The organism is Arcobacter sp., from assembly GCF_050300555.1.
Classification (GTDB): Bacteria; Campylobacterota; Campylobacteria; order Campylobacterales; family Arcobacteraceae; genus Arcobacter.
Map to the genome: position 1 here is coordinate 1 of NZ_JBNKXY010000018.1, position 43,575 is coordinate 43,575.

The window sequence follows — 43,575 nt, forward strand, 5'->3', positions numbered from 1 at the left end:
TCATATATAAATTTACTAAAGTGAAGTTAAGTATCTAAACAAATCAAAAATGCAAATGTCCTTATCCTACCTTTTATTCCAACATCTGCAAAAGCCGAATGTTTATTTTTTTTTCGGAAAAGACTTGTAACTGTTTGAATATAACAAATATGCTGGGAGCATATTTTTATATGAGTTTTACAAGTCAGATGCTGGAACGAAGTGACTAAATTCTGGTACAGACAAAAGATAAATAATAAGTGAGGGAACCCAAAGGGCTTTGAAACTCTGTTGGTGGTTTTCTCAAAGAGAGTGCAAGCACAAGGCTTACTTTGTCCATACAAAGTAAGAGAAAGCGAAGACTTTTAGGTGTTTATGAGAAATAAATAGTTTATCCAACTTTTGATATACTAGAAAAAAAATTATAGAAAGAAAACAATGATAAAGACACCCTATTTGACAGTTGATGGTATTATAAAATTATATGATAAAGAAGAAAATTTTAGAGGAATTGTTTTAATTGAAAGATTGAATCGACCACTTGGAATTGCTATTCCTGGTGGTTTTGTTGATATTGGTGAAACAGTTGAAAATGCAGTTATTCGTGAAATGAAAGAGGAAACATCACTTAATGTTTCTATAGAATCACTTCTTGGAGTATATTCTGACCCAAAAAGAGATGAAAGATTTCATACAGTATCACTTGTATATGTTTGTAAAGCCTATGGAAAACCTATTGCTCAAGATGATGCAAAAGAAGTATTTATTTATAAAAAAGATGAAATACCACTTGACAAACTTGTATTTGACCATAAAATTATTATGACTGATTTCCTTAAGCCCCACTTATAGTAGGCAAACTTTATTATAATACTGCATTTTTAATAACGAATTTTACATATTATTTAGCCAAAAAAATGAAAATTATTACAAATATACAACTTAAATATTTACTGTAAAATAACTATAAAATTATTTTTTTAATATTACTTTTATATTTAATTGAATAACATTGATGATTATTAAAAATAAAGGTAGGTGTTTAAATGAGTATGTCTATATGCCAAATGAACACAAATAGATATTATCTTATAGACAAGGTAATTATAAATGAAAATGTTGAGTTTTTTTTCGATTTATATGGAAAAAATAAAAAAGAGGAATCACTTTCTTTAATTTCTATAAAAGGTAGAAAACTACTCAAACATGATGTTGAAAATCTTATGGACTACAACTTCTTATACGTTCATGAAGATGAAAAAGAGTTTTATAGTAGTTATTATAAAGACTATATGAGTTTTAAAATCATACCTAAAAATATGGAAAAATTTTATTCCAATATAGGTAATATTGTCAACCGAATGTTTGAAGACCCTCAATCTATAAAAAATGTAAAAGAAGTTGAAACTATAGTTAATGATATGGTAACTACAATTTTACATGACAATTTTTCAGTTAGTTCTTTTATTACTATTCTTGCAAGCGATTATTATACCCATACACACTCTTTAAACGTAAGTGTTTATTCTCTTTGTCTTGGTAAACATATGGGTCTGAACCAAAAAGATTTAGAAAACTTAGGAACATCAGCTTTACTACACGATTTAGGAAAAAGTAAAATAAGTGATAAAATCATCAATAAAAATGGTGTATTGACTGAACATGAATTTAATGAAGTAAAAAAACATCCTATGTATGGATGGGCGTTAGCTAGACAATTAGGTATAACAAATAAAAGTATCTTAGCAGGTATAAGAAACCATCATGAAAGAGTTGATGGTACAGGTTATCCAGATAAATTAAAAAATGAACAAATAGATATATTTGCAAAAATCATTGGTGTATGTGATGTATTTGATGCCCTTACTACAAATAAAACTTACAAAAACTCTATGGGAACATTTAATACTTTAGTTATGATGAAAAAAGATATGTCAAAACATTTAGATAGTAATATTGTAAATCATTTCATTGGAATATTTAAAGAAGAGATGGAAAAAGTACAAAAAAACAACTAATAATTTTTAGAAAGATGATAAAAGGAGTAAACTCCTTTTATCTAAAGTATATGGTCTTCTTTTCTTGGTTGAGGAAGAATAAGATTTAAAAATATACCAGTAATAGCTCCAAGTCCAATTCCTGAAAATGAAACACCCCAGAAATTAAAAGTCATACCACCAATAGAAAACACTAAAATCATAGAAACAATAACTAGATTTCGTGGACAATTAAAATCAATATTTGCTCGCACTAGCGTAGATATACCAACACTTGCAATAATTCCAAATAATAACAACATAATTCCACCCATAACTGGTACAGGAATAGTTGCTAAAACACCACCAAGTTTACCAACAAAAGCCAACACAATTGCAGTAATTGCCGCCCAAGTCATAATTGCTGGGTTAAATGCTTTTGTTACTGTTACTGCTCCTGTTACCTCTGAATAAGTAGTATTTGGTGGTCCACCAAAAAGTGAAGCAACTGATGTAGCTAATCCATCACCCAAAAGAGTATTTTTTAGTCCAGGTTTTTTAAGATAATCAACTTTAGTAACATTTGAAATAGCTAACATATCTCCAATATGTTCTATAGCTGGAGCAATTGCTATAGGTAGTATAAATATAATAGCTTGCCAATTAAACTCTGGCGCTGTAAAATTTGGTACTGCAAACCATGAAGCTTTTGCTACGATAGAGAAATCAACTATTCCAAAAAATATAGAAACAATATAACCAACTATTATAGCACCTAAAATAGGAACTAATCTAAACATCCCTTTTCCTAAAAGAGAGATAAATACCATAGTAAATAAAGAAATCATAGAGATTATGATTGCTTTATCAAAATTAACTAAAACAATTGCACCATCACCTGTTTTTCCCATAGCCATATTAACAGCAACAGGAGATAAAATAAGCCCAATAGAAATAATTACAGGACCTACTACAACTGCTGGTAAAAGTTTATGAATAAAATTATCACCTTTTAATCTAATAATAAAACTAAGTACCACATAAAACAATCCAGAAGCGACAAGTCCAGACATGGTTGCAGCAACACCCCAAGTTTTTACACCATAAGAAATAGGAGCAATAAAAGCAAATGAGGAAGCTAAAAATATAGGGGGAACTGCTTCTTTATTTATTAATTGAAATACTAAAGTACCAAGTCCTGCTGTAAACAAAGCAACATTAGCATCAAGTCCTGTCAAAATTGGTACAAGTACAAGTGCACCAAAAGCAACAAATAAAAACTGAATACCAAGAATAGAGTCTTTTACTCTAAAGTTATAATCTGTAGGTTTCATTTATCCTCTTTATAATAAAATAATTTTACTATAGTAGCCAAATAATGGTTAATACTTTGTAAACTATTGTCTATATTATAAGTAGTTTTGGGATATAATCAAACTCGAATAATAAAATAAATTAGGATAAAATATGTATAAAGAAAGTACTAATATACTTGTAAAACATCTAATAAATAGACTTAGAGATGTAAGAACTGCATCAAATGAATTTAGACTAACAATTGAAGAAATATCAAGAATAATTGCGTCAGAAGCTTTAGCTGATTTTAATACTGTAACACAAAATATAAATACTTGGCAAGGCCCATTAGATGTTCAAATGATAGAAGTTCAAAAATTAGTACTTGTGCCAATATTAAGAGCTGGTGAACCTATGCTTACAGGTATATTAAGAACTCTGCCATATGCAAGAAGTGGATTTTTAGCAATGAAAAGAGATGAAGAAACTGCATTATCAAAACTATTTTATGAAAATATTCCAGAACTTGAAGATAAAACAGTTTTACTACTTGATCCCATGGTTGCAACAGGTGGTTCACTAATTGATGGAATATCTTATTTAAAAAGTAAAGGTGCTAAACGAATCATCTCTTTAAATATTCTTGGAGCACCAGAGGGAATAAAAGCTATTCAAGATGCACATCCAGATGTAGATATTTTTATAGCACAAATTGATGAAAGACTAGATGATAACAAATATATTAGACCAGGTCTTGGAGATGCTGGAGATAGAGCATTTAATACACACTAAAAGAAGTAGTTTCCCCTACTTCTTAATTTAACTTTTAAACTACTAAAACTAACAAAAATACTCTTCTACTTTAAAAAATTTTATATTATAAATATAATTTTTGTAATTTATTTAATTTTTAGATAAAATTGCATTATTTGGCTTTAAGGATTAAAATTAGAATGAAAAAATTTTTAAATATTAATATAAATAAAAATTATATTATTGAAAATAGAGTTTATATTTTTTCATTGATATTATTTATTCTTTTAAATATCTCTTTTTATAATCTAACAAAATACTATTCTATACATAAAACAGAAGAGAGAATTGAAGACTTTTTACAAAATGTAAAAGCAATAAGAAACTTTGTAAGTAATAGCCAAAAAAATGAAATATATTCATTAAAAGAACAGAATGTTCTAGATAAGGATTTTTTTACACCTGTATTGATGTCTTCTACATATATTGCAACAAGAATAAATGAAGAGTACAATGAACTTTCACGTAAAATAAATCGACCACCTATTAAAATTAGATTTTCAAGTACAAACCCTAGAAATCCCAATAATATGGCAAATAATGAAGAGACAAAACTCCTAGAAAGATTTAACAAAAAAGAGATATCAGTTTATAAAAAGATTGTTAATACAGAGTATGGGGATGCTCTATATTATGCTATACCTACAAAAATCACAACTGATGCTTGTATGAGATGCCATTCAGATCCAAAAAATGCACCAGCAGGTTTAATTAAATTATACGGAGATAAAGCAGGTTTTTATGAACATAAAGGAGAGATAAGAGCAATGTTATCAACCCTTTATCCTATGGAAACAGAATATAAAGAATCGGCAATTTTATTTTTTGTTCTACTTCTTTCAACTTCAATTATATTTTTATTTATCATTATATTCTTTAGTAAATATAATAAAATCTTACATAAAAATAATGATTTACTAAAACAAAGAATTAACCTAGAAATAGCAAATAATCAAGAAAAAGATTTAATTATGCTACAACAATCAAAAATGGCAGCTATGGGTGAAATGATAGAAAATATAACCCACCAATGGAAACAACCACTATCCGCTATGCTAACACAATCAACAGGAACATTGCTTCAAAAAGATTTAGGAATGAGTGATGAAAAAGCATATATTAAAACAATAGAAAATGTAGTAACAAATGTAAATTATCTCTCTACTACAATTGATTTTTTCAAAGATTTTTTTACTGGAGAAAGAGTAGAAAAAATCTTTCACCCTAAAATACTTGTTGATAGGGTAAATAACATTATTATTTCAAGTATTAAAAGACACAGTATTCAACTTAAAAATAATATAGATGATTCAATAAAAATAAAATCATATGAAAATGACTTAATACAAGTATTTTTAAATATAATTAACAATGCGAAAGATGCCTTAGTAGAACACAACAATTTAACAACAAGATATCTAATAATAGATGCCATTGAGACAAAAGAGTATCTTGAAATCTCAATCAAAGATAATGCAGGTGGCATAAAAGAAGAATACATAAGTAAAATATTTAACCAATACTTTACAACAAAAGAAAAAAATGAAGGTACAGGTATTGGATTGTTTATGTCAAAAGAGATAGTAGAAAAACATCTTCATGGAGCTATAGAAGTAGAAAATGTAAACTTTGAATACAACAATATTCAATGTACTGGAGCAAAATTTACAATCAAACTTTTTAAAAAATAAGTTCAAATAAAAAAAAGCCCTATGTAAAAGAATAATATTCTCTTACATAGGGCTTTTTTAATGGAGCGGGAGACGAGACTCGAACTCGCGACAATCTGCTTGGAAGGCAGAAGCTCTAGCCAACTGAGCTACTCCCGCAACAAAAAAATTTTATCAAAAAAAACTTAATTTTTCAATAAAATAAGTGGTGGGTCTACTGTGACTCGAACACAGGACCACTCGGTTATGAGCCGAGTGCTCTAACCAACTGAGCTATAGACCCGACTAATTCAATAGTGGCGGACAGTGAGAGATTTGAACTCTCGGTACCGTTACCAGTACGCATCCTTAGCAGGGATGTGGTTTCAGCCACTCACCCAACTGTCCTTCTTTGAATTAGGACTGTGATTTTAGACAAATAAAGTTAAAAAATTGCTTAATTTTTACCAATTTCTTACTTAATTTATAAATTTATTTTGTTAAAAAGATTTCAGATATTTTCTAAAATTTTTTTAACCACTTCCTTAGGATTTTTATCTTGATAAATTGGTCGTCCAACCACAATAAAATCTACTGAATTTTCTTTTGCAAATGGGATATCTGCTACTCTTTTTTGATCCCCTGCATCTTCTCCAAATGGTCTAATTCCAGGACAAAGAGTAATAAAGTTATTTGAAGTATTTTTTTTAATATCTAAGCTTTCAAAAGCAGAACACACAACGCCATCTACACCAGAACTAAATGTATCTTTTGCAAATTGAGTAGCCTTTGTTGATATTGATTCATTATAAACAGCTAAGAAACTAGCATTATCAAATGATGTTAAAGCAGTAACAGCTAAAACTAAAGGTCTATTGGGAATATTTTTAATTCTATCCATAACTGTTTGCATTGCGTTTATTCCAGCGCTTGCATGGACATTAAACATATCCACAAGCCCAAAGCTTGATATCTCTTCTGCAGCATCAGCCATTGTGTTTGGTATATCATAAAGCTTTAGATCTAAAAAGATTTTAAAGTTTGGATTTATAGCTTTTAAATCTTCTAAAAAACTTTTACCATCTCTAATATATGACCTAAATCCAACTTTTAACCATACATCAAAATCTTTTATTTCTTTAACTAATGCAAGATTTTCTTCAGCACTTGGTAAATCTAATGAAATACATAGTTTCATTATGCTTCCTTAATAATTTTATCCAATACACCATTTATAAATTTTGGTGCGCCATCACTTGCTAATCTTTTTGATAATTCTATTGCTTCATTAATAATAATAGCTCTATCTAATGTCTCAAAAAGTATTTCATAAATAGCTAATCTTAAAATAGATTTTTCAACAGAACCTATATCTTTTATAGTTCCTTGATTCAGATGAGAAGAAATATGCTCATTTATAAGCGTATAATTATTTACAACACCGTTAAATAAATTTAGAGCAAACTCTTTTTGTTTATTTCTAATTTTTTTATCTTCTAAAATTTCATCAACAAATTTTACAATACCTTCATTCCCTAAATCATAAGCATATAATAAACCTATTACAGACTCTCTAGCTTGTGTTCTTGTTGCCAAACTATTTTCCCATCTCTTTATATAAATCTAACATCTCAATAATCGTAATCATAGCTTCTGCACCTTTGTTTCCAACTTTACTTCCAGCTCTCTCTATCGCTTGCTCTATTGTATCTGTTGTTAAAACACCATTTGCTACAGGCTTTCCTGATTTGATACCAACAGTAGCTATTCCTTTTGTAGCTTCAGCAGAAATATAATCAAAATGAGGAGTTGCACCTCTTATTACTGCGCCTACACAACACACAGCGTCGTATTTACCACTTGCAAGTGCTTTTTCTAAAGCAAAAGGAATTTCAAATGCACCAGGAACTAAAACTAAATCAAGATTTGCTTCATTTCCACCATGTCTTAAAAAAGCATCTTTTGCACCTTCAACTAATCTATCTGTAATAATATGATTAAATCTACCATTTATAATAAGAACTTTTTCGCTTCCGTCAAGTCTTAATTTACCTTCAATAATATTCATTTAAATTTCTCCAAAAATTGTGTATAAGTGACTGATTATATCCTAAAGCATCTTTAAAACGCTTAATACAATTTAATATTTTATTTTTAAAAAATAATAAAAAATATTATTGTAAAAAAATTGTAAATAATTAACTTTATCATTTAATGTACAATTTAAAATAAAATTTAAGGAAATCAAAGATGAAAAATTTTTCAATTAGAATCAAACTATTTATTGTTTCAATATTATCAGCACTATCAATCATAGTTTTAACAATAATTATTAATTACAATGTTACACAAATTTCACAAATGCAAGAGATAAAAGGTGATGCAATCACACTAACTAACAAAATTTTAAATTTGATGAGATTAGAAAAAAATTTTTCCTTAACTCATGATGAGAATATAAAAAAAGAGTTTGATTTATTATACAAAAAAGAGATTCAATATATTAACTATTTAACAGCCGAATTAGATAGCTACGGTTTACCATCAGATGGTGTTAAAAATTATACTAATAAATTATCAGATTATAATTTAGAATTTCAAAAATTATTTACAACTATACAAGAGATAGGATTTACAAGAGACTTTGGTGATTATGGAGAATTAAGAAAAGTAATTAAAAAAGCAACAACATTAATAAAACTAAAAAAAGATGAAGTTTTATTTAGTCATGTACAAGAATTAAGAAAGCTTGAAATGGAATTTATTATTACACAATCTGATAAATATGAACAAGAAATAATCGAAAAAATAAAAGAGATTTTTGAACTAATAAATCAAAGTAACCTATTAGAAGAGTTAGAACAAAAAGATTTATTGTCATATTTTGATAACTATCAAACAATCTTCAAAAAAATAGTAGTAAACATAAATAAACTTGGTTTTTATAAAAAAGAAGGTTTATATCCTAAACTTAACTTTATCATTAGTGATGCACAAAAAAACTTGAATACTGTTGTTATAAATATAAATGAAATTTTAGAAGAGAAAATTAGACAATATCAAATAAACATTTGGATTGTATCAATCTTTTTTATTACATTGATTCTTACAATTTTATACTATATTTCAAGTAAAACTATAGTTACTCCAATAAAAAACTTTGAAAAAGGTTTAATTGATTTCTTTAAATATTTAAATAATGAAATCAATGATGTATCCTTATTAAATCTAAATACAAAAGATGAATTAGGCAATATGGCAGAAATTGTAAACAAAAATATAATAAAAACAAAAAAATTACTTGAAGAAGACAAATCACTTATAAACGAAACCATCGTTGTTTTAGAAGAATTTGAAAAAGGAGATTTATCTCAACGAATTCAAACAATTTCTAATAATCCTTCATTAAACGAATTAAAAAATGTTTTTAATAAAATGGCAATAAACTTAGAAAAAAATGTAAAAAATATATTAACCGTTTTGGATAAATATACAAAATATAACTATTTGGATGAAGTAAATAATCTTCATTTAAACAAAGACTTACTTGAACTTGCAAACGGCGTAAATACCTTAGGAAATTCAATTACAAATATGCTTATTACAAATAAAACTATAGGAACAGAGCTTAATAATAGTTCAAATACACTACTTCTAAGTGTAGATAAATTAAATAATAACACAGTAGAAGCTGCACGTTCTATTGAAGAAACATCAATTTCATTGGATGAAATAACTAAAAAGATAATTGAAAACAATGAAAACGTTGAAAAAATGTCTTCATACACAAATGAGTTAACAATATCTGTAAAAGATGGAGAAAAACTAGCTCAGCAAACTGCAAATGCAATGGATGAGATTACTGAACGTGTTACTTCAATAAATGAAGCACTTAATTTAATTGACCAAATTGCATTTCAAACAAATATTTTATCACTAAATGCTGCAGTTGAAGCAGCAACTGCTGGTGAAGCTGGAAAAGGCTTTGCTGTTGTTGCCCAAGAAGTTAGAAACCTTGCAAATAGAAGTGCAGAAGCTGCAAAAGAAATAAAAGATATGGTTGAAAATGCGAATACAAAAGCAAATGAAGGTAAACAAATTTCTGATGATATGATTAATGGATATTCAAATTTAAGTTCTAATATTAATGAAACAATACTACTAATCAATTCAGTCTCAGAATCATCAAAAACACAAGAAAAAGAGATGAATCAAATTAATTCTTTGGTTTCACAATTGGATAAAAAAACACAAGAAAATCTAGAAGTTTCACAAAGCACTTTTGATATGGCTTCTAAAACAAATCAAATATCAAACCAAGTAGTTAAAGAGACAAATACAAAAATATTTAAAGGAAAAGATTAAGGTTTTAGTATTAATATCCTAAAACCTCTTGAATTGCAAAAATCTCATTTATAGTTTTATATAAATCCTCGACTTTTAGCATATTTGGCCCATCACTTTTTGCAATACTTGGGTCAATATGTGTTTCAAAAAAGAAACCATCTACCCCCACTGCAGCTGCAGCTTTTGCCATAGATGGAACAAAAGCAGAATTACCACCAGTAGTTCCACCTGTACTTGGTATTTGAACAGAGTGTGTTGCATCAAAAATCACTGGTGCATATTCTCTCATAAGAATTAAATTTCTCATATCCACTACAAGTGCACCATATCCAAAAGTATTACCCCTTTCACAAAGCCATACATTATTATCTAGCGAGTTTTGATAGCTAACCTCATCAACTCCTCTAGTTTTAAGTATCTTATCAATTGGATGTTTCATAGAATCAGCGGCTAAGAACTGACCTTTTTTTACGTTTATTATACAAGATGTTTTTGCAGCAGCAACTAATAAATCTGTCTGTCTACATAAAAAAGCAGGGATTTGTAATATATCCATAACTTCTGCTGCAGGTGCTGCCTGATATGATTCATGGATATCTGTTATTAATTTATATCCAAACTCTTTTTTAATCTCTTCAAATAGTTTTAATCCATCATCAAGTCCAGGTCCTCTATATGAATCTAAACTTGTTCTGTTCGCTTTATCAAATGAAGCTTTAAAATAAAATTCAACTCTTTTATCTTCACTCAATGGCTTTAACTTTTCAGCTATTCTAAATACTGTATCTCTATCTTCTAAAACACAAGGTCCAGCTAAAACTTTCACTTAAATATCCTTCTTAAAATTGTTCTTTTTTCTTTTCCACTATAGGCATAATAAAATTCATAAATATTTTGAGCAATATACTGCATATCATGTCTAGCATACTCATCACAAGCAAAAAGTATTTTATCATTTTTTTGTAAAGTCATATCCCACTGTGGGATTAAATAAATTTCACTACCTCTTATTAAAACTAAGGGTACTACATTATTGTTTAATTCTCGGTTATGTAGTGATGTCTTAAAAATCTCTAATTTTAACTCTTCATCAGAATCTAGATGCTTATAAATTTCAGGTGCATCATGTATTGTTATATTTATCTCTTCTAGCAATGGATTTTCATCTATAGTCTGAGTTAATCTTTTTACTAAACTTGATGCCCATGCTTCATCTTTATTAATCATCTCTTGTATAAAAATATTTGACAAAGGATTTATAAGTGCATTTGTTGTTTTGTTTATCAAAATATTTGCAGGTAAAAACACATGGTCAATCTTTGAATTTTCAAACATTGATACATGTCCTAAATCATTCTCCCTAGCAATTGTCATAATTTTTGGATTTAATCGTTTTGCACTACTTAAAATTGACAAGTTTGTTGTATCATCATTTGTTGCTGCAATTATTGCTACACTTTCACAAATACCAGCTTTTATTAACATCTCTTTATCATCGGCATCACCAATAATTATTTTAGAAACACTATCTGCTTTGTAATTAATTAATTTTTTTTCATCTAACTCTATAAAAACTAACTCAATACCATTATCACTTAATCTTCTATGAAGATAACTTCCCATACGACCAAAACCACAAATAATATATTTACCAACTGGAAATCTAGGAGTATGACCATTTAAGGTATCTATTTTATAAATCCATTTTTCTAACTTTAAAATATTTGGTGCTTTAAATGCTACATCTATCTCTTTTGAAATAATCGAAAAAGGATTTGCTACTATATCAACACCAATATCAAGTAAATTTTCAGCTTGATTCACTGTTGTTGCTTTTACTACAAGTTTAAGAGTTTTGTTTAATAATTTAGACATAACCGCTATTTTTAGATTTAGTTTATCATCACTAAAAACAGATACTAAACCTCTACAATGATTTTTTGTAATTCCAGCATCTTCTAAAACTTTTGGAGAACTTGCATCGGCAAGTAATACAGGAACATGTGGTGTAAAATTTTCCAAAAGTAATTCATTCACCCTACTTTCATCTGATTCTATTACTACTGTTCTTATATCAAACTCTAAAGCTTTTTTTATTATCGCAGAAGTGATTGAATTATAACCTAGAACAATAATAAAACTCTGTCTTAGATTTTTGACATTTCTTTTAAATTTTGTTCTTCTCAACTCTTCCAAAAGAAGTTTATCTTGTACTAAAGAGACAAGCGTTCCTATACCATAAAACCATCCAAGAACAGTAAGATAAATAGAAAAACTAACCCAAAGTTTTTGAGGATAGGTAAAAGCGTATGGAGTTTCACCAAAACCAATTGTGGTTGCTGTATAAGTTATAAAATAAAAAGCATCAAAAATGGACATATGATAAACATTACCTTTATCATCTACTCCATCTATTAACAAAAGTCCTACCATCGCAATAGTATATGTAACAATTATTACAATAAAAGGTATTCTCATTCTAAGAAGAACTATCCATAATGTACTATTTGACAAAACTATCCTAACTATTTTTAATATTTTTCAAAACTAACGTTTTGATTTTAGAGTATCACCCACATATAATAACACAGAAACAATATTTGCCAATAATGCACCTGCAGAAAGTGAAATAACAGTCGTAATAATTTCAGCATCAACTACACTTACATAAGTAGCTATAGTCCATACAGAAGCTGCAGATATTAATTGAATATCTGCAACAAGTGATGTTGCCAAAAGTACAGAACCAACTTGTGTTCTATCACCAAGCTTAAGTACTGTTGCAATTATATTTATAATAATTGCGGCAAAAAGCTCATATTTACTATGATGGGCTAAAGTATCAAAATCTCCATAAACAAAACCAAAGTTAACAGTCATTGCTAAAATTATGAAAAATCCTGAAATAACTTTATCCAAGTTCATGATATTCATCCTCCAAATCTCTACCGATTTTAAGTTTTCTTTTAAATACATCATCCATATTATCATAAACTTTTGCATCTTTATCAACAAACATAATTCTATGTTTATTTAATTGCTCAACACTTTTTAGTCCCATGATAGCCAACAGACCTTTTACACTTTTTAATAGGTTTTTATGATAATTAGCAACTTTTTTAGCATGTTTGTGTACAAAATATTTTTTTCTTTTTGCTTTATTTTGAGTTGCAAGACCAACAGGACAATCATGTTTAGTAGTTCCAGAACAATATCTAGCTCTAATACATCCTGCACTCATCATAAATCCTCGAGCAATTTGTATAAAATCAGCACCTAAAGACATAATAATAATTACATCATCAGGAGTTAAAACTTTACCACTTGCAACAAGTTTAATACTATCTCTAACACCAAACTCTCTTAAAACTTTATCAACTAAGTAAATAGAATCTTTAATATCAAGTCCTACTCTTTCCATCATTTCGATTGGAGCTGTAGCACTTCCACCACTTCCACCATCAATTGAGATAAAGTCAGGGTAACCAGGGATATTATTATCAATTCTTCTTTTTATCTCTTTAGCATATGGTTCAATATTTTCCATATCAGAAATTACAATTTTTACACCAACAGGCTTTTCAGATATTTCTTGTAACTCTCCAATAAAATCAAAAAGTTCTTCTATACTACTTGCAAAAGGAAATCTATTTGGTGAAAAGACATCTTTATATGCTTCAACATTTCTGTAATATGCAATAGCAGGAGTTACTTTATGCGCTGCAAGTTTTCCACCTGTTTGTTTTGCACCTTGAGCTATTTTAATCTCTGTCATTCGACAAAATTTCATAACTTTTTTATATCTTAAAGGATCAAACTTTCCATTTTTGTCTCTAGCCCCATACAATCCAGAACTTATTTGAAATATAATATCAGGAATATCAGATGGTACTTCATCAGGAAAACACTCCAAAGGAGCATCCCAATTTACTCTATGAAATAATTTTGACTGTAAATCAAAAATATAAGTTTCCGCTTCAGGATCTTTTCCAAATACTAATTTTCTATAAACATCAGCTGCTACGGCACCATTAAAAAAGAATTGAACAATATCTTTAATTTTTTTCTTAATAAAATTACCCTCTACAACTTTCATGTAGCCAGCTTTATAATCTTGGTGAGTAACAAAGAAGTTAGAAGTAACTCCACCTTCACCTGAATTTATTGGGAAATTACCTTCTAAAGCACCCTTTGCAAAAGCTCGTGTTCCTTCAGGTGAGATAGAACCATCACTCATTGCAGATCGTCCGATTATTGACTTAGATGTATATGGTTTTTTTCTTTTTGGACCAAAAGTAACCTCAAATTTATCATCAACTTCATTATCATTTAAAACAATATTTGCATGTCTTATCATAAACTTTGGATATGGTAAAGGCTGACTTGGAGAAAAAGAAGCATAATTTGGTAAATCTCTACATGCTTTATTAACCCAATCTAATTTATCCTTTGACTCATAAAATTTCTCATCACCAAAATATTGTCTAAAAGGTTCCCTTGCTTCTTCAAAAAGATATCTTAATCTTCCAATTATTGGATAATTAACCAATAACTGATGATCCCTTTGAACATACTTATCATGCACATACCATGCAAATATAACAAAACCTATTATAGCCCACTCAATAGTTGACAATTCCCAATCAAAATTCACTTTTTCCCCTTATTTTTTACTTGAAGCTAAAACTCCACTAATAACGATTAAAATTATACCTAATATTATCCAAATATCAGGAAATTTATCCCCTAAAACCATTCCAAGTATAATTGCAAAAACTAAAGTACTATATGAAATTGTACCTATTATCCCTGCTTTCACACTTGCATAAGCTTTTGTCATATATATTTGAGCAAAAGTTGCAGTCGTTCCCATAAGCACAATAAATAATAAGTCCTTTAAATTTGGCATAGTAAATGTACCTAAAATAAAATCGAAACTACTATTTGTATAATATGTTCCAATAACCATTAATATAACTGGTCCAACTGTTCCAATTGTCATAAATGATAAAACAATAACCCTTGTATCATAAAAAGTTCTTAATTCCCTAACAGCAGTATATGCTAATGCTGCTCCAACACCTGAAAAAATCCCTAACCAATCTGACTTATCAAGGGAACTACCATCAAATTTTGTAATGAAAAGTATTCCTATAAAACCAATAAAAATACCAATCCAACCTTTAATAGACAATTTTTCTTTTATGAAAATAAAGGCAAATAAAGCTGTGAAAATTGTAGATGTTTTTGAAAAAGTCATTGCTTCAGCAAGTGAGATGTAAGAGATATTATAAAAGAACATAACTAAAGCAGCAAATCCAATAAAACCTCTAAAAAATAGTAATAAAGGTTTTCCGCCCCTTTGTTTTACAGGCTTTTTGTACAAAGATATAGTAATTAAAAATACACCAAATATATTTCTAAAAAAAACAACTTCGATTGAACTCATAGAAGAACTTAACTCTTTTGCAAAAGCTCCCATAAAAGCAAATAAAAGTGATGCCAAAAGCATATACTTTATGCCTTGTGAAGTTTCTGTATCCATTATAATCCTAGGGAATAAAAACCGAATTTTAATTAATCTTTTGTTAAAATCCAATTATTTTCAATAAATAATAAATAGTTTTAATAGATAAAAAATAATGAAATAAAATAATAGGGAAAAAATGAAATATTTAAAATTAAGGTCTTCAAAAAATTTACAAGGTAAGATAAAAATTTCTGGTGCAAAAAATGCGGCATTGCCACTACTTGCATCAACTATATTATCTAACAATAAAATAAATATTGGAAACCTTCCTGATGTTGTTGATATCAATACTATGTTAAAGTTACTTGAAAAATTAGGTGCTGAATATTCAAAACAAAAAAATAGTATCAACATATCTACAGAAAATCTAAAAGAGACAAAAGCAACTTATGATATTGTAAAAACAATGAGAGCTTCAATACTTGTATTAGGACCGTTGTTATCTAGATTTGGACATTGTGAAGTATCATTACCTGGCGGATGTGCTATTGGACAAAGACCTGTTGATTTACACTTAAAAGCTATGGAAGCAATGGGTGCAATTATTGAAATAAAAGCTGGATATATAAAAGCAACTGCTCCAAATGGATTAAAAGGTGCAAAAATAGTTTTTGATAAAGTAACAGTTGGGGGAACAGAAAATGCAATAATGGCTGCAGCATTAGCAAATGGAAAAACTCAAATTATAAATAGTGCAAAAGAGCCTGAAATAGTGCAATTATGTGAAGTTTTAAAAAATGCTGGCTTAAATATTGATGGAATTGGAACTTCAACAATCACAATTGAAGGAACAAATAGAAAACTTCTTGAATTTAAAGATTTTGATATAATTCCTGATAGAATAGAAGCTGGAACTTATATGTGTGCAGCGGCTATTACAAATTCTAAATTAACAATTACGCATGTTGAGCCTTTACATTTAGATGCTGTAATCTCAAAACTTGAAGAGATGAACTTTAAAGTTGAAACAACACAAAGTGAAATCACTATATTTCCAAGTGAGAAAATAAAACCAGTACATATAATCACAACAGAGTATCCTGGTTTTCCAACTGATATGCAAGCTCAGTTCATGGCACTAGCTACACAGGCAAATGGTACCAGTACGATTGATGAGAGATTATTTGAAAATAGATATATGCACGTAAGTGAACTTCTTAGAATGGGAGCAGATATACATTTAAATGGAAATATCGCTACAATAACAGGTACACCAAATAGTTTAAATGGTACTGATGTTATGGCTACTGATTTAAGAGCTAGTTCGGCGTTAGTTCTTGCGGCATTAGTTGCAGAAGGTGAAACAAATATTCATAGAATCTATCACCTTGATAGAGGATATGAAGATTTAGAAGGAAAGTTACTAAATATCGGTGTTGATATTAAAAGCTTTAATGAATAATAATTTTTATTATTATTCATTAAGAAATATTTAACTAAAATAAATTTAATAAATTAAGGTAGAAATATGAAACTTGAAATCTCTTTATTTAGATTTGATTGTAAATCTGATTATTTACCATATTACACTAAGCATTTTTTGAGTGTAGAAGAGAATAATACACTTTTAACAGTTTTAAATAAACTAAACAGTGAAAATGAATTTTCATTTGAAAATAGTCCAAGCAGTTACATAGTTGTAAATGGAATTTACATGAATGTAATGACAACTTGCAAACAAATTAAGTCAAATTTTGGAAATGACATTAAAATCGAGCCACTAAGTATTAGAAGAGTAAATAAAGATTTTATAATGAATGAAGATGATTTTAATTCTAAACTTTCAATTTTAAGTGAATTTATTAGTACAGATATGTTAAGCACAAATATTGACAAAGAGTTTAAAGAACTTTACCAATCTTATAAACCTTATTTTTATGCTTCAAATACTTTAAATGTTGAATACAACTATATAGGTGATGCAATTTTACTTTTAGCTTCAAATTTAATAGAAAAATTTCCTGAAAAAGAAAAAGCTATTTTAAATAGAATAAAAGAGTATGAATATGGGATAGAGTATCACACAAGTTTAAGCAACAGAATTTTAAATTTCGACCAAAATATTGAAGATAAAATTATTGCGTTGAGAAGCAAACTAAATATTTCAAAACCTAGTGAAAAGCAAAACTTTAAAATAAACTCTTCTAAAACAATAGACTTTGGTAGTTTTAAAAACTCTTTAGAGATTAAACACTCCTTTGAAGATTTTAATTTAGCTTACTTAAAATCAGAAGATTCTAAAGAAAAAACAAACTTAATCTCAAAACTTAAAGCAAAAGTATTAAATCTATCATCTCTAAATCAAGACTTAGCTAAGGATACTTTTCATATAAATCCAGAACTAACTTACAAAATAACTTCAAATCTAATGCTTGATGCTTACGATAGTGGAGCTGATTTTATAGTTGTTGATAATGACCAAGATTTTTATTTACTTGATTCAAATAGAAAAAATATGGAAAAAATTATTGGAAGAGAGATTAATATCCCTGTTTTACATATAAATGAACTTGAAAATCTTGCTATTGGTGAACATGATTTAGTAAAAACTACACTTAAAAATCATACGGTAGATCCCCAAATAATATAATGGGAAAATTATGATTCTTGGATATGATTATATAATCTTAGCATTAATCATAATTATTTTATTATTACCTTTTTATATTTATAGAAAAAAAGTATTTAAGTTTTACTACAATAAGAATAATATTGCATATCTAATCAAAGATATGCAAATTTATTTAAAAAATAGCCATCCTAAAATCAATTTTGATTTTTCAAAAATAGATTTGATAAATAAATCAAACTCAAAAGATCTCTCTATTTTACTAATTATTGAAGACATTATTAATCAATTTATTAATTTACCATATATAAAAAGAACACAAAAAAGCATAGCTAATGAGCTTTTATGGGGTAATTATGAAAAAGAATCTATTCCCAAAAATAGCACAGCAAATAATCTTTTAAGAAGAAAAGAATTGGTTATAAAAAGAGATAATTATAGATGTAATAGATGTGGTAGCCCCATAAAACTTGATACTTCAATGTTACTTTTAATTAAAGATATCGAAAGTGGGGGAACATATCATTTTGAGAATCTAACTGTTTTATGTAATGATTGTAATAAAATAATCCATAGTGAAAATCCTGAAAAACTTATGAAAGATTTAAATATATTCTACATGCTCAAGAAAAAATATCTAAAATAGTTTAATAATTAATAGATACATAAAAACTCAAATCAAATTCATTTTCTTCATTTAAAAAATTATTCTTTCTATATATTACATATGAGGGTTTGGTTGTTGTTTCATACTCACTTTTAGGAAGCCATTCATGATAAACCCAATGTATAAATTTAAGAATATCACCCCTTTTACCTATTAAATCAAATTTGGCATAAACACCTTCAGATATTTTAAAATTTGGTAATCTATCACTTTTAATATTTTTGTCATCAGTTACAATACAAGCGATATATTGACACTCACTCAAAGGTGTAATAGTTGGATTATCATGGAAGAGTGCTATTTGTTGATAATCTTTTATATCATTTGATAAAATCCAAGTTTGAAGTTTCTGCCAGGCCTCTTTTATATTTGCATTGTAACCATTATTTCTAATATAAAAACTCTCAAAAAATGGCATTTTTACTATTGTAGGGGTCATATTTGAAAAATCTGCAGTAGATTGCATGGCTTTTTGAGATTGTTGTAAAATTTTTGTAGAATAATCTTTATATCCTGTATTTCTCCACTCTTTGGGAGTCATGTCAAATCGCTCTTTGAAGCTTTTGATAAATGAAGATTGAGAAGAATATCCACATTGGTTTGCTATATTTGATATAGTAGAATATTTATTTGTCAAAAGAAGATTTGATGCCTTTTGTAAACGTATAGATTTGATACTTTCATAAATATTTTTTCCAAAAGCATCTTTAAAGATTCTGTGCATGTGAAATTTACTAACATCAAGATCAATACTTAACTCTTCTATATCAATATGAGTATCAATATGAGTGTAAATATAATACATAATGTCATTTGCTATTTTTGTTCTTTTTTGTAACGTCTCTTTTTTCATAAGAAATTATAGCAAAAATAAACTATAAAATTAGCACTAATAGATAATATATTTAGCACAAAAAAAGAAGAAGTAATAAATTTATTTTCCTAAAATAGATTAAATAAATTTTTAGGGTATTTATGGACAAAAATGAACAGTTAAAATTGGTCTTCAATCATTGTAATTCTTTTAATTTAAAGAAAATAAAAGTTGATACACTATTATTAATTATTCATGCTCTTTTATGTGATTATGAAAAAATTGATATTAAAGATAAAACAAAAAAAGACACTTTACCAATAAATAGTTATGAAATAGAATTTATAAATAAAAGTGTACATGACTTAAAATGTTATTTGGAAAATAATATTGTTGTAAGTGAAACTTTACTTTATATATTTAAAAATAAAAATCAATCACCTATTTTTTCAAAAATCTCTAAAAACCTTGAACCAATGAGGGTATATTATCAATACCTTACATCACTTTTTTCTACTAAAATTACAAAAGGCACATATTTTATCCCTGAACTGTTAGCATTTTCTCTAATTCATTACTTTAAAAAAGAGTATCAAAAATCTTTTATAGGTCACAGTGTAATAGAAAATTTTCCTACGGAAAAACTCTTAAATATTTATAATAAAAACAATATTGAAATAAAAAAGCATATCTCAAAAACAGAACAAATAAATTCATGGAGAGTTAAAACAAATCTAGATGAAATGTATGATTTATCTGAATTTATGGTAAAAAAATATTTAGAATATACTTATAAAATCAATGACAAAAGAGTATCAAAAATTAGAGTAAAAAGAAAAAAGTAGTATTTAGTCTTCATTTTTAGAATAACCATTTAAAACATCAATATAATTTCTTTTTAAATGGTTATTCTTTTTTTCTTTTTTTTGCTCTATTGTTTTAAGTAAACTATTTACATAAACCTCTTCCAAACTATCTAAATAATCCACCTTACTTTTTATGATACTTAATGTTGAATCTTTTGGAATAATAAAAGGAGTAATAATTACCACCAAATTTATTTTATCATTTATATATTTTTCATTTTTAAACAAATTACCTAAGATTGGTATATCTTTTAAAACTGGAAGTCCTGAGTCTGTTTGAAATTTCTTACTTTTGATTAATCCTCCAATTATCACACTCTCTGCATTATTTAATATAGCAGTAGTTTTTACCTCTTTTTTTGAGGTATCAAGATTTTCACTTGTTGTTGATTCTTTTGCATCTTCAACTATAGTATTAATATCTAAAATTATTTTATTATCTGATATTCTAGGCTTAACTTTTAAACGCAAACCTATCTCTTCCCTTTTAAATGATTCAGTTGTACCAGAGTTATTTGTGGTTTGCCCAGTTTTAAAAGACTTAGTTTCACCCACATAAATAGATGACTCTTTATTATTTATACATAAAATAGAAGGTTCTGAAATTACATCAACTGCCTGGTTTTGTTTAAGAAAATTTATTGTAGCACCTAAAGTTAAACCCTTTGATAAGGAATTTATATCAAATCCAAAACTACTAAACTGTGAAAAATCTATTGCAGTGCTTTTTAAAGTGTTAAAGGAACTTGAAAATGTACTTAAGGTACTTGAACTATATTTATTAAAGCCATTTAGACCATATTCCAAACCTATCTCTTTTGTTTTTGTTTCACTTATTTCTACTATTTTTGCTTTTATATATATTTGAGAACTTGCACTATCTAATTTGTTGATAAAATCTTTTATTTTATTAACACTACTTTTTGTACCAGTTATGATTATAGAGTTCGTTTGTTTTTCTGTAGTTATAAGAGGATTACTATTTTTGTTTAATGTAATTTTTTCATTTATAAAAATAGCATTTATTACATCATGTAAATTTTGAGCTTCTAAGTTTTTAATTCTTATTACCTCAACAACTTTATTTTCTACACCTTGCTTATTAATATTTTCAATTTTTAATATCTCATCATCTTTTATTAACTTAAATCCTTTTTTCGACAAAGCATAATCTAATATATCCAAAAGTTTATCTTTTTTTATTGCTTCATTGGTGATTAGATCAACTTTTCCTTCAATTTTATCAACATAAAAAATATTTTTATTAAGTTGTTTAGAAGTGATTTTTATAAGTTCTTCAATATCAAGATTTTTAAAATTTATATTTATAAAATCATCTGTTTTTGCATTTAGTAATACAGAAAATACCATTAATAAAAAGAGTAATATCTTCAAATTATTTCCTTTTAAATAATTTTAAAGATTATTATATATATTAATTTCTTAATTTTTACAGCTAAATTATATTTTTATTTCTAATTTTATTCCTAAAGGCAACTCTTTTTCAAATTGTTCAAAATTTCCTTTTGTAGATTGTAGTAATAACTCTACTTTTAAATTAAACTCTTTGCCTAATATATCTATATTTGAATTTTTAATTAAATATTCAAGTTTTGACAACTCATTATATTCACATTGCAATTTTTTTATCTCAAGTTTTTGATAGGTTTCTAATTGAGCAATATTAATAACACTATTAACAGCATCACTATAAGCTCTAACTAATCCGCCAGTTCCAAGTTTTACTCCTCCAAAGTATCTTACAACTATTACAAAAGTATTTATTAAATCATTTCCAGCCAAGACATTTAAGCAAGGTTTTCCACTTGTACCTTTTGGCTCTCCATCGTCACTACTGTTTTCTATAATTTGGTCAAATTCATTTAAATATCTGTAAGCATAAACAAAATGCCTTGCTTTTGGATGCTCATTTTTTAATCGCTCCATCACTTCATTAAATTTTGAATAAGGAGCTAAAAAAGCATGAAATTTTGACTTTTTCTCTTCAAAAGTTGAGCTAAACTCTTTTTGAACATATTTCAACTATAATTCCACCCATGAGATTAGATTTATTTTTAACAAAAGCTTTCGACATACAAAGTAGAAATAAGGCGCATGAACTTATAAAAGCAAATAAAATAAAAATAGATGGTGCCATTATATCAAAACCATCTTTTAATGTAGAAGAGAATCAAAAAGTAGAGATACTTGAAGATACTTTTTATGTTTCTAGAGCTGCTTATAAATTAAAATACTTTTTAGATGAAATAAATTTAAACCTTGAAAATTTAAATGCACTAGATATAGGCTCAAGTACTGGTGGCTTTACCCAAATACTACTTGAAAATTCTGTTGCTAATGTTACTTGTGTTGATGTTGGTTCAAACCAGTTACATGAAAAAATAAAACACCATGATAAAATAAAGTTTTTTGAAAACTGTGATATAAGAGATTTTTCTTCAGAAAAAAGTTTTGATATAGTAACTTGTGATGTTTCATTTATAAGTTTACACAATATTTTATCTGATATAAATAGATTATCAAAAAAAGATATAATAGTACTATTTAAACCACAGTTTGAAGTGGGTACAAATATAAAAAGAGATAAAAAAGGTATGGTAAAAGATAAAAATGCCATAGAACAAGCAAGAGTGAAGTTTCTAGATGCAACTAAACTTTTAAATTGGAATCTAATTAAAAATGCTAAAAGTAAACTAGAAGGTAAAGATGGTAACATCGAAGAACTTTTTTACTTTCAAAAAAATATATAGGTAAGTTATGGAAAAAATGAAAAATAGTATAACATCTATTGCAATTGGTGGCTTTGATGGTATGCATATTGCCCATCAATCTTTATTTACAAATCTAACTAAAAATGGTGCCATAATAGTTATTGAATCAGGTTACGTAAACATGACACCAAAAAAAGAAAGAGAAGAATATACAAATTTTCCAATTTTTTATTATGAGTTAGAAGATATAAAACACTTAGATGGTAAAGAGTTCATAAACCAACTAAAAAAAGAGTTTCCAAAGCTAAAAAAAATAGTTGTTGGATTTGATTTTTGTTTTGGCAAAAATAGAACTTATTGTGTGGATAAATTAAAATCAATCTTTGATGGAGATGTAGTTGTTATAAATGAAATCAGTGTAAATGATATCCCTGTACACTCAAGGGTTATTAGAGAGTACATCAAAACTGGTGATTTTAAAACTGTAAATACCCTACTTGGAAGAAAATATAAAATAAAAGGGCTACAAATTCGTGGTCAAGGTTTAGGTAAAAAAGAGTTTGTACCTACAATAAATCTTAAAGTAACTGAATATATTCTACCTAAAGAAGGAGTTTATATCACCAAAACAATAGTAGATGGAGAAAGTTACCCTTCAATAACCTTTATAGGACATAGAGTAACTACAGATGGTAGTTTTGCCATAGAAACCCACATAATAAATAATGAAATCCAAGTACATGAAAAAGATGTAAGCATAAAGTTTTATGAAAAGACAAGAGATAATAAAAAATTTGATTCCTTTGAAGATTTAAAAAATCAAATTTTAAATGATATAAATGATTGTAAAAACTATTTTAAGATTTAAAAATATAAACATGTAAACTTATCAAATGAATAAGTTTACATATTAAGTTTTTTAGAACTTTTTACCATTATTTAATAAGAATCCATATGAATGCCCATATGGATTTGGGGCACTAGAAACTGTAGTATCAGAGCTGTAAGAACCTACAAGACACTCAACACCTGACTTTGAATATGAAGTTGTAACAGTCCCACTACCATGAGTAAATGTATCAAAATATCCAAATGAAATAGTTACAAAAGTACTTTGATGAGGAATTAAATGCAAAGAAATTTCACCATTTGAATCAGTTGTGTAATCTGATGAAATTTGTTTATTTGAAAGTAAAGAACCATCTGCTTTCCAAAGTTTAATGATCACATCAACATCATCTACATTACATGCATTTGTTAAAGAAATACCTGTTCTCCATACTGAAGAAGGATTAACTAACCACTGATGAATATTCTCAGTAGCACCAAAAGACGCTGTCGCAAAAAAAACCGACAAAATTAAAATTAACAATTTTTTCATATTTTCTCCTGATTTTATTTAATTGTTTCATGTGAATTGTATAATAATTATCTTAATATTTATTAATTATTTAATAAACAAAATATAATACATAAAAAGAATAATTTATAAGACTTTACATATATTAAAACTTTACTAAAAGTAAATGATTATTAATAATCATTTTGATAGAATATCTATATGGTAGATAAAGTATTTAATAAATCAATTAAAAAACAATTTGAATTTGACGAAGAGGTAGCATCTGTATTTGATGACATGCTAAATCGCTCAGTTCCATATTATAAAGAGATGCAAAGATTAACAATAAATTTTGCACTAAATTTTTTAGAAGATGATTATAAGGTTTATGATTTAGGTTGTTCAACGGCTTCAACATTAATAGAACTAAGTAAACATTGTGACAAAAAACTAAACTTGATTGGAATTGATAATTCTCAAGCTATGTTAAATAGAGCTTCTAATAAAGCTAAGGCTTTTGGTGTTGATATTGATTTTATTTGTGGCGATATTCATGATGTGGATTTATTGGATGCAAACTTAATTATATCTAACTATACACTTCAATTTATACGCCCTTTACAAAGGGAGAAACTCATAAAAAAAATATATGACTCTTTAAATAAAAAGGGAATATTTATTTTCAGTGAAAAAGTAATCTCTTCAAATAAAGTTTTAAATAAACAATGTATCGATGAATATTATGAGTTCAAAAAAACTCAAGGATATTCAGAGTTTGAAATCTCTCAAAAAAGAGAAGCTTTAGAAAATGTTTTAATACCATATACTGAAGAAGAAAATAAAAAAATGATTGAAGATGCAGGATTTAGCCACTGTGAAACACTTTTCAAATGGGTAAATTTTGCAACATTTATAGCAATAAAAGATTAAGGAATTATATTATGTTAAAAGTAGGAACAATTGCTCCAGATTTTTGTGCTCCAAATCAAGATGATGTGGAAATATGTCTTAGAGATATAAAAGGTAACTGGATAGTTTTATATTTTTATCCAAAAGATGATACTCCAGGATGTACTACAGAAGCTTGTGATTTTACAGCTTCAATGCCAGAATTTGATGACTTAGATGCTACTATTCTAGGGGTAAGTCCAGATACAACTGCAAAACATAGAAAATTTATAGAGAAATATGATTTAAGTATTACATTACTTGCAGATACTGAAAGAAAAATGTGTGAAGATTATGGCGTTTGGCAACTTAAAAAATTTATGGGTAGAGAATCTATGGGCGTTGTTAGAAGTACATTTATAATCAATCCACAAGGTGAAATAGCTGCTATGTGGGAAAAAGTAAGTGTAAGAAAAAAGAAAAAAGTAAAGGGTGAAACTGTTGAAGTTCTTCACATAGACGAAGTAAAAGAAAAACTAAAAGAGTTACAAGCTTAATAAGGAAAAAGAATGATAAAAAATAGATTATTACTACTTGGAGCAACTCTTTTAGTTGCAAATACTTTAAGTGCAAAAACAACAATTTGTTATAAAAAATCTTGGGAAACTCCTTCAAGCATTGAAACAGTAAAACTTGATGGTGGTGAGTGTAAGGGTGAAAAATCTTTAAAAGAGATGAGAAGAGCTGGTTGGTATATTAAAGATATCGAAATAAAATCAGCTGATAAAGGCTTAGATTATAACTATATTTTAAGTGATATAAATCCAACTGCTATTAGTAAAGAGTTAACTTCTACAAATGATATTACAAAAGATGTTGATATGCAGGTTCAAACCAGTTTGGTTTCAAATGTAACTAAAGAAAAAGCGACAATAAATATTGGAAATCTAAAAGTTGGACAAAGTGGTATCATTCAACATAAATATAAAGATGGTAATACTATTATTATCTCAAGTGCTTATGTGGAAAGTTCAAATGAAAACTCTTCTGTAATAAAATTTATTCCATTTTTCGATTTAAAACAAAATGCAATACCTACATCAAATAGAGTTGTAGAAAATGATGATCAATTTATTTTAAATTATATGTATGACCAAAGTTTGTTAATTACACCAAATATTGATTCATTTAGAGCTGCTAGAAAAAAATTTACTCAAAATAACTTCGTACACTCTGATATTTTTGCTGCATATTTAAAAAGTGAATATAGACCTCTTCCAACACAAAAAATGATTCAAGAGTTTGCTCTTTCACAAAATATGGGAACTATTTTTATAGTACTAAAATCAGATATTTATATTTTAGATAGTAGAACTTTTACTGTTTTAAATAAACAAAAAATTGCAAATATCTCAAGTACTACACAAATGCCATTTTATACAAGAATTGAAAATATTGAATCAAGTATTTTTACTGCTGATATTTGGAGTTGGTTTGACTTTTCAGTTATTACAGACTTTTTAAATGATGATAGAACAGAAGAAGAGATTTTATATGGTGATTTAGCAAATAATAAAGGAAAAGGTAAAAAAATAGATTATAACAATTATTATTCAAATATTTTAGGACTAAATAATGATAAATAATAAGCATATAGAACATTTTATCTCTATAGTTGGAGAAGAAAATGTAAAAAGTGACAAAGCTCACCTTATTGCATACTGTTATGATGCTACAAAAGAGAGATTTGAGCCAGATGCCGTTGTATTTCCTCGACATGAACAAGATGTTTCTGATGTATTAAAATATTGTAATGAACATAAAATTGTAATTGTTCCAAGGGGTGCAGGAAGTGGCTTTACAGGAGGAGCTTTACCTTCTGAAGGTGGTATTATTTTAAGTTTAGAACGACATATGAATAAACTACTTGAAATAGATATGCAAAACTTGTTGGGTGTTGTACAACCAGGTCTTATAAACATGGAATTTCAAAAAGCAGTTGAAGAAGTAGGATTATTTTATCCACCAGATCCTGCAAGTGAACACTACTCTACTTTAGGTGGAAATGTAAGTGAAAATGCAGGTGGAATGAGAGCAGCAAAATACGGTATCACAAAAGATTATGTGGTAGCGCTTCGTGCAGTTTTACCAAATGGTGAAATAATAAGAGCTGGTAAAAAAACTATAAAAGACGTTGCAGGATATAACACTGCTGGTATTTTAATAGCAAGTGAAGGAACCCTAGCAATTATTACAGAAATCACACTAAAACTTATTCCAAAACCAAAATTCAAACAAACATACATGGGTGTTTTCCCTGATGTAAATAAAGCCATGAATGCTGTATTTAAATCACTTGCTGCTGGTGCAAATCCTGTTGCAATGGAATTTTTAGATGCTTTAGTTATAAAAGCTTTAAGACAAAAATTTCCACAAGTTAGTCTACCTGAAAATGCAGGTGGAATTTTAGTTGGTGATGTTGATGGAAGTAGTCAAGCAGAAGTTGATGAACAATTAAAAACACTAAAAGACTCTTTTGCACAATATGGTTCAACAGAATTTATAATTGCAAAAGATGATGAAGAAGCTGCCAAACTATGGTTTGCAAGACGAAACGCGTCTCCAGCAACTGCAATATATGGAACAAAAAAACTTAATGAAGATATTTCAGTTCCAAGAAGTAAATTACCAGAAGCACTTGAAGAAATATACAAAATCGGTGATAAATATGGATTCAATGTTCCTTGCTTTGGACATGCAGGTGATGGAAATATTCATGTTAATGTAATGGTTAAAGACAAAAATAACGAAAAAGAGATGAATGATGGACATAAAGCTATTGAAGAGATTTTCCAACTTGTAGTTGATATGGGTGGAACTTTAAGTGGTGAACATGGTATTGGTCTATCAAAAGCTCCTTTTATGGATATTGCATTTAACAAAGCTGAACTTGAACTATTTAAAAGTATCAAAAAAGCCTTTGATCCAAATAACATATTAAATCCACATAAGATGGGATTATAAAGTGAACTAATGGAAAAAAAAAGTAGTAAAAAACTATTTGCCAAAATAATAGATGCGCTTGATTCGTTTTTTAATGATGATACTACTTATTATGCAGCAAGTCTAAGTTTTTTTACTATTTTTTCTATTCTTCCAATTTTTGCTTTAATTATTGCAATAATATCAAACCTAGAACAATTCAATGATTATGTTGATTTGTTTATAAATTACATACTAAATCTAATCAATCCATCCCATTCACAAAACTTTGCCCAACAATTTAAAAACTTCATAGCAAACTCTGATAAGCTTGGAAATATTGGAATTATTTATATGCTTTTTGTATTTACTATGTTTTTTAAAGACTATGAATATATTGTAAATAAAATTCACCAAGCAAAAAGAAAATCTATTTATGCTTCTTTTTTCTTTTATCTTTTTTTTATCACCCTACTTCCAATAGTTTTTGCAATGTACATATTTATAACAACATTTTATAACAATACAATTTTTGATTTTATATTAACAACACTATTAGGATGGACAATATTTTTTGGCTTATTTAAACTCACTGTTAATACATACATTACAATTAAATCAGCACTAATATCATCATTTTTAACCCTAATAATACTTTCAATAACAAAAAACCTATTTATATACTATATTTTATATAATCAAACATATACAACCCTCTACGGCTCAATGGCAACACTTCTTTTTACTTTCCTATGGATTTATACATCATGGATTGTTTTCCTATACGGTGTAAAACTTTGTCATAATTTAAATATAAAAGAGTTAAATAATTTAAAATATTGATTAATCAGCTAAATTTTACGATTAAACAACATATTAATTATTTTATAATAACCACAATGATATAATTCATAAATTTTTTAAGGAGAAAGAAATGAAAAACGTTTTAAAAGTAGCAAGTGCTATTTTTCTAGGATTATTTATCTTAACAGGTTGTGGAGTAGCTACAGTTTATAATGTAAAAAATAATCCAGTAACTTCAGAGAAGAAACTTACAAAACAAGATATGTACAAAGCAATTTATGCTGCAGGTGCAACGTTAGGTTGGAAAATAACTAAAGTTAAAGATGGATTAGCACAAGGACAATTAAATCTTAGAAAACATATGGCATTAGTTGATATTTCATATAATGAAAAAGATTATTCAATTACTTATAATAATAGTCTAAATCTTAACTATGATAAAGAAAAAGGAACTATCCACAATAACTATAATGGATGGATTTTAAATCTACAAAAAGCTATTAACACTCAAATCCAATTACTTTCAATGTAATAAAGACAATAGTCTTTATTACATAAACATTGTTTTGTAATTTTAACTTAAAATAAAATGTCTTTAAGAACTATTTTTTTAGCAATATACTCATTTATTTCATTACTTATTGCTATTCCTTTAATACTATTATTTAAACAAAAAGCGCAACTATTAAGAAAATATTGGGCTTATAGTATGCTTAAAATTATTGGTGTTAAAATAACTGAAATTGGTAAATTTAATTCAAAATGTAATTTAATATTACTAAATCACAACTCAATGTTAGATGTAATTGTAATGGAATATATTCATCCAATTGAAATTTCATGGATTGCTAAAAAATCCTTATCAAAAATTCCAATCTTTGGTTATCTATTTAAACTTGTGGGATTAATATTTGTCGATAAAAATAATAAATTTTCAAAAAAATTACTAAAAAAATGTAAACTTTCATTAGAAAATAGTAAAATTTTAGGAATATTTCCAGAAGGTACAAGAGGAGACAACTCATCAATTAGTAAATTTTATAAGGGATCAAAAATAATTGCTGAAAAATTTGATCTTACAATACAACCTATAGTTCTTGTTAATACAAGAGAAAGACTAGATACCAAAAAATTTATTGTAACTCCAGGAAAGATTAAAATCATATATTTAGATACAATTGAAACAAAAGATACTGACTGGTTTATAAATCTAGAAAATGAAATGAAAGAAAAATATTTGGAATATTCTAAAAAAATTTAAAATTACTAAATTCTCAATTTTTTCCCAACTGATGACATTTTTATTTTATCAACTATTTTTAGATTAATAGAAAACTTAATATTTGATAATTTATTTTGCAATATTTTTTTTATATCTTTAGCTAAAAACTCTTTTTTACTCTGTATTGTTATATCAAGAATTTCATCTTTTAAACTATTTTTATTATTTGAATTCACAAATACAACTGCTTTTTCAATTCCATCTATTTCTTCTAAGATATTTTCTATTTGTATTGTAGAATATCTTTTTCCAGCTACTTTAAGTATTTGTGAACTTCTCCCTATAAGTTTAAATTTATTTCCTTCAAATTCCACATAATCAAAAGTTTGTATTTGATGGTTTGTTGTTTTAAACTCTTTTTCATAAATCAAGTTTGAGATAAATGGAGACTCTACTTTTAATTCATTGTTTTCATTTATTGAAGTAATTACTTTTTTTGTTATTGTCCAAAGAGTTTCATCGTTAAATTTATAAGCGATTCCGCCTGTTTCTGTTGAACCAAATATTTGCAAAATATTGGTAGAAAACTTATCATTGAACTCTTTTGCATCATCTGGAAATAACGGTCCAGTTGAACTTACAAATAATGATTTTGAAAGATTTTTTGATTCATTGATTCTATTTAATGCTTTAATATACAAAGGAGTAGTTACAACCAAAGAGTTATCATCTATCATTTCTAAAAGGTCATGGGGTAAAAAATGCTCTTTGAAGATTATATCAATTCCATTTACCAAAGGAAAAAACAACCCAAATAAAGAGCCGTAAAGATGGATAAAAGGAACAGTTACAATAACTCTTTTGATATTATATTTTTTTAAAAGTGAAGAGATAACTTCTATCTCTTCTAAGATATTTTCTTTAGTTTTTAAAGCTCCACTTGGAAATCCTGTACTTCCTGAACTAAAATACAAAAACATAAAATCTTTATCATAAAAAATATTTTCATTATTACTTTTTTCTGCAAACTCTTTGATATTTAACTCTTTTAAAAAATCATAAAGTGCTTTATTTGTACCATCAAACAAAATTGATTTGGCACCTGAAAAATATGATTTGAGCATATTCAAAATATTTTCTTCTTTTTTAGAGGAAGAGATATAAGATACTTTATTTAAATACTCTTTTTCATAAAATAGTTCTTTTTTTATTTCATATTCATTTATTGAACCATTGTCATTAAATACTTTTAGAGTCATAAAAAGGCCTTTTTAAAATTATTATTAAAATTGCAATTGCAAATATCCCAATAGTTGCAATAATACCTATTGAAAAAAGAGCATTTATTTTAGAAAAAATCAATACACCAAATCCAGCAAATGTAGATAATAAAGAGTAAAGTATAGCTTTGTACGTGGCATTATTTAAATCCTTTGAACCCAAATAAATACCAAAATCTATACTAATTGAAATAATAACAAAAAGCATAAAAAAATGTAAAATGTTAAAAGTTAAAAAATAAGCTAACGCTACTATTAAAGATATTGGAAATATTAAATATGCAAAAGAGATAAGAAAGTTGTCTTTTGTTGATAAAAACACCATTGTCAAAATAAAAACAACTGTTATAGTACCAAAAATAAATAAATCATCATAGATAGAAATTAAATTTTCTTCAAACATTTTTTTTATACTTATATTCTCTACAAAATCATACTTACTAAACTCTGCCAATTTATCTTTTGGTAAACTTGCATAAGTTAAAAAATAATCCTTAAACTTTAAAATTTCTATATCAAAATTTCTAATTGTCTCTTGGGTATAAAGTGGTTTATTATTTTTTAAAATATAAGCATCAGCAAAATAATTAGCTTTGAAACCAAACTTGATGGACTCTTTATCTAACTCATTTTTTATTTCTTTAAGATTAATGTTATCTAACAAAAGCTTTTTATCAGTAAAACTTTTTTCATCTACTAATACTGCAATAGGAATATAAGAATTTGGATATTTGTTTTTTAATTCTCTTGCTGATTCAATTAGCTTATCAATAGATTTTGCTTTGATTAAAACAGGCATATTTTCTTGAAGATTTAATTTATTATTAAAATATTCTTCTTTTTGTTTTAGTTGAATATTATCCACATCAAGATTTTTTAGATTTAAATCAAAATGAAACTTATCTATTGAAAAAAGTACCAAAACAACTGCAATTGTTATCACATATATAGGTTTTACTTTTGAATAAAGTTTATAATTTTTTATACCCATATCATTTTGAGAAAATTTAATTTTTGGATATAAAAATGCAAATTGAACATAAGAAAAAAGAAGTGAAATTATAGAAAAATAACATAGCTGTTTGATTAAATCAAAGGAAACAAAAGACAAAATAGTAAATGCTCCAACTGTAGTAAACATTCCTAAAAACACATCTTTATTAAAACTTTTTTCCTTTTCATAATACTCATGTACATAATGATGAAACATATAATCAATAGCAACAGTAGAAATTGATATACCAAAAACAATAACAAAAATTGACAACTTATCAAAAAGAAAAGAAGAAATAAATAATGCCAATAAAATAGATGAAATCAAGGTAATTAAAGTATTAATAAGTAGTTTCAAGTTTTTTAAAATGACCAAATATAATAAAAGTAATATTATCGTTGAAAAGAAAATTATATTATTTACATCATCTTTTATAATTCTTGAATTTTCAACAAAATAAAAAATAGAGGAAAATACTTTTACACCTTTTTCAGTTGATACAACTTTTTGGATTTCATCATAAATATTTTCATATTTAGAAATCGAATTTATAGAACTATCCAAATTAAAAATTGAAATATATGCCGTATTTTTTATGATTAGATGATTATTTTTTAAAGATAAAGTTTTCAAAGAATTATTCTCTTTAAAAATATCTAAGGGATCATTTTTATCAATAAAAAATGAAAAAGTTGAGTTGATTAAATGAGCTTTTATCTCTTCTAATTTTTTAGTTATATTTAGCTTATCTAAAGCATTTTTATCAATATCTTCTATAAAAAACTTATAGTCGTTTTTATATTTTTCTAACTTTTTATTTGAATAAGAGTTTTCAAGGTGTAAGCCATCAATTTTTTTAAACTTTTCTTCAAGTTTTTTGATTTTGATTAAAGAGTTTTCATCCAAACCTTCAACACTAAGAAATATCTTTTTACTCTTTTCAAATTGATTAAATTTATTAAGCAATTCTTTTTTATCACTATTTGGCAATATAGTTTGAAGTTCTGTTGATATACTATTAAAGGAGTTAAAAGATATTGTTAAAAAAAGCAATACCACAAATAGTAAAGCATTGATGTAGTTACTAATTTTCAACAATTTTTATCCAATCATCATTGGTAAAATATATTTTTAAAAACAACAATTTCATATCTAGTTTTTCATACTCTATTTTATTTATTACATTTGCAATATATTCATTTGGAGTTAAAATAACTTTAGAAGCATCCTTTGTAACGCTAAAATACTCTTCTAAATTTTCTAATTTGTTTTTATAAATACTATCTATAATTTTTGAAAAAAGTGTTAGCTCTAAATTTTCTTCGTAGTTTAAGAATGTTTTTTTATTGCCATTATTTTCGATAATATTTTCTTTTGTGAAAACAAATGATTTATTATCTTTAGGATATTTAACTTCCAACACGTCATTATTTATTTTTAAAATACCATATCTAAACACACTTGTATCTAAAGCACTTATGTATTTCTCTTCTTTAAATTTTATTGGATTTGAAAACAAAAACATAGTAGAAATAAAAAACAAAAACAAAACTTTATACATGTACTTTAGCCTCAAAATAAACTTTTTTATGAATAAACTGCATAATTCCAGCAACTATAAACAAAAAATACCAACCAATAGATGAATAAAAAGTCCAATACAACATATCTTTACTATAAAGTACAAATGAATGAATCAAAACATTACTCAAAGAAACCACAAACCAAAAAAGCGTTGATTTATGTATATAAATTTTTTCTTCTTCCTCAATTTTTTTATTAAATTTTTCCAAAAAAATAAATATAAATGAGTTTTTATGAATATAGCTATATAAAATATAAATTGAAATTAATCCTGAAATTAACAATGGCAAAATCTTTAAAAATAAAAAATTATCTAAAAAATATGCCAAAATAGAAACAAACAAATAAAAAAGAGGGAAAATATACTCTTTTATACTCTTTTTTATACTAAAAACTAGCCAAATAAAAGAAAAAATAAATATTATCAAAGAAACTGTTTTTAATTCAAAATTTCTTAATGAATAAAAAACAGCAGGAGCATAAAATAAAGATATGAGTAAATTCATAAGCTTTATCTTACCATTGCTCCACTAATATTTAGCACTTCTCCACTTACATAAGTAGCATCAACACCTATAAAATAAGCACATTTTGCTACCTCTTCTGCTTTACCAAATCTTTTAAGTGGTATAACCTTTTTTAGCTCTTTTACATTTGGTATATTTTCAATCATTTCTGATTCTATTATTCCTGGAGCTAAAGCATTTACTCTAATATTATATCTTCCAAGTTCTATTGATAAAGTTTTAGTAAAAGCGATAACTCCACCTTTACTGGCACTATAATTCGCTTGTCCAGAATTACCACTTATTCCTGAAATTGATGCCACATTTACAATACTACCATGCTTATTCATCATCATATTTTTAGAAACAACTTTAGTAACATAAAATAACCCATTTAGATTTGTAGTAATTACATCTTCCCATTCACTATCATCCATAAAGAAGAATAGATTATCTTTTATAATTCCAGCATTGTTTACTAAAACTTCAACATCAAGATTTTCTAAAGCTTCTCGAATAGAATTTTTATCTTGCATATTAAAAGAAATTAATTCTCCATTTTGATTTATATCAGCTAATATTTTTTCAGCTTTTTCTTTATTACTATTGTAATGAATATACACAAAATAACCATTTTGAGCAAACTCTTTTACAATAGCTTCACCAATACTTCCAGTAGCACCTGTAACTAATACTTTTTTATTCAATTTAGCCTCTTATTTCAATACTTCTAATATTTCTCTTGTGGCACTCATAACTCTAAAGATTTTATTTTCAAGTTCATAAATTTTTGTACCATTAATCTTAGGATATTTCGTAGAATAAACAATTTTTGCAGTTGATAAAGTTTTTAAATCCAACACTTCACCTTTAGCAATCTTCTTTTGCCATCCTGGAGGAAGTGGTTTACCTTTTTGAACTTTTTTTTGAAGTCCAGAAGGAATATTTTTTTGAGGTTTATCTGCAAAACAATTTACTCCTAACAAAACAGTTAAAGTAATTACTAATATCTTAATATTCATTTTTTCTCCTTAAAAAATAATTAATATTATAGCCATATTATATGAACTTTTTATTAATTAATAATTTTTTAACAACCTTTATATCATTATCCATTCTTCTATCTTCGTAAAGTGGTTTAACTATATTTCTTATCTCATCATGGATATTTTTTAGATGTGGAGAAACTTCATTCTCACCTCTAATATCAACAGCTTGAGCCATACCAATAAAAGCAATTGAAAGCATATTATATAAATCAGGAATCATTTTTGCAAAATCATTTGCAGCTGTTGTTCCCATAGAGACTTTATCTTGATTTAGTGATTCTGTTGGTCTTGAGTGAATTGAAGCAGCTGTTGTGTTTTTTATAACATCTGCACTTAGTGAACTAAGACTAATTTGCATAGCCTTAAAGCCATGATAAAATGGTTCATGTGAAAGTTTTAGATTTTCTCCTAAACCTCTATTAAATTTATGATCAACTAAAAGAGCAAACTCTTTATCAAGTAAATCCGCAAGATTTGCAGCACAGATTTTTAAGGTATCCATAGCATGAGCTACATACCCACCATAAAAATTACCAGATGTGTAGATTTTTTTGTTTTCACCATCAATCAATGGATTATCATTTACAGAATTTATCTCTGTTTCAACCCAATTCTTAGAAATAATCAAATTGTCTCTAATTACACCTAAAACCTGTGGTGCACACCTCATAGAGTAAGTATCTTGTATGTTTAAATCATTGTCAGCAAAAAACTTATCATATCTATCATCTCTACCATGAGTTAATTTTGAACCTTGTATTTTATTTTTTATATTTTTGGCAGTTTCTATTTGCCCACTAAAAGGCTTTGATTCATGCACAAAATCACTAACAGGAGTGTCATCACCCAAAAGAACTTCAAACATTCCTGCAACATATGATTCCATAGAATTTAATATTATTTCAAACTCTTCAATTGCAGCTAATGCAATAGCACTCATAATAGTTGTACCATTCATTATTGCTAATGCTTCTTTTGGCTTAAATTCATAAGGAGTAATATTTAATTCATCATAAACTTCCATTACATCTTTAATTTCACCTTTATAATAAACTTCTCTCTCTCCTGCTATTACTGCTGCTATATATGATAAAGGAGTTAAATCACCACTTGCGCCTACTGAACCTTGAGAAGGAATAACTGGAATAATATCTTCTTTAATTAAAAGTTCCAATCTTTTTAGAAGGTCAACACTAACACCCGATCTTGCTTTACTTAAAGAAATTGTTCTCATAATTACAGCATATCTACAAACTTTGTGAGATAAATTTACTCCAATACCACAACCGTGAAATCTAAAAAGATTTTTTTGCAAAGTTTTACTATCTTCATATGTTACATAGTTTTTACCACTTGCACCATATCCTGTAGTGATTCCATAAATTGGTTTTCCATCTTTTATCTCATTCATTAAGAAATCATGTGTATGATTTATATAATCAAGAAACTCTTTATTATTTGAAATTTCAATATTAGAAGCTTTTGTAATTTCATCTAATGTTATATACCTTTTATCAATTTGTAACTGCATTTATTCTCCCCAAAAATTATAAAAATTAAACCATTGATTTGGATATTTCAATAAAATATCTTCAAACAATTTAACATACTCTTTTATAGCAATATCAATTGCCTCTTTCTCTTTTAAATTAAAATTTAACTCTATGTTAAAATATTTTACCTCATAGGTCTGTTTTGCAATATTTGAAACAAAAAATATCACTATTGGTTTTTTTAATTTATAAGCAATTTGAAATGGATTTTTATTAAAACCTGCATATTTATCAAAAAACTTTACTTTTTCATTATATTTCTTTTCATTTGATCTATCACCCATCATGGCAACAATTTCATCAGATAAAAGAGCATTTGCAATTTTAATAGAGGAAGAAACTCCTCCTTCATTTAAATCAATTATATTAACTTTATAGTTCTTGTTTTCTATAGAATTTTCAATATTTTTAATACTATTTAACAAAACTTCTTTCATCACAATATTTATTTTATTTTTTATATGTGGAGTATTTGATGCTGTTGCCCAACCTCCATAATGAGATAAAAGTAATATTTTTCCAGAATTTAAAATATCAGTTAATTCTTCTTTATCATCATATATATATTTATAATCACTAGGTGAAACTTTAGAAATGAATCTATCCACCATACATATAGCAAACATTCTTAAATGTTCAAAATAAATCAAATTAGTAAATTTTAGACCTAATGTTTCATAATAAATTTTTAATGATTCTTTAACATTTGACGCAAATATAAAATAAAAAAAAGTAACAGGGTACATAAGATAGTATATAAAGTTATAACCAAATATTTTATACATATTAAATACTAACTGAATACTCCATCCACTACCTCTTTGTTTTGTTTGCATATTATTTTTGTAACGTTATAAATTTAAATAGTGATTTTGACCATTTTTTTGGTAATATTTGGACATGTACCCAAACGATTGCCATAGTATCCCAAAATTTTCTAAAATGGCTTACTCTTTCCCAAGCATTTGGATAATAACACTCTATTATTACTTCTTTAATAACTTTACCTGCATCAGCATGTCTTACTATAACTTCCATCTCCCAATCAAATCTGTTAGTCTTAATAGCTAAGCATAAGATTGAAATAGGATATATTCTAAAACCTGATAATGAATCAGTTATTTTGTAACCAGTATCCCAACAAGCCCAAAAATTACTAAACCATCTTCCAAATTTAGAACCATTTGGTACATTGGAAATATCAAAATTTCTTGCACCAATTATTATTTCATCTCCTTGACAAGAATTAATTAAATACTTTACTTGACTCGCTAAATGTTGTCCATCTCCATCCATACTAACTACGTGTGTAAAGCCCAATTCTTTAGCTTTTTTTACACCAGTTGTTATAGCTGAACCTTTTCCTTGATTAGTATTGTGTCTTAATATTGTTAGTTTAGAATTTTTATTTAAGATATTTTCAAGTGCATTAGAAGAACCATCATCTACAACTATAACTTCATAATTGTTTTTTAAAACATCATCTACAACAGCTTGTATTGTGTTAAAATTATTATATGTAGGAATAACTACTACAAATTTATTCATAAATTATCTCACTCATTTTTGTTGTCTCTTTTAATAAAACTATCTTTTTTTTTGAGATATTCAAATTTATGTCTATAATATCTTCAGGTTTAATAATATTTAAAAATTTAGCTTTTTTTATTTTATTTATTTTTAAATTAAATATTTCTTCACAAATATCTATTTGAATAAATCCTGGTAAAATTGGATTTGTAGGGAAGTGAGCTTTAAATATAGGATGTTTTGATGTCGAAAACATTATTTTACAATCAAAACCATCAAGTTGAACTATTTCATAAAGATTTGATAAAAAACCCATTAATTACTTTCTTTAAATTTAAGGAATTTTACACTGTTTTTACTAAATAGTAACTAAATAATTTTTTTATTTTTATAACTAACTATCTTGTAAGCAGTGAGATTATATAATTCCTTACATAATCACTACAAGGAAATAAAAAATATGTCGATTACAATTGAGGAATTTAAACAAACACTAATAGATGGTTTAAATTTAGAAGATATTTCAGTGGAAGATATAGAAAATGATTCACCACTTTTTGGAGAAGAAGGTTTAGGATTAGATTCTGTTGATTCAATTGAATTAGTTTTAATAATAGAAAAAAAATATGGTGTTAAAATTCAAAATACAGGAGACTACAACACAATTTTTGCTTCAGTAAATAATTTATTAAACTATATTAATGAAAACAAATAAAAAGGCCTATATAAATAATTTTGAATCAATTTCTTGTGCTGGAAATGATTCAGAAGAGTTATTTAAATCAATTTGTGAGAAAAAAGAGACAATTACTTTAGATAATTCTTTTATTAAAGAAAAAACAATAGCAATTGGCAAAATTAATAGTGTAGAATCTTTTACAGATTTGTTAATAAATAAATGTAAAAAAGTATTAGAAAAATCAAATTTAGATAGTTTTGAAAATACTTTATTAGTTATTGGCTCTTCTGTTGGAGGTATGAATAATACAGAAAAAATATTTTTTAAAGATAAAAATTACAAGAATATTAATCCTATTTATCACCCAGTAGATGCAATAGCAACTATTTTAAAAGAGAATTTTACTTTTTATGATGATATCTCATTTTCCACAGCTTGCACATCAAGTGCTAACGCTTTAGGTTATGCAAAAGAAGTTATTTCAAAAAATATTTATAATAATGTCTTAGTTGTTGGAATTGATTCTTTATCATATACTACAGTTTGTGGATTTTCTGCACTAAGTGTTTTATCTTCAAAACCTTGTACACCTTTTGATAAAAACAGGGAAGGTATGAATGTTTCTGAGGCAATAGCAATTTTACTTTTACAAGATGAAACAACTGCAAATAGCATTGAGTTATGTGGTGTTGGTTATAGTTCAGATGCCCATCATATGACACAACCACATCCCGAAGGCTTAGGTGCAAAAAGTGCAATGCAAACTGCCATAACTGATGCCAAAATATCTCCTTATGATATTGGATATATAAATGCTCATGGAACAGGTACACAAGCAAATGATTTGTCAGAATTAACTGCTATAAAATCTTTATTTGAAAATGACACTCCAAGCGTCTCTTCAACTAAATCAATTACAGGTCATACTCTAGGAGCAGCTGGAGCTTTAGAAGCTATTATTTCATGTATGATTTTACAAAAACAACTTGTACCACCTAATAAAGGCTTAGAAAATATAGAAATTGAAAATATTAACTATAGTTTTAAATTAGAGCAAAAAGAAGTTTCTTATGTTTTAAGTAACTCATTTGCATTTGGTGGTAATAATACTTCTTTAATATTTGGATTAGTAAAATGAAAATAAATTTAGAAATATTAGATGCTGCATACTTGTACGATGAAAAAACTATAACTCAACTAAATACAAAAGAATTAGTTCCTAAAATGGTTTTTAGAAGAAGACTTACACAAGCTTCAAAATTAGTAATTGAATTAATGCATAAAATAAATTTTTCAACTGGAAGAATTTTATATGGCACTGCATGGGGAGAATTAAAATCCACAGCAAATATTTTAAATGCTATTTTAAATAAAGATATGGTTTCACCGACTGATTTTCAAAACTCTGTTTATAATACAGCAGTTTCTTATTCATCAATTTTATCAAATAATAAAAATGAGATTTTAACTATATCTTCAGGTAACAATACTTCACTAAATCTACTGAAAGCTGGTGCTATAAAAGCATTAGATAAAGATGAAATATTATTAATTTGTACTGAAACTATCAATATTGAAAATATTGAGCAAACTAATAATTGCATTGATTATCTAGAAGTTGCTGTTGCACTAAAAGTAAAAATATCAGATGAAAAAGCAACAATTGATTTTAAAGAAATTGAAAATAAAGGTTTCCCAAAATCAGTAAATGAACTTTTAAGTATTGCAAAGCTTTATAACCAAAATAGTAAAAATATAGTTGAAATAAAATTATGATTAATTTGCCACATCAAAAACCTATTAAATTTGTAAAAAATATAATCAAACAAAAAGATAATAAAGCAATAATTTCTTGTAGCTTTCCATTTTTACCAACTCTTTCTATGATTTGTGAAGCCAGTGCACAAGCAACTATTGCATTTTCTCCTACAAAAGAAGATATTAAAATTGGATTTTTAATATCTTTAAAAAATATTGAACAACTACAAGAATTAACACAAAATGAGTATTTAATCGAACTTGAAAAATCATTTACTTTTGGTTCTATGACAGAATTTAGCTTTAAATTACTAAATGATAACCAACTATTTGCTCAAGGTGAGCTTACAATAGCTTTAGAAAATTAAAAAACAAAGGAATACTATAAATATGGGGAATTTTTTCCAAAATAATGATAATCTTAATGCACTAGAAGCCCAATATGAAGCTCAAAAAATTGCTTTTGCTCCAATAATCTTCCAAGTTGTAAGAACTATGAGAGACCTAAAAATACTAGAAATTTTATCAAAAAATAAAGATGGACTAACATTTAATGAATTATCAAAAATAAGTAATTTATCAATATATGCTATTCAACTACTATGCGAAACTGCATTAAGTGCAAATGTTATATCAATAAAAGATGAAAAAATATTTTTAACAAAAATTGGTTTTTTTATTAATAGTGATAAAATGACAAATATTAATATGAACTATAATCACCATGTTAATTATTTAGGATTATTTTATTTAGAAGAATCCATAAAAAATGAAAAAGCAGAAGGATTAAAAGTTTTTGGAGATTGGGAAACAATTTATCCTGCATTATCAACTTTACCAAAAAAAGCAAAAGAATCTTGGTTCGAATTTGATCATTTATATTCTGATTCTGGTTTTCCAAAAGCAATAGAAATACTAAAAAATCTAAATCCAAATTCAATCTTAGATATAGGTGGAAATACTGGTAAGTTTGCTTCATTATTTGCTAAAGAAAATCCAAATATATCAATCACAATAATGGATTTACCACAACAAATAAAACTTGCAAAACAAAATATTTATGAACAGAACTTAACAAATATTTCTACATATGAAGCTAATATATTATTAACAGATACAACTATTCCAAAAGGCTTTGATATTATTTGGATGAGTCAATTTTTAGATTGTTTTAAAGAAAAACAAATTATAGATATTTTAAAAAAGATTACTCAAACTATTGACAATAGTAGTGAAGTTTGTATAATGGAGCCTTTTTGGGATAGACAAAATAATGAAACAGCTGCATTTTGTGTAATTAATACATCACCATATTTTACTGCAATGGCAAATGGTTATAGTAAAATGTTTAAATTTACAGACTTTAAAAAACTTATAGAATTATCTGGTTTAGAAATCATAGAAATTATTGATAACATAGGATTATGCCAAACTTTACTTAGATGTAAAAAATCAAAATAAATTACGCCAATTCGAAAAATAAGTGGTGCTCACAGTAGGAGTTGAACCTACAACCTTTCCCTTACCATGGGACTGCTCTACCATTGGAGCTATGCGAGCTAGTTATAATGAATAAGTAATAGTGAAAAATGAATAATGATGAGATTCTGATACAAGCAGAATATTACATATTCAACTATAAATAATAATTATACTCAGATAATATATAAAAATGGGCTAAAAAAAAAGCTCAGTGCTAAAAAGACAGATGTCTAAATAGAACTAAGCTTAAATAAAAACTCAAGAGTTGGCGACGACTTACGTTTCCACAAGGGGACCCTGCAGTATTATCAGCGATGAAGTGCTTGACTTCCAGGTTCGGAATGGAGCTGGGTATTTCCACTTCTCTATAATCACCAACAAAGTTGAGTAATAAAAACGAAGTTTTTATTACAATGAATAACTAATAATGAATAATGTTTATTCACATTCGTTCTTATTACTCAACTTCTATCTTGAGATAGAAATTAATGTTAAAGTCTTTCACACAAGAATAAGTTCAAACAAACAGTAAATTATTCACTATTCATTATTACTTATTCATTATTAAGTATGTACTTAATAAGATAGTAAACCAAGAAATATATAAAATAAGCCAAACGATCTATTAGTACTGGTCAGCTAAATGAATTACTTCACTTACACATCCAGCCTATCAACCAGCTA

46 protein-coding genes, 4 tRNA genes and 2 rRNA genes are annotated in these 43,575 nt (G+C 26.7%); 23 read left to right on the forward strand and 29 right to left on the reverse strand.

Annotation, left to right across the window (positions count from 1 at the left end; translation table 11 throughout):
- The first annotated feature begins 417 nt into the window (after positions 1–417).
- Positions 418–831, forward strand: coding sequence for an NUDIX domain-containing protein (locus tag ACQY5W_RS11710; RefSeq protein ID WP_428025159.1), 414 nt, complete (start codon positions 418–420; stop codon positions 829–831).
- Positions 832–1,025: 194 nt separating this feature from the next.
- The gene (locus tag ACQY5W_RS11715) at positions 1,026–1,997 is read left to right on the forward strand and encodes an HD-GYP domain-containing protein (RefSeq protein WP_428025160.1); all 972 of its coding nucleotides are present in this window, start codon (positions 1,026–1,028) and stop codon (positions 1,995–1,997) included.
- 41 nt (positions 1,998–2,038) lie between these two features.
- On the opposite strand, the gene ACQY5W_RS11720 is transcribed toward ACQY5W_RS11715, so the two are convergent.
- The gene (locus tag ACQY5W_RS11720; protein WP_428025161.1) at positions 2,039–3,289 is read right to left on the reverse strand and encodes a uracil-xanthine permease family protein; all 1,251 of its coding nucleotides are present in this window, start codon (positions 3,287–3,289) and stop codon (positions 2,039–2,041) included.
- Positions 3,290–3,422: 133 nt separating this feature from the next.
- On the opposite strand from ACQY5W_RS11720, the gene upp reads away from it, so the two are divergent.
- The gene (gene upp, locus ACQY5W_RS11725; RefSeq protein WP_428025162.1) at positions 3,423–4,043 is read left to right on the forward strand and encodes a uracil phosphoribosyltransferase; all 621 of its coding nucleotides are present in this window, start codon (positions 3,423–3,425) and stop codon (positions 4,041–4,043) included.
- A 161-nt stretch (positions 4,044–4,204) separates the two neighbouring features.
- Positions 4,205–5,755, forward strand: a complete 1,551-nt coding sequence (locus ACQY5W_RS11730; protein WP_428025163.1) for a c-type heme family protein — start codon at positions 4,205–4,207, stop codon at positions 5,753–5,755.
- Between the two features lie 61 nt (positions 5,756–5,816).
- On the opposite strand, the gene ACQY5W_RS11735 is transcribed toward ACQY5W_RS11730, so the two are convergent.
- The 6 genes from ACQY5W_RS11735 to ribH all read right to left on the reverse strand — a co-directional run bounded on the left by ACQY5W_RS11735 (position 5,817) and on the right by ribH (position 7,781).
- Positions 5,817–5,893 (reverse strand) — tRNA-Gly (locus ACQY5W_RS11735).
- Between the two features lie 47 nt (positions 5,894–5,940).
- Positions 5,941–6,017 (reverse strand) — tRNA-Ile (locus ACQY5W_RS11740).
- Positions 6,018–6,031: 14 nt separating this feature from the next.
- Positions 6,032–6,121, reverse strand: a tRNA-Ser gene (locus ACQY5W_RS11745).
- A gap of 103 nt (positions 6,122–6,224) precedes the next feature.
- On the reverse strand, positions 6,225–6,911 hold the full coding sequence (gene pyrF, locus ACQY5W_RS11750) for an orotidine-5'-phosphate decarboxylase (RefSeq protein ID WP_428025164.1): 687 nt from the start codon (positions 6,909–6,911) through the stop codon (positions 6,225–6,227).
- The gene (gene nusB / locus ACQY5W_RS11755; RefSeq protein ID WP_428025165.1) at positions 6,911–7,309 is read right to left on the reverse strand and encodes a transcription antitermination factor NusB; all 399 of its coding nucleotides are present in this window, start codon (positions 7,307–7,309) and stop codon (positions 6,911–6,913) included. Before nusB ends, pyrF begins: the two co-directional genes overlap by 1 nt.
- A gap of 1 nt (position 7,310) precedes the next feature.
- Positions 7,311–7,781 carry a 6,7-dimethyl-8-ribityllumazine synthase gene (gene ribH / locus ACQY5W_RS11760; RefSeq protein WP_428025166.1) on the reverse strand — a complete coding sequence of 157 codons (471 nt, stop codon included), beginning with the start codon at positions 7,779–7,781 and terminating at the stop codon, positions 7,311–7,313.
- Between the two features lie 182 nt (positions 7,782–7,963).
- Here ribH and ACQY5W_RS11765 point away from each other — a divergent pair, with 182 nt between their 5' ends.
- Positions 7,964–10,078 carry a methyl-accepting chemotaxis protein gene (locus tag ACQY5W_RS11765; protein ID WP_428025167.1) on the forward strand — a complete coding sequence of 705 codons (2,115 nt, stop codon included), beginning with the start codon at positions 7,964–7,966 and terminating at the stop codon, positions 10,076–10,078.
- Positions 10,079–10,088: 10 nt separating this feature from the next.
- Here the strand turns inward: ACQY5W_RS11765 and kdsA are convergent, their stop codons facing one another.
- The 5 genes from kdsA to ACQY5W_RS11790 are packed head-to-tail and all read right to left on the reverse strand — an operon-like array spanning position 10,089 to position 15,605.
- The gene (gene kdsA / locus ACQY5W_RS11770; RefSeq protein WP_428025168.1) at positions 10,089–10,886 is read right to left on the reverse strand and encodes a 3-deoxy-8-phosphooctulonate synthase; all 798 of its coding nucleotides are present in this window, start codon (positions 10,884–10,886) and stop codon (positions 10,089–10,091) included.
- Positions 10,883–12,574 (reverse strand): potassium channel family protein, encoded by a 1,692-nt coding sequence (locus tag ACQY5W_RS11775; protein WP_428025169.1) that lies wholly within the window; start codon positions 12,572–12,574, stop codon positions 10,883–10,885. The genes kdsA and ACQY5W_RS11775 overlap by 4 nt, the downstream gene beginning before the upstream one ends.
- A gap of 33 nt (positions 12,575–12,607) precedes the next feature.
- Positions 12,608–12,985 carry a DUF6394 family protein gene (locus ACQY5W_RS11780; RefSeq protein WP_428025170.1) on the reverse strand — a complete coding sequence of 126 codons (378 nt, stop codon included), beginning with the start codon at positions 12,983–12,985 and terminating at the stop codon, positions 12,608–12,610.
- A complete protein-coding gene (locus tag ACQY5W_RS11785; protein WP_428025171.1) occupies positions 12,972–14,714 on the reverse strand; it encodes a glutamate synthase-related protein in 1,743 nt (580 codons plus the stop codon). The genes ACQY5W_RS11780 and ACQY5W_RS11785 overlap by 14 nt, the downstream gene beginning before the upstream one ends.
- Before the next feature lie 9 nt (positions 14,715–14,723).
- Positions 14,724–15,605 carry a DMT family transporter gene (locus ACQY5W_RS11790; RefSeq protein WP_428025172.1) on the reverse strand — a complete coding sequence of 294 codons (882 nt, stop codon included), beginning with the start codon at positions 15,603–15,605 and terminating at the stop codon, positions 14,724–14,726.
- A gap of 121 nt (positions 15,606–15,726) precedes the next feature.
- Between ACQY5W_RS11790 and murA the strand changes: the two genes are divergently transcribed.
- The 3 genes from murA to ACQY5W_RS11805 all read left to right on the forward strand — a co-directional run bounded on the left by murA (position 15,727) and on the right by ACQY5W_RS11805 (position 18,805).
- Positions 15,727–16,992 (forward strand): UDP-N-acetylglucosamine 1-carboxyvinyltransferase, encoded by a 1,266-nt coding sequence (gene murA / locus ACQY5W_RS11795; protein ID WP_428025173.1) that lies wholly within the window; start codon positions 15,727–15,729, stop codon positions 16,990–16,992.
- Between the two features lie 66 nt (positions 16,993–17,058).
- Positions 17,059–18,180 carry a DUF5644 domain-containing protein gene (locus tag ACQY5W_RS11800; RefSeq protein WP_428025174.1) on the forward strand — a complete coding sequence of 374 codons (1,122 nt, stop codon included), beginning with the start codon at positions 17,059–17,061 and terminating at the stop codon, positions 18,178–18,180.
- A gap of 10 nt (positions 18,181–18,190) precedes the next feature.
- Positions 18,191–18,805 (forward strand): HNH endonuclease, encoded by a 615-nt coding sequence (locus tag ACQY5W_RS11805; RefSeq protein WP_428025175.1) that lies wholly within the window; start codon positions 18,191–18,193, stop codon positions 18,803–18,805.
- 1 nt (position 18,806) lies between these two features.
- Here ACQY5W_RS11805 and ACQY5W_RS11810 read toward each other — a convergent pair whose 3' ends face one another.
- Positions 18,807–19,679 (reverse strand): AraC family transcriptional regulator, encoded by an 873-nt coding sequence (locus ACQY5W_RS11810; protein WP_428025176.1) that lies wholly within the window; start codon positions 19,677–19,679, stop codon positions 18,807–18,809.
- 122 nt (positions 19,680–19,801) lie between these two features.
- Here ACQY5W_RS11810 and ACQY5W_RS11815 point away from each other — a divergent pair, with 122 nt between their 5' ends.
- Positions 19,802–20,485: a hypothetical protein gene (locus ACQY5W_RS11815; RefSeq protein ID WP_428025177.1), complete on the forward strand. Its 684-nt coding sequence runs from the start codon at positions 19,802–19,804 to the stop codon at positions 20,483–20,485.
- Positions 20,486–20,488: 3 nt separating this feature from the next.
- On the opposite strand, the gene ACQY5W_RS11820 is transcribed toward ACQY5W_RS11815, so the two are convergent.
- Both ACQY5W_RS11820 and ACQY5W_RS11825 read right to left on the reverse strand, forming a co-directional pair.
- A complete protein-coding gene (locus ACQY5W_RS11820; RefSeq protein WP_428025178.1) occupies positions 20,489–21,901 on the reverse strand; it encodes a type II secretion system protein GspD in 1,413 nt (470 codons plus the stop codon).
- A gap of 66 nt (positions 21,902–21,967) precedes the next feature.
- On the reverse strand, positions 21,968–22,549 hold the full coding sequence (locus ACQY5W_RS11825) for a YigZ family protein (RefSeq protein WP_428025179.1): 582 nt from the start codon (positions 22,547–22,549) through the stop codon (positions 21,968–21,970).
- 14 nt (positions 22,550–22,563) lie between these two features.
- Between ACQY5W_RS11825 and tlyA the strand changes: the two genes are divergently transcribed.
- On the forward strand, positions 22,564–23,277 hold the full coding sequence (tlyA, locus tag ACQY5W_RS11830) for a 23S rRNA (cytidine-2'-O)-methyltransferase TlyA (RefSeq protein ID WP_428025180.1): 714 nt from the start codon (positions 22,564–22,566) through the stop codon (positions 23,275–23,277).
- Positions 23,278–23,284: 7 nt separating this feature from the next.
- Positions 23,285–24,106 carry a bifunctional riboflavin kinase/FAD synthetase gene (locus ACQY5W_RS11835; protein ID WP_428025181.1) on the forward strand — a complete coding sequence of 274 codons (822 nt, stop codon included), beginning with the start codon at positions 23,285–23,287 and terminating at the stop codon, positions 24,104–24,106.
- Positions 24,107–24,157: 51 nt separating this feature from the next.
- Here ACQY5W_RS11835 and ACQY5W_RS11840 read toward each other — a convergent pair whose 3' ends face one another.
- Entirely contained in the window at positions 24,158–24,619 is a 462-nt protein-coding gene (locus ACQY5W_RS11840; protein ID WP_428025182.1) for a hypothetical protein, read from the reverse strand.
- Positions 24,620–24,799: 180 nt separating this feature from the next.
- Here ACQY5W_RS11840 and cmoA point away from each other — a divergent pair, with 180 nt between their 5' ends.
- From cmoA to ACQY5W_RS11875, 7 genes are all read left to right on the forward strand, one after another.
- A complete protein-coding gene (gene cmoA / locus ACQY5W_RS11845) occupies positions 24,800–25,510 on the forward strand; it encodes a carboxy-S-adenosyl-L-methionine synthase CmoA (protein ID WP_428025183.1) in 711 nt (236 codons plus the stop codon).
- A gap of 11 nt (positions 25,511–25,521) precedes the next feature.
- Complete coding sequence (bcp, locus tag ACQY5W_RS11850) at positions 25,522–26,025, forward strand: thioredoxin-dependent thiol peroxidase (RefSeq protein WP_428025184.1); 504 nt, start codon at positions 25,522–25,524, stop codon at positions 26,023–26,025.
- Positions 26,026–26,037: 12 nt separating this feature from the next.
- The gene (locus tag ACQY5W_RS11855; protein ID WP_428025185.1) at positions 26,038–27,114 is read left to right on the forward strand and encodes a plasminogen-binding N-terminal domain-containing protein; all 1,077 of its coding nucleotides are present in this window, start codon (positions 26,038–26,040) and stop codon (positions 27,112–27,114) included.
- Positions 27,104–28,492: an FAD-binding oxidoreductase gene (locus ACQY5W_RS11860; protein ID WP_428025186.1), complete on the forward strand. Its 1,389-nt coding sequence runs from the start codon at positions 27,104–27,106 to the stop codon at positions 28,490–28,492. The genes ACQY5W_RS11855 and ACQY5W_RS11860 overlap by 11 nt, the downstream gene beginning before the upstream one ends.
- A gap of 9 nt (positions 28,493–28,501) precedes the next feature.
- The gene (locus ACQY5W_RS11865; protein ID WP_428025187.1) at positions 28,502–29,293 is read left to right on the forward strand and encodes a YihY/virulence factor BrkB family protein; all 792 of its coding nucleotides are present in this window, start codon (positions 28,502–28,504) and stop codon (positions 29,291–29,293) included.
- Between the two features lie 91 nt (positions 29,294–29,384).
- Positions 29,385–29,786, forward strand: a complete 402-nt coding sequence (locus ACQY5W_RS11870) for a hypothetical protein (RefSeq protein WP_428025188.1) — start codon at positions 29,385–29,387, stop codon at positions 29,784–29,786.
- A 177-nt stretch (positions 29,787–29,963) separates the two neighbouring features.
- On the forward strand, positions 29,964–30,515 hold the full coding sequence (locus ACQY5W_RS11875) for a lysophospholipid acyltransferase family protein (protein ID WP_428025189.1): 552 nt from the start codon (positions 29,964–29,966) through the stop codon (positions 30,513–30,515).
- Positions 30,516–30,520: 5 nt separating this feature from the next.
- On the opposite strand, the gene ACQY5W_RS11880 is transcribed toward ACQY5W_RS11875, so the two are convergent.
- From ACQY5W_RS11880 to ACQY5W_RS11925, 10 genes are read right to left on the reverse strand one after another with little or no spacing between them, the layout of a single operon-like run.
- The gene (locus ACQY5W_RS11880) at positions 30,521–31,735 is read right to left on the reverse strand and encodes an AMP-binding protein (RefSeq protein WP_428025190.1); all 1,215 of its coding nucleotides are present in this window, start codon (positions 31,733–31,735) and stop codon (positions 30,521–30,523) included.
- Positions 31,716–33,848, reverse strand: a complete 2,133-nt coding sequence (locus tag ACQY5W_RS11885) for a hypothetical protein (RefSeq protein WP_428025191.1) — start codon at positions 33,846–33,848, stop codon at positions 31,716–31,718. Before ACQY5W_RS11885 ends, ACQY5W_RS11880 begins: the two co-directional genes overlap by 20 nt.
- A complete protein-coding gene (locus tag ACQY5W_RS11890; RefSeq protein WP_428025192.1) occupies positions 33,835–34,311 on the reverse strand; it encodes a hypothetical protein in 477 nt (158 codons plus the stop codon). Before ACQY5W_RS11890 ends, ACQY5W_RS11885 begins: the two co-directional genes overlap by 14 nt.
- A complete protein-coding gene (locus tag ACQY5W_RS11895; protein ID WP_428025193.1) occupies positions 34,304–34,840 on the reverse strand; it encodes a hypothetical protein in 537 nt (178 codons plus the stop codon). Before ACQY5W_RS11895 ends, ACQY5W_RS11890 begins: the two co-directional genes overlap by 8 nt.
- Positions 34,841–34,845: 5 nt before the next feature.
- On the reverse strand, positions 34,846–35,547 hold the full coding sequence (locus tag ACQY5W_RS11900; protein WP_428025194.1) for an SDR family NAD(P)-dependent oxidoreductase: 702 nt from the start codon (positions 35,545–35,547) through the stop codon (positions 34,846–34,848).
- A gap of 9 nt (positions 35,548–35,556) precedes the next feature.
- Positions 35,557–35,862 (reverse strand): hypothetical protein, encoded by a 306-nt coding sequence (locus ACQY5W_RS11905; protein ID WP_428025195.1) that lies wholly within the window; start codon positions 35,860–35,862, stop codon positions 35,557–35,559.
- 37 nt (positions 35,863–35,899) lie between these two features.
- On the reverse strand, positions 35,900–37,420 hold the full coding sequence (locus tag ACQY5W_RS11910) for an HAL/PAL/TAL family ammonia-lyase (RefSeq protein WP_428025196.1): 1,521 nt from the start codon (positions 37,418–37,420) through the stop codon (positions 35,900–35,902).
- Positions 37,421–38,227, reverse strand: a complete 807-nt coding sequence (locus ACQY5W_RS11915; protein WP_428025197.1) for a lysophospholipid acyltransferase family protein — start codon at positions 38,225–38,227, stop codon at positions 37,421–37,423. It abuts the gene before it with no gap.
- A 52-nt stretch (positions 38,228–38,279) separates the two neighbouring features.
- On the reverse strand, positions 38,280–38,990 hold the full coding sequence (locus tag ACQY5W_RS11920; RefSeq protein WP_428025198.1) for a glycosyltransferase family 2 protein: 711 nt from the start codon (positions 38,988–38,990) through the stop codon (positions 38,280–38,282).
- Entirely contained in the window at positions 38,983–39,288 is a 306-nt protein-coding gene (locus ACQY5W_RS11925) for a 3-hydroxyacyl-ACP dehydratase (RefSeq protein WP_428025199.1), read from the reverse strand. The genes ACQY5W_RS11920 and ACQY5W_RS11925 overlap by 8 nt, the downstream gene beginning before the upstream one ends.
- A gap of 144 nt (positions 39,289–39,432) precedes the next feature.
- Here ACQY5W_RS11925 and ACQY5W_RS11930 point away from each other — a divergent pair, with 144 nt between their 5' ends.
- Genes ACQY5W_RS11930 through ACQY5W_RS11950 form a run of 5 tightly spaced genes read left to right on the forward strand, consistent with a single transcriptional unit; the run spans position 39,433 to position 42,870 of the window.
- Positions 39,433–39,687 carry a phosphopantetheine-binding protein gene (locus ACQY5W_RS11930; RefSeq protein ID WP_428025200.1) on the forward strand — a complete coding sequence of 85 codons (255 nt, stop codon included), beginning with the start codon at positions 39,433–39,435 and terminating at the stop codon, positions 39,685–39,687.
- Positions 39,674–40,789 carry a beta-ketoacyl-[acyl-carrier-protein] synthase family protein gene (locus ACQY5W_RS11935; RefSeq protein ID WP_428025201.1) on the forward strand — a complete coding sequence of 372 codons (1,116 nt, stop codon included), beginning with the start codon at positions 39,674–39,676 and terminating at the stop codon, positions 40,787–40,789. Before ACQY5W_RS11930 ends, ACQY5W_RS11935 begins: the two co-directional genes overlap by 14 nt.
- Positions 40,786–41,427: a beta-ketoacyl synthase chain length factor gene (locus ACQY5W_RS11940; RefSeq protein WP_428025202.1), complete on the forward strand. Its 642-nt coding sequence runs from the start codon at positions 40,786–40,788 to the stop codon at positions 41,425–41,427. Before ACQY5W_RS11935 ends, ACQY5W_RS11940 begins: the two co-directional genes overlap by 4 nt.
- The gene (locus ACQY5W_RS11945; RefSeq protein ID WP_428025203.1) at positions 41,424–41,777 is read left to right on the forward strand and encodes a hypothetical protein; all 354 of its coding nucleotides are present in this window, start codon (positions 41,424–41,426) and stop codon (positions 41,775–41,777) included. The genes ACQY5W_RS11940 and ACQY5W_RS11945 overlap by 4 nt, the downstream gene beginning before the upstream one ends.
- Positions 41,778–41,799: 22 nt before the next feature.
- The gene (locus tag ACQY5W_RS11950) at positions 41,800–42,870 is read left to right on the forward strand and encodes a class I SAM-dependent methyltransferase (protein ID WP_428025204.1); all 1,071 of its coding nucleotides are present in this window, start codon (positions 41,800–41,802) and stop codon (positions 42,868–42,870) included.
- 23 nt (positions 42,871–42,893) lie between these two features.
- On the opposite strand, the gene ACQY5W_RS11955 is transcribed toward ACQY5W_RS11950, so the two are convergent.
- The 3 genes from ACQY5W_RS11955 to ACQY5W_RS11965 all read right to left on the reverse strand — a co-directional run.
- Positions 42,894–42,969: transfer RNA gene (locus tag ACQY5W_RS11955), tRNA-Thr, on the reverse strand.
- A 185-nt stretch (positions 42,970–43,154) separates the two neighbouring features.
- Positions 43,155–43,270 (reverse strand): 5S ribosomal RNA (gene rrf, locus ACQY5W_RS11960).
- Between the two features lie 225 nt (positions 43,271–43,495).
- Positions 43,496–43,575: ribosomal RNA gene (locus tag ACQY5W_RS11965) — 23S ribosomal RNA — on the reverse strand; the annotation flags it as partial.

Bases quoted from the DNA above. Each gene is read 5' to 3' on its own strand.
- ACQY5W_RS11710 (WP_428025159.1), top strand. From the start codon at position 418: ATGATAAAGACACCCTATTTGACAGTTGATGGTATTATAAAATTATAT.
- ACQY5W_RS11715 (WP_428025160.1), top strand. From the start codon at position 1,026: ATGAGTATGTCTATATGCCAAATGAACACAAATAGATATTATCTTATA.
- ACQY5W_RS11720 (WP_428025161.1), bottom strand. From the start codon at position 3,289: ATGAAACCTACAGATTATAACTTTAGAGTAAAAGACTCTATTCTTGGT.
- upp (WP_428025162.1), top strand. From the start codon at position 3,423: ATGTATAAAGAAAGTACTAATATACTTGTAAAACATCTAATAAATAGA.
- ACQY5W_RS11730 (WP_428025163.1), top strand. From the start codon at position 4,205: ATGAAAAAATTTTTAAATATTAATATAAATAAAAATTATATTATTGAA.
- pyrF (WP_428025164.1), bottom strand. From the start codon at position 6,911: ATGAAACTATGTATTTCATTAGATTTACCAAGTGCTGAAGAAAATCTT.
- ribH (WP_428025166.1), bottom strand. From the start codon at position 7,781: ATGAATATTATTGAAGGTAAATTAAGACTTGACGGAAGCGAAAAAGTT.
- ACQY5W_RS11765 (WP_428025167.1), top strand. From the start codon at position 7,964: ATGAAAAATTTTTCAATTAGAATCAAACTATTTATTGTTTCAATATTA.
- ACQY5W_RS11780 (WP_428025170.1), bottom strand. From the start codon at position 12,985: ATGAACTTGGATAAAGTTATTTCAGGATTTTTCATAATTTTAGCAATG.
- ACQY5W_RS11790 (WP_428025172.1), bottom strand. From the start codon at position 15,605: ATGGATACAGAAACTTCACAAGGCATAAAGTATATGCTTTTGGCATCA.
- murA (WP_428025173.1), top strand. From the start codon at position 15,727: ATGAAATATTTAAAATTAAGGTCTTCAAAAAATTTACAAGGTAAGATA.
- ACQY5W_RS11800 (WP_428025174.1), top strand. From the start codon at position 17,059: ATGAAACTTGAAATCTCTTTATTTAGATTTGATTGTAAATCTGATTAT.
- ACQY5W_RS11805 (WP_428025175.1), top strand. From the start codon at position 18,191: ATGATTCTTGGATATGATTATATAATCTTAGCATTAATCATAATTATT.
- ACQY5W_RS11810 (WP_428025176.1), bottom strand. From the start codon at position 19,679: ATGAAAAAAGAGACGTTACAAAAAAGAACAAAAATAGCAAATGACATT.
- ACQY5W_RS11815 (WP_428025177.1), top strand. From the start codon at position 19,802: ATGGACAAAAATGAACAGTTAAAATTGGTCTTCAATCATTGTAATTCT.
- tlyA (WP_428025180.1), top strand. From the start codon at position 22,564: ATGAGATTAGATTTATTTTTAACAAAAGCTTTCGACATACAAAGTAGA.
- ACQY5W_RS11835 (WP_428025181.1), top strand. From the start codon at position 23,285: ATGGAAAAAATGAAAAATAGTATAACATCTATTGCAATTGGTGGCTTT.
- ACQY5W_RS11840 (WP_428025182.1), bottom strand. From the start codon at position 24,619: ATGAAAAAATTGTTAATTTTAATTTTGTCGGTTTTTTTTGCGACAGCG.
- cmoA (WP_428025183.1), top strand. From the start codon at position 24,800: ATGGTAGATAAAGTATTTAATAAATCAATTAAAAAACAATTTGAATTT.
- bcp (WP_428025184.1), top strand. From the start codon at position 25,522: ATGTTAAAAGTAGGAACAATTGCTCCAGATTTTTGTGCTCCAAATCAA.
- ACQY5W_RS11855 (WP_428025185.1), top strand. From the start codon at position 26,038: ATGATAAAAAATAGATTATTACTACTTGGAGCAACTCTTTTAGTTGCA.
- ACQY5W_RS11860 (WP_428025186.1), top strand. From the start codon at position 27,104: ATGATAAATAATAAGCATATAGAACATTTTATCTCTATAGTTGGAGAA.
- ACQY5W_RS11865 (WP_428025187.1), top strand. From the start codon at position 28,502: ATGGAAAAAAAAAGTAGTAAAAAACTATTTGCCAAAATAATAGATGCG.
- ACQY5W_RS11870 (WP_428025188.1), top strand. From the start codon at position 29,385: ATGAAAAACGTTTTAAAAGTAGCAAGTGCTATTTTTCTAGGATTATTT.
- ACQY5W_RS11875 (WP_428025189.1), top strand. From the start codon at position 29,964: ATGCTTAAAATTATTGGTGTTAAAATAACTGAAATTGGTAAATTTAAT.
- ACQY5W_RS11880 (WP_428025190.1), bottom strand. From the start codon at position 31,735: ATGACTCTAAAAGTATTTAATGACAATGGTTCAATAAATGAATATGAA.
- ACQY5W_RS11890 (WP_428025192.1), bottom strand. From the start codon at position 34,311: ATGTATAAAGTTTTGTTTTTGTTTTTTATTTCTACTATGTTTTTGTTT.
- ACQY5W_RS11895 (WP_428025193.1), bottom strand. From the start codon at position 34,840: ATGAATTTACTCATATCTTTATTTTATGCTCCTGCTGTTTTTTATTCA.
- ACQY5W_RS11905 (WP_428025195.1), bottom strand. From the start codon at position 35,862: ATGAATATTAAGATATTAGTAATTACTTTAACTGTTTTGTTAGGAGTA.
- ACQY5W_RS11910 (WP_428025196.1), bottom strand. From the start codon at position 37,420: ATGCAGTTACAAATTGATAAAAGGTATATAACATTAGATGAAATTACA.
- ACQY5W_RS11915 (WP_428025197.1), bottom strand. From the start codon at position 38,227: ATGTATAAAATATTTGGTTATAACTTTATATACTATCTTATGTACCCT.
- ACQY5W_RS11920 (WP_428025198.1), bottom strand. From the start codon at position 38,990: ATGAATAAATTTGTAGTAGTTATTCCTACATATAATAATTTTAACACA.
- ACQY5W_RS11925 (WP_428025199.1), bottom strand. From the start codon at position 39,288: ATGGGTTTTTTATCAAATCTTTATGAAATAGTTCAACTTGATGGTTTT.
- ACQY5W_RS11930 (WP_428025200.1), top strand. From the start codon at position 39,433: ATGTCGATTACAATTGAGGAATTTAAACAAACACTAATAGATGGTTTA.
- ACQY5W_RS11935 (WP_428025201.1), top strand. From the start codon at position 39,674: ATGAAAACAAATAAAAAGGCCTATATAAATAATTTTGAATCAATTTCT.
- ACQY5W_RS11940 (WP_428025202.1), top strand. From the start codon at position 40,786: ATGAAAATAAATTTAGAAATATTAGATGCTGCATACTTGTACGATGAA.
- ACQY5W_RS11945 (WP_428025203.1), top strand. From the start codon at position 41,424: ATGATTAATTTGCCACATCAAAAACCTATTAAATTTGTAAAAAATATA.
- ACQY5W_RS11950 (WP_428025204.1), top strand. From the start codon at position 41,800: ATGGGGAATTTTTTCCAAAATAATGATAATCTTAATGCACTAGAAGCC.